At 56.0% G+C, this 56,126-nt stretch carries 60 protein-coding genes, 1 tRNA gene and 1 pseudogene (1 of these 62 running past the window's edge); 32 read left to right on the top strand and 30 right to left on the bottom strand.

The window, feature by feature from the left end; genetic code table 11:
- Positions 1 to 686: the 5' portion of a 5-formyltetrahydrofolate cyclo-ligase gene (locus AC1HCZ_RS02955; protein ID WP_479462056.1), read on the bottom strand. It extends 49 nt beyond the left edge of the window; 686 of the gene's 735 nt are visible here — the first part of the coding sequence; the start codon lies at positions 684 to 686; its stop codon lies off the left edge, out of view.
- A gap of 49 nt (positions 687 to 735) precedes the next feature.
- Between AC1HCZ_RS02955 and AC1HCZ_RS02950 the strand changes: the two genes are divergently transcribed.
- Genes AC1HCZ_RS02950 through proS form a run of 3 tightly spaced genes read left to right on the top strand, consistent with a single transcriptional unit; the run spans position 736 to position 2,731 of the window.
- On the top strand, positions 736 to 1,035 hold the full coding sequence (locus AC1HCZ_RS02950) for a hypothetical protein (protein WP_479462055.1): 300 nt from the start codon (positions 736 to 738) through the stop codon (positions 1,033 to 1,035).
- A 3-nt stretch (positions 1,036 to 1,038) separates the two neighbouring features.
- Positions 1,039 to 1,260 (top strand): hypothetical protein, encoded by a 222-nt coding sequence (locus AC1HCZ_RS02945; protein ID WP_479462054.1) that lies wholly within the window; start codon positions 1,039 to 1,041, stop codon positions 1,258 to 1,260.
- Between the two features lie 34 nt (positions 1,261 to 1,294).
- On the top strand, positions 1,295 to 2,731 hold the full coding sequence (proS, locus tag AC1HCZ_RS02940; RefSeq protein WP_479462053.1) for a proline--tRNA ligase: 1,437 nt from the start codon (positions 1,295 to 1,297) through the stop codon (positions 2,729 to 2,731).
- Here proS and fbp read toward each other — a convergent pair.
- The 3 genes from fbp to AC1HCZ_RS02925 all read right to left on the bottom strand — a co-directional run bounded on the left by fbp (position 2,728) and on the right by AC1HCZ_RS02925 (position 6,217).
- Positions 2,728 to 3,891: a fructose-1,6-bisphosphate aldolase/phosphatase gene (gene fbp, locus AC1HCZ_RS02935; RefSeq protein ID WP_479462052.1), complete on the bottom strand. Its 1,164-nt coding sequence runs from the start codon at positions 3,889 to 3,891 to the stop codon at positions 2,728 to 2,730. The genes proS and fbp overlap by 4 nt on opposite strands.
- Before the next feature lie 102 nt (positions 3,892 to 3,993).
- Positions 3,994 to 5,559 carry a hypothetical protein gene (locus AC1HCZ_RS02930; RefSeq protein ID WP_479462051.1) on the bottom strand — a complete coding sequence of 522 codons (1,566 nt, stop codon included), beginning with the start codon at positions 5,557 to 5,559 and terminating at the stop codon, positions 3,994 to 3,996.
- A 1-nt stretch (position 5,560) separates the two neighbouring features.
- Positions 5,561 to 6,217, bottom strand: coding sequence for a hypothetical protein (locus AC1HCZ_RS02925; RefSeq protein ID WP_479462050.1), 657 nt, complete (start codon positions 6,215 to 6,217; stop codon positions 5,561 to 5,563).
- A 104-nt stretch (positions 6,218 to 6,321) separates the two neighbouring features.
- Between AC1HCZ_RS02925 and AC1HCZ_RS02920 the strand changes: the two genes are divergently transcribed.
- Genes AC1HCZ_RS02920 through AC1HCZ_RS02905 form a run of 4 tightly spaced genes read left to right on the top strand, consistent with a single transcriptional unit; the run spans position 6,322 to position 9,395 of the window.
- Positions 6,322 to 6,591, top strand: coding sequence for a DNA-directed RNA polymerase subunit M (locus AC1HCZ_RS02920; RefSeq protein WP_479462049.1), 270 nt, complete (start codon positions 6,322 to 6,324; stop codon positions 6,589 to 6,591).
- 39 nt (positions 6,592 to 6,630) lie between these two features.
- Positions 6,631 to 6,930 carry a hypothetical protein gene (locus AC1HCZ_RS02915; RefSeq protein ID WP_479462048.1) on the top strand — a complete coding sequence of 100 codons (300 nt, stop codon included), beginning with the start codon at positions 6,631 to 6,633 and terminating at the stop codon, positions 6,928 to 6,930.
- Positions 6,927 to 8,192, top strand: coding sequence for a TIGR04013 family B12-binding domain/radical SAM domain-containing protein (locus tag AC1HCZ_RS02910; protein ID WP_479462047.1), 1,266 nt, complete (start codon positions 6,927 to 6,929; stop codon positions 8,190 to 8,192). Before AC1HCZ_RS02915 ends, AC1HCZ_RS02910 begins: the two co-directional genes overlap by 4 nt.
- A 27-nt stretch (positions 8,193 to 8,219) precedes the next feature.
- Positions 8,220 to 9,395, top strand: coding sequence for a Clp1/GlmU family protein (locus AC1HCZ_RS02905; RefSeq protein ID WP_479462046.1), 1,176 nt, complete (start codon positions 8,220 to 8,222; stop codon positions 9,393 to 9,395).
- On the opposite strand, the gene AC1HCZ_RS02900 is transcribed toward AC1HCZ_RS02905, so the two are convergent.
- Positions 9,392 to 13,459: a hypothetical protein gene (locus tag AC1HCZ_RS02900; protein WP_479462045.1), complete on the bottom strand. Its 4,068-nt coding sequence runs from the start codon at positions 13,457 to 13,459 to the stop codon at positions 9,392 to 9,394. The two genes, AC1HCZ_RS02905 and AC1HCZ_RS02900, sit on opposite strands and share 4 nt — an antisense overlap.
- Positions 13,460 to 13,553: 94 nt before the next feature.
- Here AC1HCZ_RS02900 and AC1HCZ_RS02895 point away from each other — a divergent pair, with 94 nt between their 5' ends.
- The gene (locus AC1HCZ_RS02895; RefSeq protein ID WP_479462044.1) at positions 13,554 to 14,126 is read left to right on the top strand and encodes a hypothetical protein; all 573 of its coding nucleotides are present in this window, start codon (positions 13,554 to 13,556) and stop codon (positions 14,124 to 14,126) included.
- Positions 14,111 to 14,611, top strand: a complete 501-nt coding sequence (locus AC1HCZ_RS02890; protein ID WP_479462043.1) for a hypothetical protein — start codon at positions 14,111 to 14,113, stop codon at positions 14,609 to 14,611. Before AC1HCZ_RS02895 ends, AC1HCZ_RS02890 begins: the two co-directional genes overlap by 16 nt.
- Here AC1HCZ_RS02890 and AC1HCZ_RS02885 read toward each other — a convergent pair.
- Together AC1HCZ_RS02885 and tatC are read right to left on the bottom strand one after the other, a co-directional pair.
- Positions 14,592 to 15,200 carry an L-threonylcarbamoyladenylate synthase gene (locus tag AC1HCZ_RS02885; protein ID WP_479462042.1) on the bottom strand — a complete coding sequence of 203 codons (609 nt, stop codon included), beginning with the start codon at positions 15,198 to 15,200 and terminating at the stop codon, positions 14,592 to 14,594. The two genes, AC1HCZ_RS02890 and AC1HCZ_RS02885, sit on opposite strands and share 20 nt — an antisense overlap.
- Positions 15,197 to 16,213 (bottom strand): twin-arginine translocase subunit TatC, encoded by a 1,017-nt coding sequence (gene tatC / locus AC1HCZ_RS02880; RefSeq protein WP_479462041.1) that lies wholly within the window; start codon positions 16,211 to 16,213, stop codon positions 15,197 to 15,199. Before tatC ends, AC1HCZ_RS02885 begins: the two co-directional genes overlap by 4 nt.
- 81 nt (positions 16,214 to 16,294) lie before the next feature.
- On the opposite strand from tatC, the gene AC1HCZ_RS02875 reads away from it, so the two are divergent.
- The 4 genes from AC1HCZ_RS02875 (at position 16,295) to AC1HCZ_RS02860 (ending at position 19,374) form a co-directional block, all read left to right on the top strand.
- On the top strand, positions 16,295 to 16,798 hold the full coding sequence (locus AC1HCZ_RS02875) for a DUF84 family protein (protein WP_479462040.1): 504 nt from the start codon (positions 16,295 to 16,297) through the stop codon (positions 16,796 to 16,798).
- Between the two features lie 66 nt (positions 16,799 to 16,864).
- Entirely contained in the window at positions 16,865 to 17,908 is a 1,044-nt protein-coding gene (locus AC1HCZ_RS02870; protein ID WP_479462039.1) for a hydroxymethylglutaryl-CoA synthase, read from the top strand.
- A 5-nt stretch (positions 17,909 to 17,913) separates the two neighbouring features.
- Positions 17,914 to 18,975 (top strand): thiolase C-terminal domain-containing protein, encoded by a 1,062-nt coding sequence (locus AC1HCZ_RS02865; protein WP_479462038.1) that lies wholly within the window; start codon positions 17,914 to 17,916, stop codon positions 18,973 to 18,975.
- Between the two features lie 3 nt (positions 18,976 to 18,978).
- The gene (locus AC1HCZ_RS02860) at positions 18,979 to 19,374 is read left to right on the top strand and encodes a Zn-ribbon domain-containing OB-fold protein (RefSeq protein ID WP_479462037.1); all 396 of its coding nucleotides are present in this window, start codon (positions 18,979 to 18,981) and stop codon (positions 19,372 to 19,374) included.
- Here the strand turns inward: AC1HCZ_RS02860 and AC1HCZ_RS02855 are convergent.
- Genes AC1HCZ_RS02855 through AC1HCZ_RS02820 form a run of 8 tightly spaced genes read right to left on the bottom strand, consistent with a single transcriptional unit; the run spans position 19,361 to position 26,553 of the window.
- Positions 19,361 to 20,785: a class I adenylate-forming enzyme family protein gene (locus tag AC1HCZ_RS02855; protein WP_479462036.1), complete on the bottom strand. Its 1,425-nt coding sequence runs from the start codon at positions 20,783 to 20,785 to the stop codon at positions 19,361 to 19,363. The genes AC1HCZ_RS02860 and AC1HCZ_RS02855 overlap by 14 nt on opposite strands.
- A 39-nt stretch (positions 20,786 to 20,824) precedes the next feature.
- Positions 20,825 to 21,199, bottom strand: coding sequence for a hypothetical protein (locus tag AC1HCZ_RS02850; RefSeq protein WP_479462035.1), 375 nt, complete (start codon positions 21,197 to 21,199; stop codon positions 20,825 to 20,827).
- A 35-nt stretch (positions 21,200 to 21,234) separates the two neighbouring features.
- Positions 21,235 to 22,092, bottom strand: a complete 858-nt coding sequence (locus AC1HCZ_RS02845; protein ID WP_479462034.1) for a DMT family transporter — start codon at positions 22,090 to 22,092, stop codon at positions 21,235 to 21,237.
- Between the two features lie 42 nt (positions 22,093 to 22,134).
- Positions 22,135 to 22,446, bottom strand: coding sequence for a DUF424 domain-containing protein (locus AC1HCZ_RS02840; RefSeq protein WP_479462033.1), 312 nt, complete (start codon positions 22,444 to 22,446; stop codon positions 22,135 to 22,137).
- 10 nt (positions 22,447 to 22,456) lie between these two features.
- Positions 22,457 to 23,383 carry a D-2-hydroxyacid dehydrogenase gene (locus AC1HCZ_RS02835; protein WP_479462032.1) on the bottom strand — a complete coding sequence of 309 codons (927 nt, stop codon included), beginning with the start codon at positions 23,381 to 23,383 and terminating at the stop codon, positions 22,457 to 22,459.
- A 33-nt stretch (positions 23,384 to 23,416) separates the two neighbouring features.
- On the bottom strand, positions 23,417 to 24,595 hold the full coding sequence (gene hisD, locus AC1HCZ_RS02830) for a histidinol dehydrogenase (protein WP_479462031.1): 1,179 nt from the start codon (positions 24,593 to 24,595) through the stop codon (positions 23,417 to 23,419).
- 51 nt (positions 24,596 to 24,646) lie between these two features.
- Positions 24,647 to 25,189 (bottom strand): acetate--CoA ligase family protein, encoded by a 543-nt coding sequence (locus AC1HCZ_RS02825; protein ID WP_479462030.1) that lies wholly within the window; start codon positions 25,187 to 25,189, stop codon positions 24,647 to 24,649.
- Positions 25,186 to 26,553: a CoA-binding protein gene (locus AC1HCZ_RS02820; RefSeq protein ID WP_479462029.1), complete on the bottom strand. Its 1,368-nt coding sequence runs from the start codon at positions 26,551 to 26,553 to the stop codon at positions 25,186 to 25,188. Before AC1HCZ_RS02820 ends, AC1HCZ_RS02825 begins: the two co-directional genes overlap by 4 nt.
- A gap of 81 nt (positions 26,554 to 26,634) precedes the next feature.
- On the opposite strand from AC1HCZ_RS02820, the gene AC1HCZ_RS02815 reads away from it, so the two are divergent.
- Together AC1HCZ_RS02815 and AC1HCZ_RS02810 are read left to right on the top strand one after the other, a co-directional pair.
- Positions 26,635 to 26,868 (top strand): 50S ribosomal protein L13e, encoded by a 234-nt coding sequence (locus tag AC1HCZ_RS02815; protein ID WP_479462028.1) that lies wholly within the window; start codon positions 26,635 to 26,637, stop codon positions 26,866 to 26,868.
- Positions 26,869 to 26,962: 94 nt separating this feature from the next.
- Positions 26,963 to 27,556: a UbiX family flavin prenyltransferase gene (locus AC1HCZ_RS02810; protein WP_479462027.1), complete on the top strand. Its 594-nt coding sequence runs from the start codon at positions 26,963 to 26,965 to the stop codon at positions 27,554 to 27,556.
- Here the strand turns inward: AC1HCZ_RS02810 and AC1HCZ_RS02805 are convergent.
- Positions 27,518 to 28,417, bottom strand: coding sequence for a hypothetical protein (locus AC1HCZ_RS02805; RefSeq protein WP_479462026.1), 900 nt, complete (start codon positions 28,415 to 28,417; stop codon positions 27,518 to 27,520). The two genes, AC1HCZ_RS02810 and AC1HCZ_RS02805, sit on opposite strands and share 39 nt — an antisense overlap.
- A 32-nt stretch (positions 28,418 to 28,449) precedes the next feature.
- Between AC1HCZ_RS02805 and AC1HCZ_RS02800 the strand changes: the two genes are divergently transcribed.
- Positions 28,450 to 29,523 (top strand): hypothetical protein, encoded by a 1,074-nt coding sequence (locus AC1HCZ_RS02800; protein WP_479462025.1) that lies wholly within the window; start codon positions 28,450 to 28,452, stop codon positions 29,521 to 29,523.
- 15 nt (positions 29,524 to 29,538) lie between these two features.
- Here AC1HCZ_RS02800 and AC1HCZ_RS02795 read toward each other — a convergent pair whose 3' ends face one another.
- The gene (locus tag AC1HCZ_RS02795) at positions 29,539 to 30,783 is read right to left on the bottom strand and encodes an MFS transporter (protein ID WP_479462024.1); all 1,245 of its coding nucleotides are present in this window, start codon (positions 30,781 to 30,783) and stop codon (positions 29,539 to 29,541) included.
- Positions 30,784 to 30,867: 84 nt separating this feature from the next.
- Between AC1HCZ_RS02795 and panB the strand changes: the two genes are divergently transcribed.
- On the top strand, positions 30,868 to 31,659 hold the full coding sequence (gene panB, locus AC1HCZ_RS02790; protein WP_479462023.1) for a 3-methyl-2-oxobutanoate hydroxymethyltransferase: 792 nt from the start codon (positions 30,868 to 30,870) through the stop codon (positions 31,657 to 31,659).
- A gap of 56 nt (positions 31,660 to 31,715) precedes the next feature.
- Entirely contained in the window at positions 31,716 to 33,170 is a 1,455-nt protein-coding gene (locus AC1HCZ_RS02785) for an RtcB family protein (RefSeq protein WP_479462022.1), read from the top strand.
- On the opposite strand, the gene AC1HCZ_RS02780 is transcribed toward AC1HCZ_RS02785, so the two are convergent.
- On the bottom strand, positions 33,160 to 34,629 hold the full coding sequence (locus AC1HCZ_RS02780; protein WP_479462021.1) for a cation:proton antiporter domain-containing protein: 1,470 nt from the start codon (positions 34,627 to 34,629) through the stop codon (positions 33,160 to 33,162). The two genes, AC1HCZ_RS02785 and AC1HCZ_RS02780, sit on opposite strands and share 11 nt — an antisense overlap.
- Before the next feature lie 98 nt (positions 34,630 to 34,727).
- Here AC1HCZ_RS02780 and AC1HCZ_RS02775 point away from each other — a divergent pair, with 98 nt between their 5' ends.
- The gene (locus AC1HCZ_RS02775) at positions 34,728 to 35,258 is read left to right on the top strand and encodes a type 1 glutamine amidotransferase domain-containing protein (protein ID WP_479462020.1); all 531 of its coding nucleotides are present in this window, start codon (positions 34,728 to 34,730) and stop codon (positions 35,256 to 35,258) included.
- On the opposite strand, the gene AC1HCZ_RS02770 is transcribed toward AC1HCZ_RS02775, so the two are convergent.
- Entirely contained in the window at positions 35,239 to 35,646 is a 408-nt protein-coding gene (locus tag AC1HCZ_RS02770; protein WP_479462019.1) for a threonyl-tRNA synthetase editing domain-containing protein, read from the bottom strand. The two genes, AC1HCZ_RS02775 and AC1HCZ_RS02770, sit on opposite strands and share 20 nt — an antisense overlap.
- 118 nt (positions 35,647 to 35,764) lie before the next feature.
- Here AC1HCZ_RS02770 and AC1HCZ_RS02765 point away from each other — a divergent pair.
- Both AC1HCZ_RS02765 and AC1HCZ_RS02760 read left to right on the top strand, forming a co-directional pair.
- Positions 35,765 to 36,958 (top strand): annotated as a pseudogene (locus AC1HCZ_RS02765) (TIGR04053 family radical SAM/SPASM domain-containing protein); the annotation flags it as partial.
- 14 nt (positions 36,959 to 36,972) lie between these two features.
- Complete coding sequence (locus AC1HCZ_RS02760) at positions 36,973 to 38,112, top strand: amidohydrolase family protein (protein ID WP_479462018.1); 1,140 nt, start codon at positions 36,973 to 36,975, stop codon at positions 38,110 to 38,112.
- Positions 38,113 to 38,134: 22 nt separating this feature from the next.
- On the opposite strand, the gene AC1HCZ_RS02755 is transcribed toward AC1HCZ_RS02760, so the two are convergent.
- The 3 genes from AC1HCZ_RS02755 to purB all read right to left on the bottom strand — a co-directional run bounded on the left by AC1HCZ_RS02755 (position 38,135) and on the right by purB (position 40,423).
- A tRNA-Ala gene (locus AC1HCZ_RS02755) sits at positions 38,135 to 38,211 on the bottom strand.
- Positions 38,212 to 38,252: 41 nt separating this feature from the next.
- On the bottom strand, positions 38,253 to 39,089 hold the full coding sequence (locus AC1HCZ_RS02750; RefSeq protein WP_479462017.1) for a nucleotidyltransferase family protein: 837 nt from the start codon (positions 39,087 to 39,089) through the stop codon (positions 38,253 to 38,255).
- The gene (gene purB / locus AC1HCZ_RS02745; RefSeq protein ID WP_479462016.1) at positions 39,086 to 40,423 is read right to left on the bottom strand and encodes an adenylosuccinate lyase; all 1,338 of its coding nucleotides are present in this window, start codon (positions 40,421 to 40,423) and stop codon (positions 39,086 to 39,088) included. The genes AC1HCZ_RS02750 and purB overlap by 4 nt, the downstream gene beginning before the upstream one ends.
- Positions 40,424 to 40,495: 72 nt before the next feature.
- On the opposite strand from purB, the gene cutA reads away from it, so the two are divergent.
- From cutA to AC1HCZ_RS02725, 4 genes are read left to right on the top strand one after another with little or no spacing between them, the layout of a single operon-like run.
- Positions 40,496 to 40,801, top strand: a complete 306-nt coding sequence (gene cutA / locus AC1HCZ_RS02740; RefSeq protein WP_479462070.1) for a divalent-cation tolerance protein CutA — start codon at positions 40,496 to 40,498, stop codon at positions 40,799 to 40,801.
- Positions 40,792 to 41,079: an Asp-tRNA(Asn)/Glu-tRNA(Gln) amidotransferase subunit GatC gene (gene gatC / locus AC1HCZ_RS02735; protein WP_479462015.1), complete on the top strand. Its 288-nt coding sequence runs from the start codon at positions 40,792 to 40,794 to the stop codon at positions 41,077 to 41,079. Before cutA ends, gatC begins: the two co-directional genes overlap by 10 nt.
- Positions 41,076 to 42,176 carry a hypothetical protein gene (locus tag AC1HCZ_RS02730; RefSeq protein WP_479462014.1) on the top strand — a complete coding sequence of 367 codons (1,101 nt, stop codon included), beginning with the start codon at positions 41,076 to 41,078 and terminating at the stop codon, positions 42,174 to 42,176. Before gatC ends, AC1HCZ_RS02730 begins: the two co-directional genes overlap by 4 nt.
- 15 nt (positions 42,177 to 42,191) lie before the next feature.
- Positions 42,192 to 42,434, top strand: coding sequence for a hypothetical protein (locus AC1HCZ_RS02725; RefSeq protein WP_479462013.1), 243 nt, complete (start codon positions 42,192 to 42,194; stop codon positions 42,432 to 42,434).
- A 198-nt stretch (positions 42,435 to 42,632) separates the two neighbouring features.
- On the opposite strand, the gene AC1HCZ_RS02720 is transcribed toward AC1HCZ_RS02725, so the two are convergent.
- Positions 42,633 to 43,184 (bottom strand): hypothetical protein, encoded by a 552-nt coding sequence (locus tag AC1HCZ_RS02720; RefSeq protein ID WP_479462012.1) that lies wholly within the window; start codon positions 43,182 to 43,184, stop codon positions 42,633 to 42,635.
- Between the two features lie 57 nt (positions 43,185 to 43,241).
- Between AC1HCZ_RS02720 and AC1HCZ_RS02715 the strand changes: the two genes are divergently transcribed.
- From AC1HCZ_RS02715 to AC1HCZ_RS02705, 3 genes are read left to right on the top strand one after another with little or no spacing between them, the layout of a single operon-like run.
- On the top strand, positions 43,242 to 44,363 hold the full coding sequence (locus AC1HCZ_RS02715; RefSeq protein ID WP_479462011.1) for a pyridoxal phosphate-dependent aminotransferase: 1,122 nt from the start codon (positions 43,242 to 43,244) through the stop codon (positions 44,361 to 44,363).
- A 49-nt stretch (positions 44,364 to 44,412) separates the two neighbouring features.
- Complete coding sequence (locus AC1HCZ_RS02710) at positions 44,413 to 45,303, top strand: class II glutamine amidotransferase domain-containing protein (RefSeq protein ID WP_479462010.1); 891 nt, start codon at positions 44,413 to 44,415, stop codon at positions 45,301 to 45,303.
- Positions 45,288 to 47,441 (top strand): glutamate synthase-related protein, encoded by a 2,154-nt coding sequence (locus tag AC1HCZ_RS02705; protein WP_479462009.1) that lies wholly within the window; start codon positions 45,288 to 45,290, stop codon positions 47,439 to 47,441. Before AC1HCZ_RS02710 ends, AC1HCZ_RS02705 begins: the two co-directional genes overlap by 16 nt.
- On the opposite strand, the gene AC1HCZ_RS02700 is transcribed toward AC1HCZ_RS02705, so the two are convergent.
- Both AC1HCZ_RS02700 and AC1HCZ_RS02695 read right to left on the bottom strand, forming a co-directional pair.
- Positions 47,392 to 48,441, bottom strand: a complete 1,050-nt coding sequence (locus AC1HCZ_RS02700) for an MFS transporter (protein WP_479462008.1) — start codon at positions 48,439 to 48,441, stop codon at positions 47,392 to 47,394. The genes AC1HCZ_RS02705 and AC1HCZ_RS02700 overlap by 50 nt on opposite strands.
- Complete coding sequence (locus AC1HCZ_RS02695) at positions 48,426 to 48,848, bottom strand: hypothetical protein (RefSeq protein WP_479462007.1); 423 nt, start codon at positions 48,846 to 48,848, stop codon at positions 48,426 to 48,428. The genes AC1HCZ_RS02700 and AC1HCZ_RS02695 overlap by 16 nt, the downstream gene beginning before the upstream one ends.
- Positions 48,849 to 48,917: 69 nt before the next feature.
- Here AC1HCZ_RS02695 and AC1HCZ_RS02690 point away from each other — a divergent pair, with 69 nt between their 5' ends.
- Positions 48,918 to 49,856 (top strand): MBL fold metallo-hydrolase, encoded by a 939-nt coding sequence (locus tag AC1HCZ_RS02690; RefSeq protein ID WP_479462006.1) that lies wholly within the window; start codon positions 48,918 to 48,920, stop codon positions 49,854 to 49,856.
- On the opposite strand, the gene AC1HCZ_RS02685 is transcribed toward AC1HCZ_RS02690, so the two are convergent.
- Positions 49,843 to 50,646 (bottom strand): hypothetical protein, encoded by an 804-nt coding sequence (locus AC1HCZ_RS02685; protein ID WP_479462005.1) that lies wholly within the window; start codon positions 50,644 to 50,646, stop codon positions 49,843 to 49,845. The two genes, AC1HCZ_RS02690 and AC1HCZ_RS02685, sit on opposite strands and share 14 nt — an antisense overlap.
- 29 nt (positions 50,647 to 50,675) lie before the next feature.
- Positions 50,676 to 51,128, bottom strand: coding sequence for an adenine nucleotide alpha hydrolase family protein (locus AC1HCZ_RS02680; RefSeq protein ID WP_479462004.1), 453 nt, complete (start codon positions 51,126 to 51,128; stop codon positions 50,676 to 50,678).
- A gap of 148 nt (positions 51,129 to 51,276) precedes the next feature.
- Between AC1HCZ_RS02680 and hypD the strand changes: the two genes are divergently transcribed.
- On the top strand, positions 51,277 to 52,413 hold the full coding sequence (hypD, locus tag AC1HCZ_RS02675) for a hydrogenase formation protein HypD (RefSeq protein WP_479462069.1): 1,137 nt from the start codon (positions 51,277 to 51,279) through the stop codon (positions 52,411 to 52,413).
- 49 nt (positions 52,414 to 52,462) lie between these two features.
- Here the strand turns inward: hypD and AC1HCZ_RS02670 are convergent, their stop codons facing one another.
- On the bottom strand, positions 52,463 to 53,530 hold the full coding sequence (locus AC1HCZ_RS02670) for an NMD3-related protein (RefSeq protein ID WP_479462003.1): 1,068 nt from the start codon (positions 53,528 to 53,530) through the stop codon (positions 52,463 to 52,465).
- A complete protein-coding gene (locus AC1HCZ_RS02665; protein ID WP_479462002.1) occupies positions 53,514 to 54,209 on the bottom strand; it encodes a glucose-6-phosphate isomerase family protein in 696 nt (231 codons plus the stop codon). The genes AC1HCZ_RS02670 and AC1HCZ_RS02665 overlap by 17 nt, the downstream gene beginning before the upstream one ends.
- Positions 54,210 to 54,267: 58 nt before the next feature.
- On the opposite strand from AC1HCZ_RS02665, the gene AC1HCZ_RS02660 reads away from it, so the two are divergent.
- Together AC1HCZ_RS02660 and AC1HCZ_RS02655 are read left to right on the top strand one after the other, a co-directional pair.
- Positions 54,268 to 55,179, top strand: a complete 912-nt coding sequence (locus AC1HCZ_RS02660) for a geranylgeranylglycerol-phosphate geranylgeranyltransferase (protein ID WP_479462001.1) — start codon at positions 54,268 to 54,270, stop codon at positions 55,177 to 55,179.
- Positions 55,176 to 55,439 carry a DNA-binding protein gene (locus tag AC1HCZ_RS02655; protein WP_479462000.1) on the top strand — a complete coding sequence of 88 codons (264 nt, stop codon included), beginning with the start codon at positions 55,176 to 55,178 and terminating at the stop codon, positions 55,437 to 55,439. The genes AC1HCZ_RS02660 and AC1HCZ_RS02655 overlap by 4 nt, the downstream gene beginning before the upstream one ends.
- Here the strand turns inward: AC1HCZ_RS02655 and AC1HCZ_RS02650 are convergent.
- Positions 55,411 to 56,126 (bottom strand): DNA topoisomerase (locus AC1HCZ_RS02650; RefSeq protein ID WP_479461999.1); only part of this gene is annotated, 716 nt, incomplete at its 5' end. The two genes, AC1HCZ_RS02655 and AC1HCZ_RS02650, sit on opposite strands and share 29 nt — an antisense overlap.

The following is a 56,126-nucleotide window of genomic DNA, read 5'->3' as shown; positions in this document are numbered from 1 at the left end:
TTCTCCTCGTCCAACGCCTCCCACAAGATCCCCTTAGGACGGGGCAACGGATCGAACTGCAGTAACCTCGTGGGCGTGGAGGCGAAAGTTAAGGGCACGTCCCACGGGTCCTGGGGCAAGGGCCCCTCCAAGACTTGTGAGTCGTGGACTGTGGTGGCTATTGGTACTTTCACGTCCATTAAGCCTAGTTCAGTGAGTATGCCGAACTCTAAGTCACCGTAGCCGGCCCCCTTCCCTATCCTCCTCCCCTCCAAGTCGACGGCCACTGAGCCCTCTACTACGAAGTCCACCCTCTTTACGCTGTTGAGCAAGTTGTCTACCGTTCTAAGCTTCTTCCCCCACTTGAACGCTCCCCTTATGGTTGAGGCCTCTCCGAACTTCTCCTTGGGCACCCTCTCCGGATCTATTAATAAGAAGCCCTCCCTAAGCCTAGGCGTGGCCATGATTAGGACCTTCCCCTCCTCCAGAGCGGCCAGCCGGACCCACCTCTGAGGGCTGTCCGGGTTGGCCTTGACGACCTCCGCGGACCTCCACTCTCGGAGCCTCCTCAGCCTCTCCGCAGCCTCCCTAGCCCCCTTGAAGTTGGGTATTCTCCCCTTTATCGGGAACGGGGGTAAGGCGAAAGGCTTTAACGTGTTCCAGACCAGTTCTCTAATTTTCTCCTTTTGGAGCTTCACGTTTGACATAGTTCTCCTTATCTTGGAAAGTTTATAGCAGATAATAGGCTTCTTAGCGTTGAACGCGCGAGAGGGGCTGCTAGTGAGAACTTGTGCCTCTTTAGAGAGTCAAGGAGTCAACTGTTTCGAGGAAGAGCTGAAAGTTTACGACTTACAGAAGGAGTTGAAAGAGAACTTCTGGAAGGCCATGTTGAAAGTTTACTTCGACGAACCGTGCGAGGAGCTCTGTTTGGGTGGCAGTCCCTCGTCCATAGTGCTTCTGACAGCCTCGATGTTGCGGAGGGACGACGCGTGTGTGACCTTAGATGGGCAACGGTTTAACTTAAAGGTGCTATGGACGTTGATGCAGCTCAACTAGCCCTTGAAGACCGTCGCCCTCTACGTTGTCGCTAAGGGCGAGGCCGCCCCGAAGGACGTGGTGGAGGAGATAGGCGAGCGAATAGGTATGACCAAGTCACAGAAGTCGTTGAAGCTGGCTTGGAGCTACCTAAAGGAGCTTGAGAAGAAAGGAATAGTAGTGAAGGTCGCTAGGGGGAGGTACGCTCCCAAGGAGGGGCTCTTCCGGTGTCCCAACAACCAATAAAATTTTTTAGTAAAGCTTCGGGACGGGAAGGCACGTGAAGCTCAACAAGGAAGAGAACTTCAGCGAGTGGTTCGATGCTGTCTTGAGGGAGAGCGGGCTCTACGATTACGGCCGCTACCCGGTCAAGGGCATGGGGGTGTGGCCCCCCTTCGGCTTCAAGCTCAGGAAGCTAGTCTTAAACATCATAAGGGAACTTTTAGACTCCACGGGCCACGAAGAGGTCTTGTTCCCGGTGCTCATTCCTAAGACGCTGTTGGAGAAGGAAAGCGAACACATAAGGGGCTTCGAGGGCGAGGTCTTCTGGGTAACAAAGGGAGGACACGAGAGCTTGGACGTTCCCTTGGCTTTAAGGCCAACCAGCGAGACGGCGATAAGCTACATGGAGTCTTTCTGGATAAGCAGCTACAAGCAGCTCCCGATGAAGTTGTACCAGATAGTCCCGGTGTATAGGTACGAGACCAAAGCTACGAGACCTTTGATAAGGCTGAGGGAGGTAAGTACCTTCAAGGAAGCCCACACGGCCCACGAGAGCTTCGGGGACGCCGACGCCCAGTGCGCCGAAGCAATAGAAATTTACAAGAGGGTGTTCGACAGGCTAGGGATACCTTACATGATAAGTCAGAGGCCCCCTTGGGACAAGTTCGCGGGGGCCCTCTACACTGTGGCCTTCGATACGGTAATGCCCGACGGGAGGGTGTTACAGATAGGCACGGTCCACCACTTGGGCCAGAACTTCTCCGTACCCTTCGAGGTTAGGTTCCACAGAAAGGATGGCGACAAGGACTACGTGTGGCAAACTTCCTACGGGCTCTCGGACAGAGTGATAGCGTCGTTGGTGGCCGTACACGGGGACGAGAGGGGGCTGGTCCTCCCTCCTGAGGTGGCGCCGGTGCAAGTGGTCGTGGTTCCCATACCACAGAAGGACGAAGAGCTGCAAAAGAAGGTAATGGAGGAGGCGAGGAGGGTGAAGGAAGAGCTCAAGGCTAATGGGTGGAGGGCAGTGCTGGACGACAGAGAGGAACTGACCCCCGGCGCTAAGTACTACGAGTGGGAACTCAAGGGAGTTCCGTTTAGGATAGAAATAGGTAAGAAGGAGGTGGATGGAGAGGAGCTCACTGTTGCACGCAGGGACTTGAAGAGGAGGGTCAAGATTAAGAAAGGTGAACTGGACAAGGAGCTAAAGAAGATGAGCGAGGAAATGATAAACAACATGAGGCTGAAAGCTTGGAACTTTATGAAGAGTAGGATAAAGAGGGTAAGGAGTCTGGACGAGGCAAAACGGCTCGTGGAGGAGAGGTACGTGGTCGAGCTGCCTTGGTGCGGCTCTAAGGAGTGTGGTTTGAAGGTGGACGAGGAGGTCGGGAGAGTGCTGGGCGTGCCTTTGGACGAAGAGGCTGAAGCGAAGGGGGAGAAGTGCGCAGCGTGCGGGAGAGAAGCTAGGTGGTGGGTGAGAGTTGCGAAAACCTATTAGTCGTGGGCCTCCTCCGCCCCGCTCAACATTTCTGAGTGCTTTATCTTCGGGACGGGTAAGTCCTTCACAGGCTTGAACCTGTCCTTCAACCTCTCCAGCACTTGGGGTAAGGTGGTGTACTCCATCTCGCTGGGGTCTAACCTGTGTGGCATGAACGGGCCGTGCCTCCTTATGTAATCTGCCACCTTGTTCGCGGTCTTCCTCGCCTCGTCGAAGGCGGGGTCGTCGAAGAGGTCGCTGGGGCCCACGAGTTTCGCGTTCTTCACTTGGAAGCCCAGCGCTATCACTCTCGGCGGGCCGTCGAACCTGGTGGGCCTGGCGTCCCTCACCGGGACGGGCATCAAGGGGCCGTTGTGGGAGCCCCTCATCCAGCCGGCTACCAAGTGGGGGAAGGTGAACGGTTCTAGCACTTCGCCCAACGCGGGGAAGCCGCTCTGGGCCCTGACTATCATTACCGGGTCGTCCTTGCCCACGTACTTACCGGCTATCAAGTTGAGCCTCTCAACGCTCACTACGGCCGCTATCTTGGCGTCCTTACGGAACACCCTCCTTATTACATACCTCGAAGGAGTCCCTATGAGGGCCAGTAAGTCGTAGATTTCCTCGGGAGTGTTCAAGTGAACTCCCTTGTCCTCGAAGACGTCCACCACCTCGAAGACGAAGCCGTCGTGTAGCCTCGGGTCTATCACCAAGCCAGCAGTGTTGAAGGGGTCGGCGAAGATCTTGTACAAGGGTAGGTTGAAGGCGCCGGGTTCGGTCTTGTCGGCCGCAAAGACCACTATGGGCTCGCTCGGCCTCTCCTCTATCTCCATCTCGGCAGCCGCCGGGCCTAGGCCCCTTACGTTACCGGAGAAAGCGTCGCTGAGCAAGTCTTGTCCGGCCGCGTAGAGCCCGAGCTCCTTGGCTACCTCAGCCGCTTTCTTGAAAGCCTCCCAGGCCAAGCCGTGCACGTCGGGGTGGTCAACCCCCTTGGTGTGGGTCATTATTAAGATTAAGTCGTCACCCACGTGAGTTACGTAAAAGTCGTTGATAACGCCGTTCTTCTTCGCTTCCGCGAGCACCCTAGAGGCGGCGGCCATACAGTCCGGGTGAACTGTGTGGTGGCCGGCCAAGGAGCCGATATCGGCTTTAATCACGCTTATGGTCGTCTTCTGGGCCAACTGGAGGCACCGAGCCCGCCTACCAAAGGAGGTTTTTCTGGTTTTAGGGACGATGAGGAACCGATAGGGCTCCGAGGGGTGAGGAGTCCCACGGTCGCCGAGTCAGCCCAGCTTAACGTAGCCCCCGGGCGCAACCGCCTTCGCTAGCTCCTCCGCTACTACGTTCCTTATCAACATTACCAGTACGGAGTAATTGGAAAGCAAGTGTTCGGCCACCATCTTGTCTATCTTATACTTCTTTATTAAGTTGTTATAAAGTACGTTCAGTATCTCCGGCCTATTGAGAATTCTAACCATTATAGACGTTAGGTTTGACTCGAACCCGTCGAAGCGTCGTTCGAGGGCTTCTAGCCTTGCGACAGTCGCGTTGAGAGCTTCTTTGGTCTTCAAGCTATCCAACTTAAGCTCCCTTAAACTGTTGTTGATCTTGACCAACTCCATATAAATGACGGTCTGGTTAGAAACCACTTCTCTCAATGTGGAGTTGAGGCCAGCGTAAGCTTCTTTCAGTTCGTTTATCTCTTCCTCTAACTTTTCTATTTCTGATATTCTCTTCTCAAGCTCCTCCAAGTAGTTATGTATGTTCTTCAAGTCGTTTAGCTCCTTCTTTACCGCGTCCAACTCTTCCTCCGCTCTCCCTAGTTCTAGCGCTAACTTAGTTATGTTAGATATCAAAACTTTTAAGTCGTCTTTAGTGGCGAACGACGCCTGTCTGAGTTCTAAGTTCTTTACTTCCTCGTAAAGCTTGTTCAAGCCTTTCTCCAACACGTTTATCCTCGGCGCGAACGACCTCAGCTTAACCTCCAGCTCCACGACCCGTTTGGTAAATGTTTGGTTTAAGGTATTTAACGAAGATTTGATCTCGTTTAGGGTGCTCTGAGTCTCTATCAAGGCAGAGCTCAAGGAGGCAATTTCTCCCTTTGTCCTCATTAGGTCCGTTTCAGTCTTGTTTAATTCTATGCTAAGGGCTATTATCTTTATGTTTGTTTGGTCTTTGAGCTTATTCAAGCTGTCGCTTAGAGCTTTATATTCCTTAATGACTTCTGCTAACTGCTGCCTTAAAGCTTTTATATTGGATTTGAAGAGGTGGTCTAACTCGTTCAGCTTAGCCATTATAGCTTTATTTTCGTTCTTCAAGATCTCTACATCCTTCAACCTTAAGTTCGTGGGGAAGCCTTGTATGAACCCCGCTAACACGCCTAAGGCGGCTACCGAAAGTACGAGGGATACTAGAGACAGAACTATGGGGACCTTACTCGTCTTGGCAATTACCTTTACTTCACTGACCGTAGACTTGGGCGTCTCGAACGCAGCCTCGGGGGGCCTCGCGGTTGCCCGTTCGCTGGGCTCAGGCGGAGGGGCGCTCTCCAGAGTCTCTTCCACGAAGGATCTGCCCTCCTCTTCCTCTTCCACTCCCATGCCCCTCAGCGCGTCGGCCGTCTTACTGAGACCCGCCTTTTCCGCCTTTTCGACAAGCTCTTGGGACTTCAGCCTCTGTTTGCTTATCTGCTCGGCCAAGCTCCGGTCCAACGTCGCCTTCTCCTCGTCGTCGAGCTTCGGATACTTGTTCTCCGAGACGAGCTCCAGTATGTTGTTTATGCAGTTCAAGTCGAACCTTTCACAGCCGGCGTCCTCCATTAATATCTTAAGCACGTCCACTACTACCACCTCAGAACCCGAACTCCGTCTGGAAGCTTGCCTCCTCGGCCCCTGAGGTAATAACAGTTAAACCTATGCTGCTACTAGCCACGGCCACTAAGAACGGGTCAGTAAAACACATAGGCCTGAGCGCCTTCGAGCCGCCGCGGGCCGCGGCCGCGGCAAACGCGGGGAGGTCGTTGAGCACGTCCTCCAAATTAACGTAGATGGGGGAGGAACAGACCCCCTCTACGCCGTTTACTATGGTTTTCAGCTCTATTGCCTCCGGGACCTTCTGGAAGTCCCTCACGTCGCACATGGTCACGATGTCTATAGTCTTCCCTTCTAGGGTTATCTTCGGCTCCCCTCCGGTCTCCACCTCCGCGCTCTCATATGCGTTAATGGCCATCTTGGTCGCCTCTGCAGCTATAGCGGACAAGTAGGAAGGCCCTCTAAGAGGCTTAGGCGTTGGGAGCTTGGTTTGGACCTCCACCACGCCCATGTAATCCGGGCTTTCGACGTCTAAGAATATAGCTATAGTGAAGTCTGCCAAGTTCTTAACGTATATGGCTGCGTTAACGTCCATACCTAACAAGTTTATGGTCCTCCACATGTCCCTTGCTCCGGTGCAGCCGGTCCCGTCCTTCTTCACGAAACCCACTCGGCGCGTGAACACTTGGACGCTCAAAATTGGCCCCCCGAACGCGTTACTCTTAAGAATATATTTACAGTTAGTTCTGAAAACTTATTATCCCTTGAGACCCTATCCTCCCTCAGCCGGGTGGTGTTGGCTTGAGCGTCACATTTTGTCCTAAATGCAAGGCGCTGATGCAAGTAGTTAGAAAAGATGGCAAGGTGGTGCTTAAGTGTCCGAGGTGCGGCTACGAAGTAGAGGTCAAGAAACCGACCAGGATAGTTAGATCCGTGGAGAAGGACAAACACATAATAACCACTTCCAAAGTAGTGAAGGCCGAGGAAAGGAGGGCACTGACGGAAGAAGAGAAAGAGATGCTACAAGACTACTACAGAGACATCTTCTTGGAGAACTTCGGCGGGGAGTGATTTTTTGCTTCCTCTCGAAGGAGCCACGGGCAACGAGGGATGAACCCCCTTGCAGCTCTGATAGCGTTCGTTCTCATAGTTATGTTCTTGGAGAGTGGTCACTTCGAAGTGCTGCTGCTCCTCCTTATAGCCCTAGGCGTCTTGCCCCCGGAGCACGCGGCCGCGCTGGCCAGGAGGCTCGGCAAGCTTTACTACGATCTCAGCAAGTCGTTGTCCTCTTTGGTCGAGGGCGGGCCGGCGGAGTGGCTCGGGAAGGTCGGCTCTTGGAGGGCCCGGAGGACGGCCGGCACATTAAAAGGAGGCCTCTCCGAGGCCTTAAAGGAGACTAAGGAGCCTTGAGGCCCCTCTACGCCCACTTGCTGAGGAAAGACACCAAGTACAGCGCTTACTACGTTACGGCTGTGATCGAGAGCTCGGGCTTCGAGGCTGTGTTCGTCAAGGACCCCCTTCAAGCACTCGCGCTTGCCAGAAAGAGACCCGTGGTCTTGGGCATATCACTCATGACTACCGATCTCCTCGATGAAAACCTCTTGAAGCGTATTAAGGTAGTGAAGGGAAAGGTATTTCTGGTCGCCGGGGGGCCCCACGCTACGGGCGACCCTTGGGGTACCTTGAACTTGGGCTTCGACGTGGTGATCCACGGCGAGGCCGAGGAGACTTTGCCGGAGCTCTTGAGGGCCTTAGAGGAGGGGTCGGACTGGAGGAGGATTAGAGGGATATACTCCCACGAGGGCTTCTCTGGGCCGAGGGGCCTCGCGGACTTGAACCGTTACCCCCCTTGGCCTCACTGGAAGGGCCTCGCCGGCCCGATAGAGATAACTAGAGGCTGTCCCTTCGCTTGCTCCTACTGTCAGACTACATTTATGTTCAAGGCATTTGTGAGGCACAGGTCTATTGAGAACATAATTGAATATGTGTCAATAATGAAGAAAATGGGTCTCAGAGACGTGAGGTTCATAACACCTAATGCGCTCTCCTACGGAGGCGACGGCAAGAAGCCGAACTTAGAAGCGGTGGAAGAGTTGCTGGCGCGCCTTAAGGACTTGGGAGCGAGGGCGTTCTTCGGTTCCTTCCCGAGCGAAGTGAGGCCGGAGTTCGTCAGCGAGGAGAGCATAAGGATCTTAAAGAAGTACGTTAGTAATAAGAGATTAGTAATAGGCGCCCAGAGCGCCTCTGAAACCGTGCTTAAGAGGATCCACAGGGGCCACACGTGGGAGGACGTAGTTAACGCGGTTGAGGTGAGCGTGAGGCACGGCTTCGTGCCGGAAGTGGACTTCATACTTGGCTTGCCTGGAGAGAGCGAGGAGGACATGATAGATACTCTTAGGGGGATGAGAAAGTTGGCTTCCATGGGTGCAAGGATCCACTTACACTACTTCATGCCCCTCCCCGGGACCCCACTCGCCTACGCCAACCCGACTCCCCTCCCGGAGAGGGTTAGGAAGGAGGTCGCCAAGCTAGTGGGGGAGGGCAAGGGCTGGGGGCAGTGGTTGAAACAAGAGGAGGTCTCTTGGAAGATCGTGGAGCTACGAAAGAAGGGGATTATCCTCCCCAAGAGGAGGACACTCATTTCCTCCCCCAGCCCTCTGGGGAGGGGCTGAGGGCTGCTGGACCACAAAAGGGTCAAGGTGGAGGGAGGGAAGTACTTAGAGGTAACCGGGCCGGCGGCAGTGAGGCTGGTGAGGGGTAACGCGGTCCTAATGGGAAAGACTTTAGAGGGCAATGACATCATAGTGGTACCCCAGTGGAGGACCTACGCGTTCAAAGTTATCGAGGATTCCGAGATAGACATCTCAGCTACATCAAACACCAAGATAGAAGTTAAAGAGAAGAACGTAATGGAGGAGTGGATAGAGGGCCTCTCCGAGGTAGTGGGGGCAAAGAGGGTCGTGGTGTTAGGACCTACCGACTCGGGGAAGAGCAGCGTGACTGCTACCTTGGTCAACATGAACTTGAACGAGGGGTACGAGGTAAGCGTGCTGGACAGCGACGTAGGCCAGAGCAACTTGTGTTTCCCCACCATGGTTTGTAAAGCCAAGGTCAAGGGCTACGTGTTCACGCTCAGCGACTTGGAAGCGGAGGAGCAGCGCTTCACGGGCACCATAACCCCTGCCGTAGAGAAGAGCCGGATAATCTCTTCGGTCTCTTCGCTCGCGAAGGGAAGGGTGGTGGTAGACACCGACGGGTGGGTTGAGGGCTTCGAGGCCGGCTGTTACAAGCACGAGCTGCTCCGGGCTATATCGCCGGACGTCGTAGTTTACATGGGGAAGGCGCCGTGGTGGGCCAAGGGGCCTTGGGAGCTCGTGGAGCTCCCCCCTTCCACGGGCAAGGAGAGGAGCAAAAGCGATAGGAGGAGCATAAGGAAGAACAAGTACAGAAAAGCTCTGGAAAGCTGCAAGACGAGGGACGTGGACTTAACGAATGTTAACGTCCTCATGTCAGTGATATTCAACAATCCTTGGGGAGACGAAGCCCTTAAGGAAAGTGTAAAGGAGCTAATAGGCGTCAAGCCGTTGCTCGTCGTTCCTTGGGGAAACAAGGTAGTCGCTGTAATAAAGAGAGGTCTGAGGTACAAGAGGGCGTCCAACGTGGAGGTGCTGGAAGAGGGAGAGGAGAGGGGCTTGTTGGTGGGCTTGGGAGACAAGTTCGGGAACGAGCGACTGGGCGCTGTGGTGAAGATAGACTACTTGAGGAAAGTAATGAAGGTGAGGACGTGTTTAGACGAAGATCCCGAGTACGTCATCTTCGGAAAGGTCAAACTTGAAGAGGACTACAGCGACAAGGTAGTCAAAAAACCGTTTTAGCTACACTTGATGCAGTACGGCCCGTTGACCAGAACGTACCAGTTAGCCTTGTTTATCATTATTATGCTCGTACCGTTCAGCTCGCTAGGAGCGTTCAACGCATTCCAAGACAGCAAGCCGTCCACGTCCTCTGAGCCCGTTGAGGCGTAGCTCCTCATAATTACCACCAACGGAGGTACCTTGCCGCCCTCCGTGTTGCTCAAGCCTATCACGAACGATTTTACTTCGTTTACTTTAGCAGTCATATTGTTGAACGTTATCAAGAAGTCGTTAGTAGGTGAGACGGCCAACGTCAAGTTGTTATAGTAGTTCGTAACGGCGGTCGAGAGTAGTTCTGCAGTCTTGTTGAAGGCTACTACGTTCCACTTGTCGGCGTTGCTAACCGGTAAGTTGAGCTTGGCGGCAAAGACGGCCGGCAAGTCAGATGTGGAGTTGTGCCACTCGAGGTTGCCGTTCCAGAAGGCCGCTACCGTTACGTTAGTCATGAAGTCAGTATAGTTGTAGAACGGATTCTTCGTAGTCGCGTACGATCCGTACTCGTTCAGCTGTAAGGACGTCAAGTTGCCGAGCACGTCAACTTGGAGGGTGGCGTTGTAGGGCCCGGTGACGTTAATTACTGTGTATCCCTTGTACTTGACGTACACTATAGGCGCGTCGACTCTGGGCGAGTACACGTCCGGCACCTCGACAGTTACGTAGTCCTCTAACGGTATCTTGGGTAAGGTCCTCGCGAACATGTAGTAGTAAACCCTGTCGTCAGTTTCTAGCTCATCTGTAGTAGTGTCGTTGTTCCTGTCGACGTAGCTGAAGCCTATGTACTTCACTTGGTCCGGCAGCAGCTGGCTGTACTCGGACTTCAGCTTGTATGCCGATAGGTCGAGAGTGCCGTAGTAAAATAGCCCGCCGAGCGGCCCGCCCTCGTGTATGTTGAAGTAAACTGCCGGGGTCAGCAAGTCGTACTTTACTACGTTGTAATATACCTTGTCCGGTTCGCTGAGCTTATAGGCCGGCTCGCTGGCGTAGTCTATTAAGTAGGACCTCCAAGCGTTCGACCAGAAGCCGTTCCTCGAGGTCACTAAGCGGTATTCGTCGTCGTCAGTGTCCTCGTAGAGCATCCACTTGAGCCAGCTCTTCCCGTCGCTCACCATTCCCGGGACGTAGGGGTAGATTATGTTCCAGCTTCCGGAGACGTAGTCGCCGTAGCTGCCGCCGTTCATTCCTATCCTGACTTCGTAGAAGCTGCCCTTCGGCACCTCCGGCCACAGCCAGAAGTTCCAGACCACCCTTTCGTTGAGCCAAGTACTGTTCAACACTATGCCGTTCCTCTGGGCGTTAAGTATGCCGGCCCTTATGGTCTCGGCGGCCTTCCACAGCGGGGTGCACGTGCCTTCAGTCTCTCCGTTCAAAGGCGTGCCGTAGATTGTTGATTTAATTACTTGTACTCCTTTAACTATGGTTACGTTAATCTGGCCTACGAGAGGCAAGCAGTGCTCGTCGTCGGAGTAGTCGAGGAGCTGCTGGAATCTCACCATGGCCCTTCCCCAACGAGAGTAATACGGGTACCACTGCAGCATGTATATCTTAGCCCTTTCCACGCCGGCCCCGACGACGTAGGCGTTGAGCCCGTACTCGTCCGGCTTGAGGGTGTAGGCGTAAACAGGAGGGCATTCAGCGGGATCGTAGCTGTAGAAGCACTGAACAGCCGTCTGAAGGCTGTCGAAGCTGTCTCCGTAAATTGTTACGTTGTATATGACTCCGGAGAAGGCTGCCATTGTCTCGTCATTGACGTTATTATCGTAGTACCTGCTCGCGTCCGATATCACTAAGGCCGGTTTGTCGCCCCTGAACAGCTCGTTCATCAACGAGGGAAGGCTAGAAGTCCCCGCGTACTGGTTTATCTCTGTTAGGTCCTCGCTTAGGCTCGGCAAGGGGGGCAACGAGCCCTCGAGCGTCTCTAAGGGCCTTACGTACACGTTCCACTCGTCGGTCTTGTTGTCGAAGGTAGCAACTATCATGTACTTCTTTCCGGGGACCAAGGTAGTGGACGCCACCGCTCTAGGTTTTATTTCGTTTCCGTCATCCGATATCTGAAATATCGTCGGCACGCCCTTGTAGATTGCCAACATCCAGCCCGTGCCGGTGGTCGGGTCCGCTTGGTAAGCTATGGGGAACAGCCAGTAGCCCACATCGGGAGCAGAGAAGAAGAAGTCGTCGTCCCTCCAAGCAGGGTTTATGTAATAGTTCAACTTATCCTCGTCCGCGAAGTTGAAGGCCCCGTCCCACCTGACTACAGCCACCACGCTGAAGGAGTTCTCGTTACTAACGAAGTTGAGCTTGTCTTGGGGGTCGTCGAAGACCGCTCCAGTCATGGTGAACGCGTAGCCCGGGAAGTTCCAAGTCCAAGCGTAGCTGTCCAACTCGATCCTCGCGCCGTAGAAGTCTACGTAGACTGGGAATACCTCCCTCGGGTCGCTCCCTCCGTTCTTTCCTACTAGTATCATGAACGAGCTCCTCCCCCCGGCCGGTAAGTAAGGGACCTTGACCCAGACGTAGCCGTCGCTCTTGGCGGGCCCTTCCGCTCTCACCGGTACTCTCGTGCAGTTGCCCACCACGGTCTCGTAACAGAACTTCAGCGGCGCGCCGAAGTCGTCTATGATGGTTATCGGAGTGGCGTTCAGTTGGGCCGGCAGCTTGACCCTAATCACTTGGTCGAACAAGGCTTCGGAGTTGGGGTTCTCAACGACTATTTTGTAGCTCCTAACCGTGCTATCTACCGGGTACTGAAGCCCCAAGAACTTCAGTCCGGAGGCTGTAGTTACGTTCACCGCATAGGTGGTTGTAGTGTTGGCGGCGGGCGCGTAGCACACGTCGTACCCGCTGAAGCTAGCGCACGGGTAGGCCAGCCCGGGGAACTCGACCTCGTGCTCGAAGAGCTTACCGTCAAAGGGGGTTCCGTCGGAGCCCTTAGGGTACTGCCCAGCTATGCCTAGGTAGAGACAGACCACCGCGCTATACTGGACCAGCGAGTCCGGCCTCATGGGAGCTGGAGCGGTAAAGTTGAACGTCAACACGCCGGAGCTCTTCCACAAGGGCTTGTCGGCGGTCAAGTTAGTAAAGGTATAGCTCCAAGGCAAGTAGGCGCTGGCGCTCCAGCTGACTTGGTAGAGGTTCGGGGTAGAAGTTATTCTCATCACCGTTATATTCCTCAAGTACACGTCGTCTATATAGTACTTCAACGGGCTGCTGGCAGGAGCAGCCTTTTCTATTATATCCTTAAGGTCTATAACAATACTCGTAGGTACGTTGTTTCTGGTTCCATTGAATTCTGGATTCAGTATTAAGGCTATTTGGTAAGCGTAGTTGTCTCCCACCACCGTCCTAGGAGGCGGGCACATGTACTGCAGAGGGTTGACGTTGCCTCCGGCGAGCACCGTTATGGGGCCTATTGAGAATACCGTGGTCGTCTGTTGGACGGTGGTTTGTTGGAGCACGCCGCCGACAGTGTTTATACAGTTGCTGAGCTCCTTCCACCCGATGCCCTCTATCAACATCCTCGCTGAGTATACGTTGCTGCCCTCGGGTGGGAGCAAGATTACCAAGGTAGCGGGTATCTTAATCGCACCGAGGGTGACGTACTCCGGCTTGTAGTTGTGTTGGCACGCACTATAAGCGACTTTGCTGCTTCCAGAAGTCCACATGTCCTTAGTGTAGAGTTCGGAGACGTTCTGGGCCCCTGAGCTCCTGTACACTTGGATTGCCTTCGCGTACTGGCAGAAGGCCGGTATATTATTGGTCTTTATTACTAGGATCGGGCCGGCAAGGGGGTCGTTGAGGACCGCGTAGCACGCGGACAAGCTCTGGGTCACGCTGGTCGCCAGCTGTTGCCTCTGGACCGCTTGGACCGTCCTCTCGCTTATGGTCGCTTGTTTGCTCAGTACATTAACCATTAGGACTACTGCGGCCAGCAGCATGCTAACTATTACGAGGAGCGCTAATAGGCTGGCCACTCCGCCCCTTCCCGCATTCGTCACTTTGAGGGCACCGTGGAACTGGCAAACGACCAAAAGTTTTAATCCGAGAGTTGCCGTTTCCGTACGGAAATGACAACGACCCTTCCTAAAGCTCTGCTTAAAGGTAAAGGTGTGGGGAAGTGGCGGTTTGAGAAGGGCGCAAAGCGAGCTGCTGGCCGCGCTCTTGCTGGCATCGATAGTGCTAGGGGCCCTCACTTGGTTGGTGAGCCAGTGGGAGAAGGGAGTTGGAAACCTGATCAAGAGGGTTAACGAGGTTGCCTCCCGCTCCGCTAAGCTCTCAATAAGGATAGATTGTAGCGGGAACTACTTAGTTTTCATAGATCCCACCGTCCCTTCAGTAACTGACGTCTCTTCGACCGAGTACAACAACTTGCGCTTCTGTTACGCAGAGCTCGCGGCCGGCTCTTACAAGGCTTACTTCGTCTTGCCTTTCTACTGCGACGGGAGGCCCGGAGCGTACTTGGTGTTCGGTACCTTCTCGAGGGAAGTTATAAACAACGTAACGTTGTATGCGTTTAAGCCTTCATCCTCCAACGCCATAGCGCCCGAGGTGGTCTGCAATAACATAAACTTCATGCCATTCGCAACCTTACACGTCGTTTTCCCGGACTTAAGCGAAAAAGTTGTCTCATGCTTTACTAATATAACTTTGGTAAACAGTAAGTACTTGTGGGGTGTGACTTCATGCGTAGGGGCTTAGGCGCCTTGGAGGTGGCAATACTCAGCGCGGTGACAGCAGTTGCGGCCGCGCTGCTGGGCTCCGCGCTCCTACACCCACCGCCGGAGCCCCAGACGCCGGCGCTCGTTGAGGTGGAGGCGGCCGTCGCCTTGGGGCCCCAGAGCAACGCCGCGGGCCAAACGCTGTCCGCGGCCCAACAGTGCTCCGAGTTGGCGTCCGCGCTCTACTCGGAAGGTCTCTTGTCTTCAAAGAAGTTCGTCGAGGTGGGCGACCCCGACTCGACCTACGCTTACGCAGTGTTGGTATACGTCTTGAGCCCCGGAGAGGTGAAAGGGATAAAGTTTAGCAGCTTTGAAACCGGACAAACGCTGTTCGTCGTCCAGAAGAGGATCTCGCTGGCGTCCGGGAGATACTTGCTGTGTATTTATCGCAACAAGTACTACCCGAGCTCTACGGTAGAGCTGCTCGGAGCGTCGGAGCTCTGTGTCAGCTGCGTCGCGCGCTGAGGACCTTCCTTAAGTCCTCCTCACCTATAGGCCCCCTCCTCAGAACCTTGATCTTTTTGCCTTCAACCTCGACTACGGTTGAAGGTGTACCCCCCACCGGGCCCATGTCTATTATCAAGTCGGCCTTGACGCTCACCTCTTCCACGCTCTTGGGGCTCTTCTTTCCGCTCAAGTTAGCAGAGGTGACCGCCAAGGGGCCTACGAGCTCCAGCAGCCTTAGGGCGAAGGGGTGGGCCGGCACCCTCACGCCGACCTTGCCGGTCCCCGCAGTGACGGTCGTTGGGACCCAAGGCTTTGCCTTCACCACTATAGTTAAAGGCCCTGGCCAGAAGGCCTTCGCCAAGGCCTCGCCTACCTCGTCGAACTCGCCCACCTCTCCGTGTTTTCCCAGCGGTGTCTGGACGGGCAAGGGCTTTTCCTTGGGCCTCTTTTTCACCTCGTATATCTTTTCTGCGAACTCTAGCTTAGACGCTATGCCGTAGACGGTCTCAGTGGGGATGATCACCAGCCCGCCAGACTCCAAGACCTCTCTCGCCTCCGCCAGCGCCTTCCGGAGCTCCTCCTCGTCTTTGGGCTTGAGTACCCTCATCTCTCTCCCTTGTTGCTGAACTCGAACGAAGGGGCTTTTTGTCGTCTCTCCTTAATTGCCTTTTCGGCCATAATTATTGCCAAATAATAGAGTACGAACATGGGTATGCCTATCGCTAACATGCTTATCCCGGTCCCGCCGGGAGTTATGACTGCAGCTAAGAACATTATTGCGATGAATGCAACTCTCAAGTTCTTTCCCTTCAGTTGTTCGGGGTTCAACATCCCCAGCAAGACTAAGTAGTAAACCACGATCGGCAGTAAGAACGATAGGCCCGTTATTATTGCTGTCATGACTGCGAACTCTATTATGTCGGACAGACACCATATGCTCTGGGCGCCGGCCGCTTGCCCGAAGAAGACCACAAGCTCGAAGCCGAAGGGGACTACTATCGTGAATGCGAATAGCTCGCCGAGTGCGAAGAGACCGAAGGTGGCCAAGACCCCGTTGCGGAGCATCCTCCTCTCGTGTTCGTGGAGCGCCGGCCACAAATAGCACAAGAATTGATATATTATGTAAGGGGCTGAAATCACCAAGGCGCCCCAAATTATAACCATGATATATGCGTTGAACAAGCTTTCAGCATGGCATATTACTGGCTTGACCCCCATGTGCATAATTGCTAAAGTTATTATCCTGAGGAGAGCAACCATTGCGGGCACGTAGCCTATCCACTTTATCAGCTCCGCAATGTACTGGGCGCCCACGGCCTCGCCCACGTCCTTCGGGCTGCAGTACAAGTGCATGAGGGGGCAAGTAACCCAGTTTATTGGGAAGAGGGCCACTACCAAGAGGGCCAAGAAGAACGCCACTATCGACCTCCTTATAGTCTTTAACAGCTCCTCCAGATGGTAGGTGATGTCCTCTATCCTCTCCGCCTCTTCTATGTTACACTCGAAAGGCGACTTCAACTTCTTTACTAGTGACATCAACATCTTCAACGCTTCTGTGTCCCCGCCCTTTAGGCTCTCGAGAGATTTAGGCTTGCGGGTCGGACGAGGCCCTCCGTTCACCCCTCACCCCTTACGAGCCACCTCACCCCCGCCGGGCCGCGTCTCAAAACCCGGGTGCCAGAGGCCTCCCAGGGCGGGGAGATGAAGGTAGTTGTGGGGAGCGTCAACCCCGTTAAAGTGGCGGCTGTAAAGGAGGCCGTAGAGGAGTTGGGGATAGATGCCGAAGTAGAGGCCTTGGAAGTCCCCAGCGGGGTGCCCCCGGTCCCGCTCGGGGACGAAGTCTTCCGCGGGGCCGAGAACAGGGCCTCCCGGGCCGCTCTCGACGGCGACGTGGGAGTAGGTTTGGAGTCGGGGCTTTTCTTGCTGAACAACAAGTTGTTTATGGTGTCTGTTGCGGCAGTGAAAGCCGGAGAACTCCACTTCGGCCTGTCTCCAGGCTTTGAGTTGCCCGAATCGTGGGCACCTAAAGTGTTAAGGGACAGGTCGGAGTTTTACAAAATGATGGAGGCCTTCGGGGGGAAGGAGCTGGGAAGGGGGAAAGGCTTGGTGGGAGTCCTTACGAATGAAGTAATAACAAGGAAGGAGTTCTGCAAAATGGCCGTAATAATGGCGTTGTCGAGAGCGTTCAATGAAGTTTGGCGATAGTCGAACACAATATCAGACCAGCGTCTTAACTCCGCTTAACCGGAGGGAATACGGAGCGGTGAAACCTTGGTCGGCATAGCGGGGTGGGGGGCCTACGTGCCCCTCTACAGAGTCCCGACGGAAGAAATAGCGGTCCACTGGGGCTCCGACCCTAAAATCCCATTGTCATTAGGCGTAAAGGAGAAGTCCGTCGCAGGGCCGGACGAGGACTCGGTAACGATAGCGTGGGAAGCCGCAATAAACGCCTTGACGAGAGCCCAAGTAGACCCAAAGGAGGTAGGAATGGTCTTCATAGGTTCTGAGTCCAAGCCGTACGCGGTTAAGCCTTCTTCCACCATAATTGCTGATGCCATAGGAATAGCTCCGGAAACCATGGCTGTGGACGCAGAGTTCGCTTGTAGGGCCGCCAGCGAGGGCTTGCGCCACGCGCTGGCGCTGGTGGGCGAGGGGACGGTGAGACACGCCTTAGTGATAGGAGCTGACACAGCCCAAGGAGCCCCCGGAGACGTGTTGGAGTACACCGCCGCCTCGGGCGGGGCCGCCTTCGTGATCTCCAACGAAAACGTAGTAGCCAATTTCGTAGACGCTTACACTTTCGTCACCGACACGCCGGACTTCTGGAGGCGGGACGGGAGCCAGTTCCCGGCCCACGGCGAGGGCTTCACCGGAGAGCCGGCGTACTTTTACCACTTGTACAACGCAATAAAAGAATTGATGGAGAGAAACTCGATAAAGCCGTCGGACGTGGCCTATTTCGTCCCCCACCAGCCCAACGTGAGGTTCCCCATGAAGCTGGCGAAGATGTTGGGGTTCAAGAGGGAACAGCTTATGATCGGGTTAACCACCGCAGATATAGGAAACACCTACAATGCTTCGGCCTTCCTAGGAATGACGAGGGTTCTAGACAACGCTTCCCCCGGGGACTTGATATTGATGGCTCCCTTCGGTTCCGGCGCAGGGGCCGACGCGTACTTGTTCGAGGTAACCGACAGGGTGGAGGAGGTCAAGGGCCTCGCGCCCACGACGCAGAGCTACATAGAGAGGAAGAAAGTTATAGACTACGCAACCTACTTGAGGTTTAGGAACAAGATAAAGAAGTTGGCGAGGTGAAACCCTTGTACGTCTGCTCTGCCAACGTGGTGAATGTAGGTAGGCACTACGATAAGAGCTCCTCTGCCCTCGCGGTCGAGGCCCTTTCGCCGGTGGTTAGGGAATGTGGCGAGCCCGACGCGCTGGTGCTGAGCACTTACTTATCACGCTACCAAGAGTCCTTCAGTAACTTGGGAGCCCTCCTGGCGGAGTACTTGGGGTTCAGAGGGGAGGTGTACGAGGTCTCCGCGGGCGAGGCCTCCGGCGGGGCGGCCATCGCTGTTGCCTATAGGCTGCTGAAGTCCGGCTTAAAGAGGGTCTTGGTAGTAGGGGTTGATAAAGTCAACGACTTCCAGTCGAAGAAAGCTGTGAGGCACCTACAGACTCTCTTGAGCCCCTACGAGTCCTTCTACGGCCTCACATACGCTGGTGCCCACGCGTTAGCTGCATTCCTCTACATGAGGGAGTTCAACGTGAGTAGGGAGGACTTAGCCCACTGGGCGGTGATTATGCACGACAACGCCACCGCAGTCCCCCACGCGCAGCTGAGGTTCCCGATTACACTGGAGAAGGTGTTGAACTCCAACTGCGTGGCCGAGCCCTTGAAGCTCTTGGACTCTCACCCGTTCAGCGACGGGGCTGCCGCGGTCATGCTCACTTCCGAGTCCTCGCCGGTAGCCTTAGAGGCGGTCGCAGCTTCCTCCCAATTAACTTTGGCCGAAAGGGACTTAACGTTCATGGAAAGTGCCAAAGCGGCTATGGAAGCGCTGGGGAGCCCCGAGCCGGAGGCCGTAGAGGTACACGACCCCTTCAGCGTCGCCGGCGTCATAGCTCTCGAGTCCTTGGGCCTCGCTCCAAGGGGGAAGGGCATAGATTACTTGCTTGAGAACCCGACCTCAGTCAACCCCTCAGGAGGGCTGAAGGCCCGCGGACACCCGGTGGGCGCCACGGGGGTCTACCAAGTGGCCGAAGGCTTCCTCGCGATCACTTCCGGCCTTGGTAAGCTGGGCAAGGTCAGCAGTTTCTTAACCCACAGCTCCAACTTGTTGGGAGCCACTACTTATCTAACTTACATGAAGGAGGTGTAAGCCGTGGACGTCAGTCCGGCCGCGGTGTGGAGGGAAAAGCCGTATAGGTATAGGCTAGAGGTGACGAGGTGTCCGATCTGCAAGAGGACGTTCAGGGAGGAGGTGAGCCGTTGCCCGAGGTGCGGGGTGGAGACCGTTAAGGAGAGGCTCCCTTGGAAGGGGAAGCTGCTAGCGTGGACCAAACTGTGTCAGCCGCCGGAGGGCTTCGAGGACCAAGCGCCTCTGTACGTGGGACTGATCGAGCTTGAGAACGGAGAGAGGGTGGTCGCGAGGTTGACGGACGTGACGGAAGGGCTGGAGGTCGGGGCGGAGGTCCAAGCGGTTTTGAGGAGGGTGAGGGCCGACGGGGAAACCGGGCTGATAGAGTACGCGCTCTTCTTTAGGGTCATTCCAAAATGATTACCTTCCTTATCTTTTTGTAGGCAGCAACCCTCTTGTTCACGAAGTCCATTATTTCCTCCGGAGTCGTCTTGCATCCTTCTTTCAGCTTCACCCTCGCCACGGGTATCTGACCCACCTCGCCGGCCGCTTCGCCCACTACCTCCGCTTCGGCCACACACGGGTGTTTGAGCAGTATCAGCTCTAAGTCCTTAGGGAATATCGGATATCCCTTGTACTTCAACATCCTCTTCCTTACCCCTCTAAAGTAGTAGAAGCCCTCCTCGTCCTTGGCCAGTATATCGCCGGTCCTCATCCACACGTTTCCGTTAACCTCCACGAAGGCCTTGGAGTTCTCCTCCGGGTCGGGATAAGACTTCATTACTTGGGGACCCCTGACCAGCAGTTCTCCTTGGTCCTCCACGGGCTCGAGGGTCTCGGGGTTCACTAACAAGGCCTCCACGCCGGGGAGGGGGAAGCCCAAGCTACCGACCTTGTGCCTCTCGGGGGTGGTGGCGAATATCTGGGGCGCTTCTGTCATGCCGTAGACTTGCAGCAAGGGCTTGCCCGTGAGCTCCTCCCACCTCCTCTGGTCGTCGGGCGGCAGGTAGGCCCCGCCGCTCATAGCCCACCTCAAGCTCCGACCCAAGGACTTGACGAGTTCTTCGTCCTCCTTCATTAGTGTCTGGAACACCAAGGGGACTGCCACTAAGTAAGTGGGGGCCCTCTTGCCCGTGAGCTCCCTTATCTTGTCGACATTAAACCTCTTCAGCAACAGCGCAGTAGCCCCGGAGACTAGGGCGCTCAGCAAGGCGGCGTCCAATCCCAACACGTGGGTGAGGGGAACGGTCACCAAGCTCACGTCATCTGCGCTTATCCCTTCAGCTTGCACGAGCGGCATTATGGCCCCGGTGAAGGAGCGGTGGGAGTGGATCACTTGCATCGTCCTCCCGGCTATGCCCGCGTAGTAGAAGACCCTCGCGTCGTCCTCGTAGTCGACTACCACCTCGTGCTCTCCGGAGGCGGAGGAGAGGTCCTTCTCCGTGAGGACCGCGTAGTCCTTCAAGGTCTCGCTCTCCCTCTGGACGACCTCCTCGTCTGCCAACACCACTTTAGGGGCGCTGTCGTAGAGCTGGAAGGCCAAGTCTTCCTTCTGCGTCAAGGCGTCAACTATGACTACCCTCGCGCCCGCGTACAGAGAGCCCAGCAACGAGGTGACGAACTCTGGCCTGTTAAACATTATTAGGAAGACTGTATCGCACTTCCTTACCTTGTTTTCATACAATAAGTTAGCAATCGCTTTAGCCTTCGAGATCAAATCATTATAAGTTAGCTCGGTTCCGTCTTCGTATACCAGCGCCGTCTTGTTGGGGGCTTCTCTGGCCCTCTCTTCTATTATCTTATGCACGGGCTTGCCCGGGTCTCGGTACACCGAAGCCACCGTTCCGGTCCGTAGGAAGTAGGGAAATATCTACTCCGGCTCCCACTCCTCCTTTTCCTCTTCCACCCCCTCGACCGGGGTCTCGTCGACCCCGTACCCTTCCTCTTCGGTCAGAAAGGCCCTCAGCTCCTCTATGGGGACGTCAACTATAGCTACCTCGTTGAAGTCCTTTCTCTTAACTACAATCAAAGTTTTGTTCCCCACGCCAAAAGCTTTGAAACTCCCCTCGCTGCCCTCCGCCTCCAGAGAGGACTCTCCTCCCCTCACCTCGTCTACCTCGCCCAGGTAAAGGGGGACGACGTTCCGGAAGGCCTCCCTCTCTATGAACGCGAGGACCACCTTCTTAGCCTTCAGAGCGTCCGTCAGTTCTTCCACCGCCTCCCTTCCCAGCTCGACCCTCTCCAAACCCTTTACCCGCTTGACCCCCTTAGAACCTCGAGCTAAGAAGTTGAGAGCCTCTTGAGGTAGTCAAGAGTCACTAGGACCAAAGCCAGCAACACCAAGGCCGCTCCGACGAGCTGGGAGCCCGTCAAGGCCTCCCCGAGAGAGGCCGATGCCAAGGCGAGCGTGAGCAAGGGCAGCGCGTTTATGTAAACTCCGGCCCTCGCCGCCCCCACGAGCTTAATCGAGTAAAGCCAGAGGAAGTAAGCTAGGAACCCGGGCACGAGGGAGACGTAGAGCAAGCCCGCGAGCACCTGGGGGTCGCCCAATGGAGCGAGCGAGAGGAACGGAATGGCTAAGAGGAAGTTGAACGGCTGGGCCACCAGAGCGTTGCTGGCGAGGGACTCCAACGGCGATAGTTCGCGCATAACCTTCTTAGAGGTTACTGTGTAAACCGCCCAGTCCAAAGCTGCGAGAGAACCCAGCGCGGCGCCCAACCAAGAAAGCCCCGAGCCGTCCACGGCGAGCAAGGCCACCCCGGCAGAGCCAACAATCACCGAGACAACGAGCAAGGGGGTGAGCCTTTCCTTTAGGAACGCCGCGGCCAGCACTGAAGTGAATATCGGGATCAACGCCATTGTGAGCCCCACCACCGAGGCCTTCGCGTAGGTAAGCCCCAAGTAAATGAGGGCGCTGAAGCCCGTTATGCCCGTCAGCGAGGGCAGCAAGATTTCCTTGCCCAAAATTATCCTCAAACCCCTTAGCTTGGAGTAGGCGTAAAGCAAAGTCCCGGCCAACGCCCAGCGGAGGGCCGTCAAGGTCATCGCGTGGAGACCTTTGGCTATGACTACTTTCGAGACTACGAAGTTTGTGGCCCACAATAACTGCGGCACTAAGGGCACCAGCGCCTCTATCACGGTCCATCCGAGGAGGGCGGGGGCCGCTTGCTATTAATGCTATTAAACGCTCACGAGTATCATCTGAGCGTAGGGAACCCCCGCTACCTTACCGACGGCCTTCGGGTGGACGAAGCCCCCCTCTACGGCCAACTTGACCGACCTCTCGCCTATCACGTAAAGCGTTGTGGCGGCGGACATTCTGGCCAAGGCGACGTCCTCGTCGACCAGTTCCCCTTTGAAGAAGTACTCGTCGACTTTCAACACCTTCTCGCCTTCCTTGAATTCCTTACCCATCAGTTCGTTGTCAACCACTGCGACTATGACGTGACCCTCTACTTCGTGAACCTTCACCCAGAACAGCTCCCTCTCCAAAGCGTCCACCTCACCGGACTCCTAGGGCCTCAAGTACTCTCTGAGCTACCTCCAAGGAGGTCCTCCTCTGGGCCTCCTCGGTCTGGGCCCCTATATGGGCGGTCGCGAAGACCCTTGGGTGCCTTATCAGCTTGAGCAGCTCCTCGTCCTTAGGCGGCTCTTCCGGGTACACGTCCAGCCCGACTCCCCAGAGCTTGCCGCTCTCCAGCGCCTCCAACAGCGCGGAGTAGTCCACCACCTCCCCCCTGGCGGCGTTGATCAATATTGCACCGTCCTTCATGATCTTGATTCTTTCCTTGTTTATCATGTTTCTAGTTTCCTCCGTTAGGGGTACGTGTAAGGTTACGATGTCAGAATTCCTCAAGAGCTCCTCCAAGTCGCGGGTGAAGCGTACGCCCATCTCTTCTGCCACCTCGTTCAAGTCCATCACGTCGTACGCTATGATGTCCATCCCCAACGCCTTCGCCTTCTTCGCGACCTCTCTGCCTATCCTGCCGAAGCCCACCACGCCTAGCGTCTTACCAGCTATCTCAAATCCCATTACTTTTTCCCACTCCCCCTCCAAGAGCTTGCGGTAGCTGTAGTGCGCCCTGCGACTCAAAACTATCATCATTGCGATTACTAACTCTGCCACTGCGTTCTTCAAGGCGTCCGGAGCGTTCACCACCTTTATTCCCTTCTCCTTTGCGGCCTCCAAATCTATGTTGTCCAGCCCGCTCCCCGCCCTAGCTATTACCTTAAGCTTGTCAGCGGCCTCTATAACCTCCCTTCGCACTTTGGTCCTGCTCCTCACTATCAATACGTCGAACCCCTTTATCCTTTCCTTCAACACATCTGGCCTATAGGCCTCTAAGTCCTCAACGACTTCTATTCCTTTTTCCCTCAAGAGCTCGAGACCAGCTGGATGAACCTTGTCGGTCACGAGGGCCCTGTACATCTGGGGACGCCGCTAACCCCCCTCAAAAAGGGCTTAAAGGATCTTAGAGAGCTTATACTCTATTGCCTTCGCGTGGTACCTCATTCCCTCCAACCTCGCCAGTTCCGCGGCCAACTTTAGTAGCTCCGCGGCCTCCGGGAAGACCTCTACCAAGGTGGTCCACCTCATGAAGTCCGTCGGGCCCAGCGGACCCCTCGCCCTGGCCCATCCGGAGGTGGGGAGCACGTGGTTTGGGCCTGCGGAGTAGTCCAGCAACGGACTGGGGGCCTTGAAGGAGGCGGCCCCGGCAACGGGGGGTTCGTGGGTGTCCGCGTACACGGAGACGTGTTCCGGCGCCAGCTCGCTCACCAGCCTCTTAGCCTCCTCCAATCCGTCAACCACCGTGGCGTAGAGGCTCCCTTCCACTTCCTCGCCCCTCACCTTTTTCTCTACTTCGAATACTAGGCCTTCGTCCGTAGAAACTAACACGGCGAAGCTCGTCGGGCCGTGCTCGGCTTGGGCCAACATGTCATAGGCTACCTCCTCCGGGTCGGCTGTGGAGTCGGCGATTACGGCCAATTCCGTGGGTCCGGCGATCATGTCTATGGGGACGTCAGCAGACACTAGGAGCTTGGCGGCCTGGACGTAGGGCCCCCCGGGGCCCACGACCTTGTGGGCTCCAGCAACGTACGCCAGCGCTGAGACCCCGTGGGCGCCGCCGGCGACCACTACGGAGTCCACTTTGGAAGCCATGAACGCAGAAGCCATAACTTCACTTTTCGCGAACTTGGGAGGGGTGGCTACAGTTACCTCTTTCACGCCCAAGGACTTGGCCACCCCGGCGGTCATCAAGGCCGTGGAGGGGTATGGGTAAAGCCCCCCGGGCACGTAGGCCCCCAAGCGCTCCACGGGCCTCCACAAGGTCATTGCCCTAACCCCTCGGGATGAGAAGGCGCTGTCCTTGGGGGCAGTCATCTTGTGGAATGTAGAGAGCTGCTCTAATACGTCCTCGAACAAGCTCACAAGGCTCTCTTTCGAGTAGGACGCGAAGTCCTCTTTCGAGAGGAGGACGCACCCTTCGTAATCGTCGAACTCCTTGTTGTACTTCTTTACGGCATCCAGCCCTTTGTACTTAACTTCCCTAACTACCGGCATTACCTTCTCTACGTACTCCCAAAGGTCCAAAGAGCCCCTCACGTTCTTCACTTCTTCAGGCGGGACGAACTTCAGCAACGAGCTCCTCCGGGGAGGGGTCGCGGGCTCCCCTTCAAAGTCTGTTTTGCCTCAAACCCAAACCTTGACGTCGACGGCCCAACAACCCCTCTCGGAGACTATTAATGGATTTATTTCAAACACTTTGTAATCCGAAGTACATAGCTTACTCAACACGTTCTCTACGCATTTCATATCCAACTTCTTCCTGAATTTCAACGCCTTACCTAAGTTATATATGCTGAGCTTCTTTTCGAAGACAGTTGCACACAAGGGACACGGAGTGACTACGGTCTCCCTGAGCAAGCTCGCGAGGACCCCTCCGGCCGCTAGCACCAACACCTTGCCGAAGACCGGGTCCTTCTTAGAAGATGCCAGGAGCTCCAAGTCGCCCCTGACCGCCTTCTGCGCGAAGGCCGAGCCGAACCTCTCCTCCAGCTCCCTCCTCGCCCTCTCGAGCTCCTCTTCTGTCTCGACGTAAATGACGGCCTTGGCCTCGGTCTTATGGGGCAAGGGGACGTCCGCCTTCACGTAGGCCGGGGGTTCCACCTCGCCCCAAGGGGGGACCGGTATGCCCAAGCTATCCGCTATCTTCAACGCCTCAGATGGCCTCAACAACAAGAGCCTCTTGCCTCCGCGAGTCCTCTGGCGAGCTTGTCCCTTAACAGTACCCGCGCGTAAGCGGCGGCCTCGTCTACTCCGAGCGCGAAGGGGATTCCTAGCTCTCTTGCCCTCCTCTCCAAGGCTTCAGCCATGGTTCCGCCGAAGCCCAAGAGCAAGTGAGGCTTTCCGGTCCTTTCGATGCTCTCCTTAACTATGTCGGCTAAGTACAGGCTCGTCGCCGGGGACTCCATCAGCGCGGCCACTATTATAAAGTCGTACTTTGGGGCCAGCCTCTCCAAGGCTTTTCGGTACCTCTCGTCGTCCGCGTCCCCTCCCAAGTCGAGCGGGTTGTTCAGCTTCAAGTACCCCGGCAGCTCCCTCTCGAGCTCTCTGTCTACGGGTTTAGGCATCTTATAGCCCTCTATCAAGTCAGTTAACATTATGCCCACGCCGCCGGCGTCGGTCACGATGAGCATCTTCTCCCCCCTCAGCTCGGGGGAGTACTGAAGGCCCGAGACGAACGCCTTGACTTCGGCAAAATCGTTCAACGGTATTGCCCCGAACTCAAAGAGCAAGTCCCTGTACACCTTGTAGTCGCCCGCCACCGAGGCGGTGTGGGAGGAGACAGCAGCCGCGCTCTCCCTCCTCCGCCCGCCCTTGTAGACGCCCACCCTAGCGCCCCCCAGCCTCAGCTTCAACAAGGTCTCCAAGAAGGCCTTGCCCTCTCCCTCCCTAAGCCCTTCTAAATACAACAAGAAGTGGTCGAAGCCTTCTCCGAACAAGTAGTTTAGGACCTCGTTCTCTCCGACGTCGACCTTGTTGCCCAAGCTGACGGCCGCCCCCACTCCGCACCCTCGGGAGGCGGCCCAGTCCATTATGCTGGCCGCCAGCGCCCCGCTTTGGCTCACCACGGCCAGCCTGGAGGGCAAAGGCCTGGGGGTCCCGGCTTCGCGGAAGAAGAACGTGTCCAGCCCGGAGGGATAATAGTAAATGCCCAAGCAGTTGGGGCCCACGACCCTTATTCCGTGGGACAGCGCTTTCTCCCTTATCCTCTCCTCAAGCTCCTCGTTGCCTACCTCGGAGAACCCCGCACTTATTATTATTAGAGCCTTTACGTCTTTAGCTATTGCGTCGTCCACCACGGCCTCCACGGCCCTCGCCGGCACTGCGACTACGGCCAGCTCCACCTCGTCCGGGACCTCGCGCAAGGAAGGGTAACAAGGCACCCCTAGCACTTCCCTGTACTTCGGATTTACGGCGTACAGCCTCCCCTTATAGGACCTCTTCAGGTTGCTCAGTATGACGTACCCGGGCTTGGGTACCTTGGGTGTTGCACCTACTACGGCGACGGAAGAGGGTTTGAACAAGAAGTCCAAGCCGACCTTCCCCGAATTCGTTCACCGCTGCACGTTTCAGTTATTTTAACCTCCTCTTAAGGGGTCGTCGAGGGGAAGGGAGTGGAGGAGAGGCCCGTCGCCTACGTGTTGACGCCCGTGCTGAGGAGGGACGCGGGTAAGAAGCCAAAGATGAGGAGGGGAAGGGGCTTCAGCAAGGGCGAGCTTGAGGCCGTGGGCCTAGACTTCAAAAAGGCCTTGAAGATGGGAATACCCATAGACAAGAGGAGGAAGACCGTCCACGAGTGGAACGTGGAGGCTTTGAAGAAGTGGCTATCCCAAAAGGGTGAGGGATGAGGAGGAAACTGTTCTTCCTAACCTTAATATTATGGGTAATAGGCGTGATAAGCCTCCTTTACCTCTATTGGTCGCTCTGGGCATCGGTGGTCCGTTGAGGCTCGCGCTCGCGATAACGGGGGCCTCGGGGCTCCCGATAGCGTTCGAGTTGCTCGACTCCTTGAAGGAGTTTGAGGTTGACGTGGTGGTGACTCCGGGGGCGATCGAGGTAGCTAAGCTGGAGCCTTGCACCTTGGAAGACGAAGGTTGCGACCTAATAAAAGAGCTTGCAAAGAGGAAGGTTAGGATACACACGAACATGAGGTCTCCTTTGGCTTCCAGCTCTCGCGCTCCCGAGGGGGCGGTCTGCGTGCCTTGCTCTATGAAGACCCTCGCTTCCGTCGCCTACGGGATAGGGGATACTCTAGCTTCCAGGCTATTATTGAATATGTTGAGGCTTAGGAGGAAAGTAGTGGTGGTCCCTCGGGAGACCCCCGTGGGGATCATCGAGCTTGAGGCAATGAAGAGGGTCGCCGAAGCGGGAGCGGTGGTGGTGCTGCCGGTTCTGGCGTTCTACAACAAGCCCAAGAGCTTGAAGGACGCGGTCAAGTTCGTGGCGGGCAAGGTGTTGGACGCTTTGGGCGTGGAAAACGAGCTCTACCGACGCTACTTAGCTGGGGAGCTGGATGACGGGCATGCCGCCGATTAACACTTCCCTCTTTCTAGTGAGCAGCACTCCTCCTGCCCCCCTGTTTTCAACCATCTCCATCAAGAGGTTCTCCAAGTTGTTGGAGAGTCTCCCCATCTCGTTTTCTTCTTTATCCATAATAATTACGTCTTTGAATATTTCCGCAACTTCTAAGCCGGAGAGGCTCACTGGGGGCCTCTCCTCGGTCCCGACGAAGTAGTCCTTGAACTCTTGCAGAGATACCTTCAATTTTGGTCTAATCTTGTTTTCTATGATTGTGTCCAAATAGTTCAACAGCCTTTCGGCCTCTATGTATTCGTACAGTATCCCGTGACTGGCCATTATGCTCAGCGCTTGTCCGCTGATCTGGGAGGCCAAGTCCTTCTTTTCGCCCTTAACTAAACTCATTAAGTACTCTGAAATGCCTAAGAAGAGGGATATGTCCTTGGGGGCTGTCGGGGGAACTGAGATGGTTATGTTGAAGGGGTCCATTATAGTCCACGAATTAACGTAGAGCCTGTTGTAGTTGCTGAGGATGAGGAGGGAAGCGTTAGCGCCCGAGCGGGTGGGCACGATGAAGACTATTTCGTCTATGCCCAAACCCCTCACAACCTTCTCAAATATCTCTGGGAAGTAGATACTCCCTCCGAACGCGTATAACAAGACGTACAAATTGCTACAACCTTCGTTCTTTAGCTCTAAGAGGGCCTTGGTTAGCTTGGTTGGGACGTAAACTGTGTCGAGCGAGGCGCTGTTGGTAGGGGAAGTGATCAGGGCCATTACACAAGCCCCAGGGTCCTTTGACCTTAGGGAGTCCTCAAGCTCCCTCAGCGCGAGCTTGTGGGGCTCGCCGCCTACGAACATTATAGCTCCCCCGTACACGGAAAAGCGAAGGTTATAACGAGGGGCGCGCCTTGCTCGGCTTAGAGTTGGAAGCGCTCGTGGTAGAGCCAAAGCCTATGGAAAGGGAACGCTGGTTGCAGCTCCTCGAGGAAGTGGACGGAGAAGAGGTCACAGACCCCTGCACGGGTCAAGTAATAGGGAAGAGAACGAAGGAGTTCACAATAAAGACCGATACCACGAGCGCCATAATAGAGGTCAGCGTGGAACCCGGACCAAAAGCTGTCGATAAGGCGTTCCAAGCCCTAGAGCTCTTGGGCGTGAAGCCCTACGCCCGCGCATACTACCCGCCGCCGGGGCGCCGGTGGTACCTCAAGAACGCCACGCCCAGAGGGCACTACAGGCTGCTCCACTGGTACGGCTACGCCCACTGGGAGATAGCTACCATGGCCTCTAGCCAAGTATGGTTAGACGTTAACAAGGAAGAGCTACCGAAGGTTTTGGATGCAATAAACAAGGCCTCTCCTTGGCTATTGAAGAAGTACTCAAACTCGCCCTTCGCCGGCTGGAGGGAGTACCGGGTTAGGGCTTGGCAGCTCTTCTCGAAGCGCTCTTGGGCTAGCGCACCGTACCCTTGGGCGCCCAGGCCCTTCTCGGGCTGGACGGACGTGCTCCGAGACATGACCTCTGGAGTTCCCCAAGAGGCCGAGCCTTGCTTGGACTTGAGCCTCAACGGGTGGGAGGAGTTGGCTACGAACTTCGCGGAGGGGAGGGTGTCGGCGAGAAGGGCCGACATGGCCCTCGCCGAGGCCTCGCCCAGAGGGGTTCTGGAGGGGATGCAAAGGTGGCTCTTCCGCCCGGCCATAGCTAGGTGGAGGGCCAAGCCCTCCCCCAACCCCGAGGCCCTCAAAGGGGTTTTGGGAGGAAACCCCGAGCCCTTCCTAGAAAGCTTGGAGAAGGTAATGGTTGAAGTTAGGCTGTTGCCCTACTTGCCCAAGGATAGGTTGGAAGAGGCAGTGGAGGACTTGCTCAAGCTAGCGAGGGCAGAGCCTCCGCGCGTCGACTGGGCAGAGCTGAGGGAGGCCTACGTGAGGGCCGCGAGGGGCGAGCGGTTGCCCGAGTGGGCCGAGTGGCCGGAGGAGGTCTGACGGGGGTTCTCCTCGTCACCCCTCAGTCATAACGGGCTCCCCCTTCATCCCCTCCACCTCGCGCCCGTTCACGAGTAATAACGTGAGGACCCCCGCCGCGCCCAACGCCGCCGCGGCCGGGAAGGTTAGGCCTCCCCCTAGGCCGGAGGCCTCCAGCCACTTGTAGAGGCTCGCCCCCACCAAGGGGCCTACTATCATTCCTAAGTTGAAATAGGCTTGTTGCATTCCGAACACTTTAGCCGTAAGTTCTCTGGGCACCAAGTCGCTCACTAAGCTCCTTATCAACGGGATCACTACGGTCATTGTAAAGTTTTGTATAGTCAGTATTACTAACAATATCGTGTAGCTCTTTGTGAAACCTATTGTTGCCAATGCTATCTTGTTTAAAAGGCCGAAACCTATAGCTACCTTCAATTTTTCTGAGAAGTTGAATTGATCCATTTTCTTCATCAGCGGAGAGGCGAAGGCCATCCCTAAGAGCCCGCTGAGCGCTACCAGCGAAGAGAGTTTTATGGGTACGGAAGTTACGTACTGCATAATGTATATTATCAATACGCTCATAAATATTCCAGCAGAGAAACCGTTTGCAAACGCGTTTAAGAAGAATACATAAAGCGCCGACTTTATCCTTGCTTGTAACTCCTTTACCTTCATTTTGGTTTTATAATTCACATCGGGTAAATTGACGACCAGAAAGAGCCCTGCTAACGCTCCCAAGGGGAGGAGCGCGAAGGGGGTCCTCACTGCCAATTCCAATGGCATGGAAGAGGAGCCTTGGAGAATCGCCCCTCCCAAGGCAGGGCCGAGGATCATGCCGACATTGAATGCCATGACGTATAGCATGAGCGCCCTAGTTTTTCTCTTTCCGGCGAACTCCACTATCATGGACTCTGCCACGGGCCACACCATGGCCGAGGCCACCCCTTGAAGAGCCCTGGACACTAGCACCTCCAAATAGTTATCAGTAACCATTAACCATATCCCACTTGTCAAGTACAATATCAAACCTACTACAATGGACCTCTTCATTCCTATCCTTTCAGCTATATAGCCGGAGAGGAACGCGATTACTACCCTAGTCCCCATGAACGCCGACGTTAACACTCCGAACTCAAGGGCGACCTTACTAGCTTTGAGTAACTCTGCGTTAAGCGTCTTCAGTTCGCCTTTCAAGTACATCAAGAAATAGGGCAAGGCAACGTTGGACGCTGAGAACGTTATCGAAATTATCGCGGAAAGCGCGACTAGCTTGGCCCACAACTCCCCTTACCTAGACCCCGCCGGCAGAGGGCCCTTATTGTGCGAACAAAAATAACGCCCGCGAGGCCTCTCTTGGGCTAAAGCGTGAAGAAGGTTACCGTAAGAGATATTTTGAAAAAGTACAAAAAGGGCGAAAAGATAGTTATGGTGACTGCCTACGATTACCCCTTCGCGAGGTTGGTAGACGAGGCGGGAGTGGACGCGATCCTGGTGGGAGACTCGCTGGGTATGGTAGTCCTCGGCTACCCCTCGACAAACCAGGTCACCATGAGGGACATGGTCCACCACGTGGCGGCAGTCGCGAGGGCGAAGCCCAGAGCGCTGATAGTCGGCGACATGCCATTTGGAAGCTACGAGGCCTCCAGAGAAGAGGCGGTGAGGAACGCTGTAGAGCTTGTGAGGGCTGGGGCGGAAGCGGTAAAGCTCGAGGGCGGAAGGGAGGTCGCGGACAAAGTTGAGGCGATCGTGAAGGCCGGGATACCGGTTATGGGTCACTTGGGCTTGACTCCTCAGAAGAGGCACGCTCTGGGGGGCTACCGCCTGAGGGGTAAGACGGAGGAGGAGGCCGCGGAGCTCTTAGAGGACGCTAAGGCGTTAAAAGAGGCCGGCGCTTTCTCTATAGTGCTTGAGTTCGTAAAGTCCGAAGTAGCTAAAAAAATTACAGAGGAGGTCGGTATACCTACAATATGCATAGGCGCGGGCCCGTGGTGCTCGGGCCAAGTCCTAGTGATTCACGACTTGTTGGGACTAGCTCCCTTCAGCCCACCCTTCGCCAAGAAGTACTTCGACTGTAGCAAGGCCATAGTTGAAGCCGTAAAGAAGTTTGCAGAGGAGGTCAGGTCGGGGGAGTTCCCCGGAGAGGGGTACTACTGGTAGATTCCTAAGCCTCCACTTGATAACTCCCCTTAGGAGAGGGCTATCGGTCACGAATTATGCCGTCCAACATACCCCTGAAGAGGGTCAGCACCTACGAATGGATGATAGAGAAGGGAGTAAAGCCGTGCATGCGGGTGCCGGCTATAATATTCGCCGATGAGTACTTGTTGGAAAAGATGAAGAGCGACAGGACGCTGGACCAAGCCGCAAACGTCGCGTGCCTTCCGGGAATACAGAGAGCCTCCTACGTGATGCCCGACGGTCACCAAGGTTACGGCTTCCCTATAGGCGGTGTGGCCGCCACGGACCCGGAAGAGGGGGGCGTGATATCCCCGGGAGGGGTCGGATACGACATAAACTGTGGAGTTAGGCTCATAAGGACTAACTTGGACGAAAAGGACGTAAGGCCAAAGTTAAGGGATTTGGTCTACACGCTCTTCCGCAACGTGCCCTCCGGGCTGGGAAGCACCGGAAAGGTTAGGCTGAGCGTAAGCGAGCTGGACAAGGTACTGGAGGAAGGCGTCTACTGGGCCGTGGAGAGAGGCTACGGATGGAGCGAGGACCCGGAGCACATAGAGGAACACGGTAGGATGAAATATGCTGACGCCAGCAAGGTTAGCATGAGGGCAAAGCAGAGGGGAGCCCCCCAGCTAGGCACCCTGGGCAGCGGAAACCACTTCCTTGAAGTACAAGTAGTAGATAAGATATACGACGAGAGGGTTGCTAAGGCTATGGGTATAACGCACGAAGGACAGGTAATGGTAATGGTCCACACCGGCTCTAGGGGCCTCGGTCACCAAGTGGCAAGCGATTACTTGATAAAGATGGAGAGGGCCATGAAGAAGTATGGAATAGTAGTTCCCGACAGGGAGCTGGCGTCCGTGCCGTTCAACAGTCCGGAGGCGCAAGACTACTTCAAGGCGATGAGCGCGGCGGCGAACTACGCTTGGACCAACCGCCAGCTCATAACCCACTGGACCCGCGAAAGCTTTAAGGAGGTCTTCAAGACCGACCCCGAAAACCTAGACATGCACATAGTCTACGATGTGGCTCACAATATAGCTAAGATAGAGGAGCACGACGTCGACGGCAAGAGGAGAAAGCTAGTGGTCCACCGCAAAGGCGCCACCAGAGCCTTCCCTCCCGGGCACCCGGAGCTGCCCCAAGATTACCAGAGCATCGGGCAACCGGTGCTTATACCCGGCTCCATGGGCACGGCGAGCTACGTGTTGGTGGGAGTTCCCACCGGTGCGAGGGTCTGGTATAGTACTTGCCACGGCGCCGGGAGGTGGTTGAGTAGGGCGGCCGCCGTAAGACAGTACAGACCGAGAGAGGTCATAGAGCAGCTCAGCCGCCAAGGGGTGGTCTTGAAGGCGGCGCAAGCGAGGGTCGTGGCCGAGGAGGCGCCCGGGGCCTACAAGGACGTGGACAAGGTGGTTAGGGTGGTTCACGAAGTCGGCATAAGCAAACTCGTGGCTAGGTTGAAGCCAATAGGAGTGGTCAAGGGTTGATCGCCTCTGCGAGCTTCTTAAAGACGGTTCTCGTCTGCACGGTGCCGAAATACCCAAAATCCCCTTTTACCACTGCTATTACCGGATAGTTTTCGACCTCTTCTGCCAGCGTTACTATCTTGGTCAGCTTGTCCTCGCACTCGAACACCGGGACGCCCTCCCTGTAAACCTCGTACACCCTCATTTTGCTGGCGTGGTCCTTCAAGCGCAAAACGTCGGCAGCGCTCAAGTAGCCCACCGGCCAGTTAGCCGCGTCGACCACTACCACCGCCTCCATTCCTTCTTCGAACATCTTCAACGCGCTGCTCAAGGACTCGCTGAGCTCCACCGCAGCTCTTACGAGCCTTAAATCGCAGAACCTCAGGCTCACCTTATACTTCTTCTTCGATATTGCTAACGAACCGAATATGAATGTGTTTAACGTAACTACCGTTATACTCGAGGAGTACACGTCTAAGTTAATGCCGTTGACCTTGTATTGGCTGGCGAGTAAGGCAGTGTCTATCCCTCCCTTCACGCTAGTCAAGGCTGAATGTCTCCAGCCCCACCCGCTCCACCTCCTAATCATCACTGTCTTCACTAACACAACTAGAAAGTTTGTAATTATTAAAATGGTTAATGTAGGGTAGGATATGCTGGCGAAGTCGACGAGGGCTCCCGAACCAACGAAGAACAGGGGCTCGAACAAACTATGATTGATTGACTTTAACTTTGAAATTAACCAAGGACGTTCTGACAAATACTCGCTGGAGATTATTCCTAATAGCATCGAGACCACGGCGCTGTTGAGGTTAAACGTCTCGGAAGCGTATCCTAAAAACAATACCAAGGATATAATTAAGGATAGTGGGAACTCCTTTGCTAAGAACTTCTCCTCGGCCTCTAATACGTTTTTGAATACCACGCTCCCGTACTTCACTGTCAACGCCAATCCCACAGAGACCACAATTAGGCTGAACATATCTTTCATAGATAATAAGAATATTATTATTATTGCTATTACTTCACTAACGCCGAGTATCACGAGCACTTCCTCGAACTTCTCGAGTTCCACGTGCTTCAATATAGTGTAAGTCCTCAAGGTACTTGGCATTGATAACACTGTCGCTAAGAGGATAGAGCTCTTAAGGTCCAACGAAGTGTTTAACAAAGCGAAAGAGACTGCGAAAGGCACTAAGAAGAATACAATGCCCTTAATTAGAGACTCCTTGTTTGTTTCTTTGATCAACTTGCCCAGCTCTTCTGCCCCCAAGAGGAATGCTGTGAAGTTCAGACCGACCACAAAGAACAAGGGAGCGTAGCGGTACTCTTCCTTCAACTGTACTAATCGCGAGGCGAGGAGGCCCAATGAGAGGGGTCCGAGGAGGGAAGGGAGGCCCAGCTTCAGCGTGACCTCCTCCGCCGCTTTTGCTAAGAGCAAAGTTAATCCTATCATTGAAATTATCACTTCGGTGCCCATCCCTTGGACCTCCGGCCCGCGGCGCGGGGGCGTACAAAAGCGCGAAGTCGGAGGCCCAACTGAATAGGGGCGCTCCCCAAGGAAGTCCCGGTGGTAACTTGAAGGCCGTAATACTCGTGGGCCCCATGGTTGACGAGTACGAGGTAGTGGTCCCCTACGCGCTCTTCAAAGCTTACGGCTTCGAAGTCGACGTGGCCTCCTTCAACGCCGGAGAAGAAATTGTAGGAAAGAGGGGCGTTAAGCTCGAGCTAGTCCCCAACAAGGGCTTCTCGGAGTTGAATTCTGACGAGTACGACGCCGTGATAATAGCCGGCGGCTACGCCCCGGACAAGGTTAGGAGGGATGAAAACGTAAAGAGGTTCGTGAGGGAGATGTTCGAAAAGGGCAAGCTGGTCCTGAGCATATGCCACGGGGGCTGGGTGCTCATAAGCGCCGGCGTGGCCAAGGGGAAGAGAGTAACCGGCAGCAAGGGCATATGGGACGACTTGAGGAACGCTGGGGCTGAGCCCGTGGACGAGCCTTTGGTAATCGACGGTAACGTCGTGAGCGTAAAGACGTGGAGGGAGTTTGACCACCTAATAAGAAACTTCGAAAAGATTTTGAAGATAGTTAAGGGTACCTCCGGCTGAGCTCCGCCAGAGGGTGGCCGTGGGCGTGAAGCAAGAACTCCTTATACCAGCCGAAAGGCGCGCAGAGCGCCCTAAGCTCCTCGCTCAGCCTCTCACAAGCCTTGCGGAACAAGGCCTTAGCCTCGCTGGGAGGGGCGAGATCGTTGGACAAATGCGCATATGGGTAGAGCACCAGGCCGGACGGCTTAACCCTCTGGAACTGGACCTTGACGTCCTCGACGAGCTTGTCCAAGAGTTCCTCCGAGTCGCCCTTTTCTACTGTTAAGAAAACTACTAACGGGTTCTCCGCACACACCTCCTCCTTGGATTTCAAGTCTTCTGCGCTCTTCAGGGCTTTTTTAGTAGGCTTGAAGCAGAATTTCTTCGCGTGTATAAATAGGGCCTTCAAAGGGTTTCCCCACCGAAAGTCGCGATCGGAGGTTTAGACTCCAAATGCGTAGTGAGAATAACCTCCGTCTCGTCGTCCCCTCCGGGGATCGGTCGTCAGGGGAGGCTGGAACTTCGAAGAGAAGCCCTTGCTGGTGTTTTGGGAGACCACTAAGGCGTGCAAGTTAGTCTGTAAGCACTGTAGGGCAGAAGCAATAGAAGAGCCCTTGCCCGACGAGCTTACCCACGAGGAGTCTTTGGCACTAATAGACCAGATAGCCGAGTTCGGCGAGCCCTACCCACACTTAATAATGACCGGTGGTGACGTCTTAATGAGGAAAGACTTCTGGGACTTGGCTAAGTACTCCATCTCGAAGGGCATAAGGACCTTGGTAGCCCCCAGCGTCACCCCTCTCTTGACCGAAGAGAAGATAAAGAAAATGAAGGAAATAGGGATCATAGGGATGAGTCTCTCCTTGGACGGAGCTAGGCCCGAGACCCACGATTCAATTAGGGGAATAAAGGGGATATTTGAAAGGACCGTAGAGTTGATGAACTTCGTAAAGAAAGATGTTGGAATGTTCCTTCAGATAAACACAGCAATAATGAGGGACAACGTTAAGGAGCTCCCTGAGGTATTCAAGCTCGTCTCGGACGCCGGGGCCGACGCTTGGGAAGTTTTCTACCTGATACTAACTGGGAGAGCGTCCAAGGACTTGGACCTAACTAAGGATGAGTATTGGGACGTTTCGAACTTCTTATATGACGCGTCTAAGTACGGGAAGACAACTATAAGGACCACCGAGGGGCCGTTCTTCAGGGTGGTGTACAGGCTTAGGACCGTCTTGGACGAGATGGGCAAGGGGCCGGAGGAGCTGGGCGTGGGCCCGTTGTACTACGAACTCCGGGAGAGGTTGGAGGAGGTCATGGGCCCCGTCCCCCAAGGCCCGCCTAAGCAGAGGAGGGCGCCGTCGGCGTACACTAGGGACGGATACGGAATAATCTTCGTGGCTTACAACGGGGACGTCTACCCTTCGGGCTTCCTCCCGTACAAGGTTGGCAACGTGAGGGAGAAGAGCTTAAAGGAGATCTACCAAAGCAGTGAGGCCCTTAAGAGGATAAGGGACCCAAGCAACTTCAGGCCCCCTTGTGGGACTTGCGAGTTCAACTTCATGTGCGGAGGGTCGAGGGCCAGAGCCTACTCCTACTTCAAGGACCCGTTCGGCCACGACCCGGCTTGTAAGCTCCCTGAGGTCGTGGAGTCCTTGGACCCGAAGGTAGTCGAGGAGGCCCTCCGCCCATTCGGAAGGACGAAAAGCTTTACCAACGTCTGAAGCACGGGCGAACCTTGAAGGTCCTCAAGTTTTCCCGGCTCTACGTAGGCGACGGTACGGTATTGAAGGACGTATACGTAGGTTTCGAGAATAAAGAAATAACTTATGTGGGCAGCGAGAGGCCGGAGGGCGAGCTCCTAGGGGAGTTTCCCGCGGGCACTCCCGCGTTGGTAGACCCGCACTCCCATATAGGGATGGACAGAGCTGGCGAACCGTATTACGAGGAAGAGGCCAACGAAATCATGGACTCGTTACTCCCTTACTTAGAGGCGCAGAACAGCGTCTACATGGACGACAAGGCCTTCGAGGAGAGCGTAGAGTGGGGAGTGCTTTACTCGGCCGTAACTCACGGCTCCGGAAACATAATAGGAGGTAAAATAGCCCTTTTGAGGAACTGGAAGAAGAACGTGAGGGATGCGTTCATCAAGCACGTGGGAGTTAAGGCGGCCTTGGGCTACAACCCCCGGTCCACCACCTCGTGGAGGGGCGCCAGGCCGTCCACCAGGATGGGGGTTATAGCCCTCTTCAAGAGGGCCCTCGACGCCGCCGCTTCGGACCTAGAGGACTTGAGGAGGGGCAAGAAGGAGTGGAAGGACCTAGAGCCGGCGAGCAAGGCGCTGGTCCCCGTGTTGGAGGGGAGGTTGCCGCTCAGAGTTCACGTACACAAGGAGGACGATATAGCCGTGCTCGTCTCGCTGGCCAAATCTTACGGCTTCAAGTACGTCGTGGACCACGCGTGCGACGTGCACACGGAGGACGGGTTCAAGATGATAAAGGAGAGTGGCGCACCCTTGGTCTACGGCCCCGTGGACTCCCACCCGTACAAGGTTGAGCTCAAACATGAGAGCTACAAGAACATAAAACTCTTAATAAAGCACATGCCGAAGGTAACCGCTCTGATGAGCGACCACCCCGTGGTGCTCCAGAGGAACTTAATGATGCAGCTTAGGTATTTCATGATGTATGGTATGCCGTTCGAGGAGGCCATAAAGCTCGTGACCAGCAACGCGGCAAAGATTGTGGGTCTGAACGCCGGTGAAGTGAAGGTGGGGAAGCTAGCGTCCTTGGTGGCGTGGAGCGGCGAGCCCTACGTGCTCGGCAGCGCACCCGAGCTCGTGGTCGCGGAGGGGGAGGTTTTGGAGGTGCGCAAGTGAGACACCTTAACGGTGATGGTGGTGGTGGACCGGCCGGGACTTGAACCCGGGACCTCCCGGTTGCCAACCGGGCGCTCTTCCAGGCTGAGCTACCGGCCCACCTTCGCGCCCAGCTCCGGGCGAGGGTGAAACGGCGTCGCTTATAAGTTTTTCTCGACGAGGGTCCCCGAGTACTTCTTATAGCTCTCCGCGACCGCGCCGGGCTGGACGCTGCTGTTCTTAACGTAGGCGAAACTCTCCACTGTGGCGTTGGGCTCTATAGACGACCTCTTCACCACGGCGTGGGACTCCACGAGGGAGCCGGAGCCCACGAAGACGGGCCCTATCAAGGTCGCCCCGGGCTCCACCGAAGCCCCGGGCTCCACTATCACGGGCCCCCTGAGGTGGACCCCCTCTAGCTCGATCGCAACCTTGCTGTAGCCTGAACTTACGTGTTTAAAGAAAACTTCAAACATTCTCATCACGTCCAGGGGGTCGTCCACGTCGTACCAAACGCCGTCAAACATCTTAACGCTCATTATACCTTTCTTTATTAATTCGTTTAAAGCCTTGGTGAGGTTACCTATTTTCATAATCTCTTTATAGCAGTCCTCGTCCAGGCTCAAGAGCCCTCCGAAGACGTAGCTGCTCTGTGGTCCCCCTATCTTGCCGTGCCTCGAGGATGGCACCGAGGCCACGGCCGCCACGCCGCACGGAGCGTCCAAGATCGTGTAGAAGTCCTCCTCCGCCACTACGTCGCCGTAAGAAATCAAGAGGGGTAGGCCCAACTCTTCGACCGCGTCCCTTATCGCCCCCAAGACCCCCGGGCTCCTCTGGACCACCGTTTCGTAGCCGTCCAAACCCCAACCGGAGGTGAGCAGGGCCACGTCGTAGACCTTCTCTAACGCTCTCAACGGGTATTCTATGACCATCTTTCCCAAGAAGTAGGTCTTAAACCTCTTTACCTTGTTTCCTCCGGCGAGCACTACGGCCTTCAAAGGCCAACTACCTCCTCTACGTACTTCACGGCCCTATCTATCAACTCTCTAGCTTTCCCTAAGTAACTACTCGGATCGCACAGCGCCTCCAGCTCCTCTAAGGTTAAATACTTAGAAAGCGTATGTCCCTCCTTCAAGGCCTTCTTCAAGCTTCCGTGGGCCCTTATGGCGTCCATGACTGCCTTGTGGGCGTCGTTCCTAGCTAGCCCCTTCTCTTTCGTTAGGTAGATCATAACCCTCTCCGCCAAGACCTCACAGCCCGCTTCTTTCAAATGACTCCTTATTGTTTCTTCATTAATTATCAGCTTGTTTAGCAAGGATTTGGTAGACTTGAGCTGTTCGTCCACAGTCAAGAAGGCGTGGGGAACGAGCACCCTCTCGGAGGCCGAGTTCGTTAAGTCCCTCTCGTGCCACAAGGGTACGTTCTCTAACTCCCCCAAGACCAACGACCTCATCACCTTCGCGAGGCCGGATATCTTTTCGGAAGTCACCGGATTGGCCTTCTGAGGCATCGTGCTGGAACCCACTTGGCCCTTGCCCACCCCCTCCACCAGTTCCCTTATCTCCGGCCTGCTGAGCTCCCTTACTTCCAACGCAAACCTGTCCAACACGGAGGAGAGTATCGCCAAGTCGGCTAGGAGTTCAGCGAAACCGTCCCTAGGGGCGACTTGGGTAGTTATGGGGTGCGGGGGGAGCCGGAGTTCCTCAGAGACCAGCCTTTCCACCTCCAATCCCTTCTCCCCCCAAGCCGCCATAGTCCCTACGGCACCGCTCATCTTCAGCCTCACTACCCTCTTCTCGGCTTCCTTTAGCCTCTCGTAGCTCCTAGCCAACTCGTAGGCGTAGTTCGCGAACTTGAAGCCCAGAGTTATGGGAACGGCCCACTGGCCGTGTGTCCTGCCTACCATGGGGAGGTCCGCGTACTCCTTGCTCAACTCCACGAACTTCTTTATTATCTCCTTTAGGTCCGTATATATTTTAGCTAGCGCCTCCCTTATTGTCAGCGCCCAAGCCGTGTCTACGACGTCGTAACTCGTGGCGCCCAAGTGGAGGTACTTGCCGGCCCTCTTAGTCCTCTTCTTGAGAGCCTCTAAGAAGGCCATCACGTCGTGGCCCAGCTCCCTCTCCAGCTCCTCAACCTCTTCGACTGTCAGCTCCTCGGCCGCCCTCAACACCTCCTCCGGGTCGACGTCCTCCGGCACCTCACCGACCTCCTTCAAGGCCTTCAACAACGCGTACTCAACTAACGCCATTTTCCTCAAGCGCTCCTCTTGGGACATTATCCTCCTCATCTCTTCGCTGCCGTACCTCCACTGGAACGGGCAGACCAGCACCTCCGACCGCCGGAGACGGGGCGGCGATGGAGTAATGAAGGCGAGAGGCGAGGACCGGAGGGACGCGCCTTGATGGTAATTTTAACCACCTTCGGAAGCGAGGATGACGCCAGAAGGGCGGCCAAAACCTTGGTAGAGGAGAGGCTTGTCGCGTGCGCTTGGGTTGCCCAAAAGGTGAGGAGTTTCTACGTGTGGGAGGGCAAGCTGGAAGAGGACGAGGAAGTCGTAGTGGTGCTGAAGGCTCCGAAGAAGACCTTCGAGGCGGCGGTGAAGAGGCTGAAAGAGCTCCACCCCTACGAGGTCCCGGAGATAATTGCGTTTGAGGCTAATTACGTCCTCCCGGAGTACTCCAAGTGGGCTGAGGAGGTTTGCGGCTGAGGTTCGACGCCCGCAAGGGGGCCGAGCTGGCAAAGCTCAAGTTGACGGAAGAGGAACTCCAGAAGCTCCAGAGGGACTTGGACGAAATGGCCGAACTTCTCTCGAAACTGTTAGACTTAGAACTAGACGACGTTGAACCAATGTACACGCCCTCGGAAGTCCACAACGCCACCAGGCCGGACGAGCCGGGAGAGACCTTGGGAGACTCCTGGACGTACGCGGTGCCGAGGGTAGAGGAGGAAGGGGGCAAGAAGTTCGTAAAGGCTCCGAGACCATGACAGACATCTTCATAGATATTTTCTTCAAAAAGGTAGAGGAACTCAGACCTCTGAGGGACGAGCCCTCTGAGCCCTTACCGCTTTCCGAGCTGCCAGAGGCGGAGGACGGGAGGGCTGTAGGAGTAGACGGAGGAAGCGGAGGGGCCAGGCTGGGCGGCGCCAACTTCCTCATAGCTAGGGCGGTAGCAGTGGGAGAGGGCTACCTAGACAGAGACATGGAAGTGAGCTCCATACGGTGGGAAAGCTCAGCGGCCTTGGAAGCTACTAGGAGCTCGCTGGAGCTCAAGCTGGCTTTGAGGTCGCCTTACACCACCTTTGTAGACGGTTCCGCTTACACCGAGCTGGTCAAGTGGATTGCCAGGGTGGTAAGGGTAGCGAGGGGAACGGCGAAGCTCTCCGAAATAGTCGCCTTACCGAAGACCTTGGAAGCGCTGTACTACTGGCAAGAGTTGGCGAAGAGAGAGAACGTGACCTTCGTTTCCAAACACCCAATGGTTAAGACGTTCAGAGAGTACATAGAGGTGAAGTCCCACGGGGGAAAGGTATTCGAGAAGTACATCAGAGGAAAACTGACTACGAAGGAGTTGAGAGAATTGATCAAGAAGCCTATAATGCCCGACGTGGAGTCATTAAAGGGGGAAGGGGTCAGCTTCGGCTTAGCCTTGGGCCTCCCGGAGGGGGCGAGGAACCTACTCTTGCCTCGGAGGTGGAAGACTGTATTGGAGATGGCGCTGGAGAACTACAAGCTCTACGTAGGAGAGGAGCCGGACGTGAAGCTGCCAGAGGACTTGTGCTTCTCTCGGGCCCCCGTGGCGTGGTGGGCCGGCTACGGGCGTTGGAAGGTGTTGGTGGAGGAGTTCTCCGGGAGGCCTTTGTGCCTCTCCAAGTACAGGGAGGAGAGGTGGGAGAGGCCCCGGAACTTGGGGACATTAATAGCTGGCTCAGGGAGCACTTACAACGTCTGGCTGGCCTTGGCGCACGGCCTAAGCACCTTGAGGGGGGACCAACTGATGGAGTACATAAAGATTATTGGAGTTAAGCTCGGCGTGGGCGTTGACGAGATAAGGGAAGACCTAATATACTTGATGCGTGGCTAGGCGAGGGGGCTCGGAGTGCTGAACGTTCATCTCCAAGACTACATAGTAGTGGCCAACCCGGGCGACGTGATAAACCCCTACCAGACGCTTGCCACCCAAGGTATCCTCACCCCCCTACAAAACCTAATACAGAACACAATAGCCAACTACACCCCCGAATACATAGTTCCGGCCACAATAATGTACGTTGTAATAGCAATGTTCATATTGGCATTGTTCTTGTATATAGTTACCAGGATAGTCAGCCCGCTGGTGTGAAGGTTGGCCTTGCTCGCAGTTCCGGACTGGCTGTTCGCTTTTTCCGCCTACCTAACGGCCCAAGCGTTCTGGTACAGGGGGGTTACCTCGCTCATATACAACCTGGTTTACGGGATGGGTTACAAGAGCCGTTGTGCTTTCGTGGTCGCGACCCTCACCTTGATTGTAGCAGTATTCAACTCTGCCGCACTATTGGGCCTAACCTCGGGGGCCCCGCTGTCCGAACCGCTGATCCTCTTCCCCCTTCTCGGCTCCTTCCTCCTCGAACTCCCACTCCTTTACCTCTGCTTCCAGTGCTTCGTCGGATAGGATCAAATAGGTCCCGTCCTCGGTGTCCAGCAAGATGGCCTTGTACTGCCCCCTAGGCTTCCCCTCGTAGACGTACGTCTCTTCGGAGATGTCGTACCATTTTAACGAGTTTAAGTTAACTTCTTTTGGATTCTCCTTCAATACGGCGACCCTCTTGAGCTTGGCGGGCCACTTGCTGAGCTCCCCCTTGAGGCCCTTCCCTCCCCCTACCCTCACCTCGAGCTTCCCGCTGGTGACGACGTATTCCACATAAACGTCTTTGAGACCTTTCTCTTCTAACTCTATTAGGTCCTTCATAAGCGCCGCAGTGAGTGCGTCGGTCGAATCCTTTTTCTTCAAATTAACCTCAATTACTTCGCTCTTTTTCAACACCAGCACGGGCAGCTTGACTCCCTCTACCTCGACCTCGCCGACTTCGTAGAGCCTCCTACGCGCCTTCATGGCTTACGTTTCCCGAAAAGTTAAGTCCTCCCCGCTAAAAGTCGCTCGGGCAGCGAGTTGTCATTCGAAGACCTCACGGCTGAGTCGACATTGAAGTTCGTCTCTAAGGCTAAGTCAATAGCCAAAGAGATAAAGGCCAACCTAGGCCTGGGGGAGCCCGACAAGAAGCCCCCCGAGAAGCTGGTGGAACTCCTCCAAGAGGCCTTCCGCCTCAAGCCCAGCTACTCCCCTCCCGCCGGCCTCCCGGAGGCCAGGGAGGCCGTGGCTGAGTGGTTGTCGGGGCGCTACGGCCTCGACATCTCCCCGAAGGAGGTAATGATAACTCCTTCGGGGAAGGCGGCCTTGTTCTTAGCGTTGGGTTACGCGTCCACCCGCTACTCATCCTCTTTGCTCTTCGACCCAACCTACTACAGCTACGAACCCGTGTTAAAGACGTTTGGTGTAAATGTAAGGAAGGTTAAGATGCTTAGGGACGAGAACTCTTACGCCTTCCCGGAAGTGGAGCTCCGGAATGAAGTGGTGGTACTCAACTCGCCCTCCAACCCAACGGGCGCAGTCCTAGGGGAGAGGGCCCTCGAGTACGTGGACGAGGCCCTCCGGGGAGGGGCCTTGATAGTCTCGGACGAAGTTTATGACGTATTTGTGTACGCGAGGAGACACGTCAGCGTATTGGAGCACGAAAGGTGGAGGGACGCAGCAATTTTCATTTATAGCTTTAGCAAGGTGTTGTGTGTGCCGGGCTGGAGACTGGGCGCGGTGGTGGCGAGGGAGGAAATCGTCGAGAGGCTCGCGGCCGCCGCCTCGAACGTCTACGGCTGCGCCTGCAAGTGGGAGCAAGCCGCCTTGGCGGAGTACTTAAAGAACTACAAGAACGACCTCGAACACCATATAAAGAACATGGTCGAGGATTACTCCAAGAGAAGGGAATTCCTCTTGAGGGCCCTCAAGAAGATATCCTCCTTCCCGGGGGTCGGGGAGGGCACGTTCTACGCCTTCCCGGAGTTCCCCAAGGACTCGGAGGAGCTCGCTCTGGAGCTCGCGAGGAGGGGCGTGATAACGGTCCCGGGGACAGTCTTCTCAGAGACCTTCGGCAAGCGGAGCTTGAGGCTGAGCTTCTCGGCCCCATTAGAGGAGTTAAGGCTGGGCCTCCAAGCGATCGAAGAACTTCTCGAGAGCTAAATAGGAGAGGTTAAAGAGGCTCGGTTGTGGGACGGCGGGAGCAGGCCCTTTGTGTGGCATCGCCGGTATAATGTTCAGCGAAGGCAAGAGGGATGTCGGCGAGCAACTTTACGAGATGCTCAAGAGCTTGCAGCACAGGGGGATGGACTCGGCCGGGGTCATAGTTTACGACGACAAGCCCGGCGACTGGCTCGTGCGCGTGGTCGCCGAAGACGGGGAGGAGGCGCTGAGCAAGATAAAGTATAGACTAAACGTAAGCAGGTACGAGAAGCCCAAAAAGCTGAATGACGGGACTTACTTGATTGAGTTCACTGTACCCAAGTCTGTAAAGCTAGAGGAAATAAGGGATGCAATAAGGAAGTTAAAGTACCCCATACTCTCCTTAGGGAAGTACTCGGCCATCTCTAAGGACGTGGGCTTGGTTGATGACGTTAACAGGGTGTTCGGCTTCAAGGACCAGCTCGGCACGCACGGGATAGGGCACGTGAGGTTCTCCACTGAGAGCGCGGTGGACGCGGTCCACGCCCACCCCTTCCAGACCCCCGAGTTCCCAGACATAGCTATAGTTCACAACGGCCAGATAACCAACTACTGGAAGATGAGAGAGCTGTTGGAACTAGAGGGGCACGTCTTCCAGACAAGTAACGACTCTGAATTGATAATACATTACATAGTGAACAAGTTAAGGAAGGGGTACGAGCTTGAGGAAGCCTTGAAGTCAGTTGTAAACGACTTAGACGGCCCGTTCGCCTTCTTGCTTTCGATGCCGGAAGGCATAGGCATGGCCCGGGACAGGCTGGGGTTAAGGCCTTTAGTGGTGGCTGAGGGCGACGGGGTGCTCGCGGCCGCCTCGGAGGAGGTGGCTATTAGGAAAATCTTACCCGAGTCCAAGATATACTACATGAGGCCGGGAGAGGTGAGAGTATGGACGAGGCAGTAATAGACGCTTCCGCACTGACCCCGAGGGAGATAAACAAGAAGCTGAGAGAGTATTCAAAACAATTCAAGAGGATCGTAATCAGGAACCCCAACGCTAAGCACTACATAGCTGCCGGGCTGACGGCGGACGTGGAGGTAGTGGTCGAGGGGAGCGCGGGCTACTTCTTAGGGACCATGATACACGGACCCAAGCTGTTGCTCTTGGGCAACGCCGGCTGGTACGCCGGAGATAACATGACCATGGGGGAGATCGTAATCGAGGGGCACGCGGGCAACGGGGCCGGGCAGTACATGTACGGCGGCACGGTCGTCGTCAAGGGCGACGTGGGCGACCGCTCGGGGGCGCTGATGAAGGGAGGGAGAGTGTTGGTGGCCGGCGACGCCGGCCTGATGACCGGCCTCTACATGATGGGTGGCGAAATGGTCGTCTTGGGGGACATAAGCGACTACGCCGGGGAGATGATAATAAGGGGGAAAATATTCGTAGGGGGTTCCCCGAAGAGCTTGGGCAAGAACGCCAAGATAGAGGAGGCGCCTCCGGAAGAGGTGGAAAGGATAAACGAGCTCTTGAGGAAGTATGGCCTCCCCACAAAGGACAGCTTCTACTTGATCACTCCGAAGAGCTTGAGGCCAGTTTACAAGGCTTCCGGCGGAGTCCCCGCGATGAAGAACTTGGTGCCGAAGTATAGGGTAGAGTTCAAGTACGATATCTGTATAGGCTGCGGCACGTGTGCCATGGTCTGCCCAGAGAGCGTGATTAAGATGAAGGGCTACAAGCCGGTGGCCGCGAGGGAAGCGGACTGTATAGGCTGTTACGCTTGCGTGAACTACTGCCCCACGGACGCAGTCAAGGTGGAGAGGGTCGCGGAGAGCTACACCAATAGGGCCAGGATAGACGCGAGTACGTTTAACTACATAAGGAAGATGGCCTCCTTGGGCCACCCTCCCGTGGTAGGAATGGGGGCGGAGAACAAGTACTTCCCCTCGCTGGACCAGCTCACCTTCATCCCCGGCCAGACCTCCAGGCCGCCCATAGACAGCTACCGTGAGCCTTGCGACACCGAGGTGGTCCTTGGAGACCGCTTCGCCGAGAGGCCCTTGAAGTTGAAGGCCCCAATACTGATAGGGGCGATGAGCTTCGGCTCCGTGAGCAAAGAGGTAAAGGTAGCCTTGGCCAAAGCAGCCGGTAGGCTGGGGATAGCGGCGAACACCGGGGAAGGCGGGATGCTCCCGGAGGAGAGGAAGTACGCCTCCGTCCTCATAGTTCAGTACGCCTCCGGGAGGTTCGGCGTCTCGGCCAGCTACTTGAGGGCCGGGGACGCGGTCGAGATCAAGATAGGCCAAGGAGCAAAGCCGGGTATGGGCGGGCTCTTGTTAGGAGAGAAGGTGACCGAGGACATAGCGAGGATGAGGGGCATACCGGTCGGGGCCGACGCCATAAGCCCGGCAAGACACTTAGACATAGTGGGCCCCGAGGACTTAAAGATGAAGATAGAGCAACTGAGGGAAATAACTGACTGGAAGGTACCAATCATAGTCAAGTACGCGGCGGGCAGGGTGGCGGACGACGTAAAGATAGCTGCCAAGGCCGGGGCTGACATAATAGTGATAGACGGGAAGCCTTCCGGGACCGGGGCCACCCCCTACATAGTGACCGAGCACACGGGCTACGCCACCATGGCTGCCACCGTGGAGGCCCACAGGGCGTTGAAGGAGATAGGCATGAGGGACGAGGTGAGCTTGGTTGTCGGGGGAGGCATCAAGACCGGCGCTGACGCCGCCAAGGTGCTCGCCTTGGGAGCGGACGCAGTCATGGTGGCATCTTCCACCTTAGTTCCTATAGGATGTACCTACTGCGGGACGTGCCACAACGGCAAGTGCCCCTACGGCATAGCCACCCAGAGGCCGGAGCTCAGGAGGAGGATAAACGTGGAGCTCGCGGCTAAAAGAATAGAGAACTACTTGAGGGCCTTCATAGAAGAGATGTGTATGTTCGCCCAGTTGGCAGGCAAGAGTAAGCTAAGCAACTTGGAGAAGGAGGATTTAAGGGCATTAACGTTCGAGGCCTCGTTGCTCACCGGAGTGAGGCTCATGGGCGTGGAGAGGCCTGCCTCCGAGCTCTTGAGGGAGGACAGATAACACTCTTTATTACAGTTGTGGAAATCAACATTAATATAATGGACGTAACGGCGATAACCCTCACATCCTTGAGCTTAGTCAAAGGGCTCATTAAGAACGATGACAACGCCATGGTAGTGTACGTCAGCCCCAAAGAAGCTCCCTTAGCTTCTGGAACGAACTCGGTCACGGTAGCCACTAGGCCGGCCTCGTAGAAGGGGTACACCGGAATGCTCCACGCCAAGAAACACGCCGGCGGGGGAGCGAGCAGGGCCAAGGCGACTACGAACGGGTAAGCGTAGAGTGAAGCGAGGAGCACCCTCTCCGGGCCGAACCTCTCAAGCGCCCTCCCCGCTGCTAACCCTCCAAAGAAGGCCGACGCCCCGGGGCCTACGGCGTAGGACAACACGAAGGTTGCCGGGTCGGCGAGCTCGTAGAACCTCCACGCGGTCAGCGCGTAGGAGAGGTACTCTGCGCCCATGAAGGCCGCCAGAGGGGGGATGAGCTTCTTGAGCTTGGGGACTGCCGCCAGGAAGTCGGTCCTTCCCGGGACGTCCGGGACGGCGGCTATGACCGCCAAGGCGCCCGCGGAGAAGGAGGCGAGCGCGACGTAGGGGCCCCGGAGGTAGGGCACCAGCGCCACCCCGGCCCCCCAGCCCAAGGAGAGCGTCCCCACGGAGGCGCCCAGCTCCTCCGGCCCCGCCTCGTTGGCGGCCAACAGAGCTACCACGAAGGCCGAGTAGAAGAAGCTCAAAGTTAGGAAAACCGAAAGTGGGTCGAGGCCTAAGGCGCTCAAGGGGCCCGCCAGCGGAGCCACGAGACTCGCCTTCCTCATGCCCTTCTTGTCGGCCAGCCACCCGAAGAGCGTCGCAGAGGCGGCAGAAGCGAGCTCCGCGACTGCCACCGCGCTGGCCTCCTCCACGCCGCCGCTCACCCTGGCGGCGGTGGTGTAGTAGCCGTAGCCCAAGGAGAGCAAGGCTATTCCCAAGAGGAGGAGCTTTTTCCTCAAACCCTCTTGCACCTCTCCACCTCGACCCTCTTCAACTTTTTCACCAATTGCTCCAACACGTTGTAAGCTTTCTTAGAGACCAACATCCTTAGAGTCCTCCCGTCCTTAAGCTTTAATATGAATAGGACGCTGTTCTCGTACTCCCTCCCCAACCCCTTCCGTGTATGCTCTTCCACCCTCCAGCACTTTACGTCCTCGAGGCCCACTTCGAGTATCGTTTTCTTTAAACCTTCCCTCTTCGTCCTCTCCTTCTCAATCTTATACAAGAAGAGGTCCAACGACTTGGAAAGTCCCCTCCGGGACCTCCCCAGCCCTTTGGAAGCGAGCCTCTCCAGCCTAAGGGTACCGCGGTCGTAAATTAGGTCGCAGTGAATTACTTCCTTTCCCTCCAGCAAGGCGACGCTGTATATCTCTATCACGCGCGCCCCTCCCGGGAGCGGTCGCCCAAAATCTTTCAACGCCTCGTCGCCGCCCGCCGGGGTTCTGCTTTGTACGCACTTCCCAACACAGACGCCGAAAAGGTGAGAGCCGAGGGGCTGGAAGTACTGAAGTTGGACGCCGACCCGGTCAGCAAGAGGGAGAACTACATAAAGTCCTACTTAATAGTGGGACCCGACTCGAGGGTTCTGGTGGAGACCGGTCCCAGAAGAGCCTTAGAGGTACTTAAAGACTCGTTGCGCTCGAAGGGGTTCTCATTAAAAGAGTTGGACGCCGTGTTCCTCACGCACATCCACTTGGACCACGCCGGAGCCTTAGGAGATGTCTTGAGAGAGTGCAACTGTAAGGCCTACGTCCACCCCAAGGGGCTAAAGCACTTAGTAAACCCGAGCCGCCTCAACGAGGCGGCGGCCGAAGCGCTAGGGGAGGAAGTCTTTGAGGCCTACGGCCCGGCCTCCCCGGCGGAGGAGGGCCGACTCGTGGCGACAGCGGAAGGGACCTTGAGGGTCGGCGAGGTCGAGGCGACGGTGGTGTTCACCCCCGGCCACGCGCCCCACCACCAAGCCTTCCTCGTCAACGGAGTCCTCTTCCCCGGCGACGCTTTGGGAGAGGTCACCACTTGGAAGGGCGCCTACACCCCGACCACTCCTCACAGGACCATAATAAACATGACAATAGACTCCATAAATAAGTTGATAGAGTTGGAGCCCCGGGCTGCGGCCTACACTCACAGAGGCTTCGTGGTAGGGAAGGACAACGTGTTGACCCAAATGACGGGCGAGGTGGAGCAGTTGAGGACGTGGCTGCACACTATAATGGTTAGGAGGGGCGAGTGCGGGGAGGACGTGTGGTGTTACTTGAAGTACTTGAAGGTCGCCGACCCCTTGTTGGAAACTCTGGAGGACGAGCTAGAGAAGAGCAGCTTGTTGAAGAACTCGGTAAGGATGAGCATTAATGGAATATACAAGTACGTGGTTAGAGTATCTTGACGTAGTCGAACAGCCCCACCTTCAATTTCACCCTAACTTTCAGCTTCCTCATAGTCCGCTCCTTAACAACTTTAGCTATCTCCTCGGATACCTTATACCCGCTGAACAGCCCAACCTTGGCGTCCGGGGACTTCTCGGCTAGAACTATCACGTCAACCATTTCGTTAGCCATATCAAGCAAGACTATATAGTCCTTCAAGACCAGGCCTACGGACGTGGTAACGGCTCTTATCATCTCGTCGAGCACTATGTCGGCGATCATGAATATTACCTTCCCTTCCATACTTATTGCCAATATTATGGGGTGAGGATACTTCTCCTCTCTCAGCACTTTCATAACGTACTGCCACAACATTTTTGCTGCTCCGTGTATGGATATCGAGATGACCTTCTTTTTCTCCAATCTAAACTTGAACATCCAGAGTCCGGTGTCCTCGTCCTTTTCCTTCACAAAGTCAATTATGTCGAATGGCGTGTTCTTTGAAATTTCCGACAAGTTCCACTTTATCTTTTCAAATACTTCATCTATCAGTTCCTTCTTGGTCTCCTCTGATTTCTTCGGCTGGCCCGATTCCTCTTTAGCGACCTTAATAGACAAAATCTTGGACAGTTTTTCAGCCTTTATCAAGACCAAGTACAAGGCGTCTCGGTCCACCTCGTCTACGTTTTCCTTGCTCAATATGACCATGACCGGTTCGTCTTCTTCCAGGGGGATCACCCGGACCTCGTCGACTAGCTTCAGCAGCTCCGTGAGCTCCAACCCCCTAACTATTCCGAACAAGTGCTTCAACTCAATCACCTCGGCACGCTCGTGTCTCCTCATCCCAGGGCGGTTAGTTCGGAAGCCCTCCTCATAGCGACCCTCCTGGAGCGGTGAAGGTTTTTCCTGATTATGAACTCTAGCGCGCGAGCCTTAGAGCCCCTCGGGGGCTTGGTCGCCACGGGCTCGGGCTTGAAGGGACACCGCGTCGCGCTCCCCGCGAGCGCCAAGGGGTGTTCGACGTCCAAGTCCTCCTTGTCCGACCCGAACAGAGGCCTTAGGACCCTCACGCCCTCCGACACGAACGCCGCGTTGTAGAGGGTCTGGGAGGCCACTTGCCCCAGAGAGTCCCCCATTATCGGGACTCCGTGTTGGGAGGCCCTCAACACCATCCCCCTCTTACACGCTAAACACAGGTACTTTTCCATGCCGTACTTCGCGAGCTCGGCCTTCACCGCCCTCAGGAACGGCCTGTGGTCGTAGAGCACAACCTCCGGGTCGAGTGCGCTCAAGGCTCTCAGTGCGAGCAGCGTCTGTCGGAAGTTTACTATAAAGTGAGCTACTCTTTTGGGTTTCAGAAGTTGTAAGAGGTAAAAACTGTCGATGCCGCCAGAAAACAATAAAATTCCTTCGTCGGCGTCAGCCCCCCGAGTGTACCTCATGGCGATCCCCCAAGAGCTTATACAGAAGACTGTCGAGGCGATAAGGGGTTTGGCCAAGGAAGCCGTTAAGAAGAAAAACAAAGATATTATAAAGATTATGCACGTCTGCGGCACCCACGAGCACACGGTCACCCACAACGGCCTGAGGTTCTTGATGCCTCCGGAAGTGGAGATCGTGGCCGGCCCCGGGTGTCCCGTCTGCGTGACCCCCGCGGCGGCAGTGGACGCGCTCATAGACCTCTCGCTGAGCGGGGTCAGGGTCTACGCCTACGGGGACGTGTACAAGCTCCCGGGAACTAAGGGCTCCTTGGCGGTCGCCAAGGCGAGGGGAGGTGACGTCAAGGTCGTTTACGGTTTCTTGGACGCAATCAAGGACGCTAGGGAGTACGGTAAGGAGGCGGTGTTCTTCGGGGTGGGATTCGAGACCACCGTGGTCACCGTGGCCGGTCCCATATACGACGGCAGAGTGCCCGAGAACTTGAAGGTCCTTTCGGCCTACTTGCTCACGGCGCCCGGCCTTAAGAGGGCTATAGAGGCTCACGAGGCCGTCGGTATACCGTTGGACGGCATAATAGCTCCCGGTCACGTGTCGAGCATCATAGGCGCCGACGCGTGGAAGTACTTGCCCGAGGAGTTCGGCTTCCCGACCGTGGTGGCAGGGTTCGAGGCCTATGATTACTTGCTCGCCGTGGCGGAGATACTGAGGCAAATAGTTAAGGGAGAAGCCAAGCTAGTGAACGAGTACTCTAGGGTGGTGAAGCCGGAGGGGAACGTGGTCGCTTGGAAGAAGGTGATGGAGGTTTTCGACGTTGTAGACGCCTACTGGAGAGGGATAGGGGTTTTGCCGAAGAGCGGGCTGGTCTTCAAGGAGAAGTACAAGAACTACGACGCCGCTGTCGAATACGGCATCAAGATCGAGCCGACGGAGAGGGAGCTCCCGCCCGGCTGCAAGTGTGCCGAGATAAACCTGGGAATAGCAAAGCCCACGGACTGCCCTTACTTTAAGACGCGCTGCACTCCCACCACTCCCATAGGGCCTTGCATGGTAAGCGACGAGGGGACTTGCTCCATATGGGCCAGGTTCGGAGGAGGGGGGCTGGTGGAGGAGCTGGCAAAGCTGGCCGGAATAGAGTAACCCTCCGACTGGCCTTTCGCTCCTCACCTCTCGGCCGCGGAACTGCTCTTCATCGGGGCTCTTTGGGCAAGGCGTACACCTTCCCCTTGTACTCTATTATGTAAACTTCTTCCCCCCTCGCTAAGTCCGGGGGCCCCTCAGCGTCTACCACCTCGCCGCCGACGTTTACCCTCAGGGGTTCTTCGCTCTCGACCGTACCAACCTTCAAATATAACTCGTCCAAGTACTTTATCTTCCCGCTCTTCCTCAGCTGCCACCACTCGTCTGTAGGGAGCTTGAGCTCCTTGTTGCTGTGCAACAAGTACAAGAAGAACTTGCCTCTGCTGAACCCCTCGAATATCGCCGGCTCGCCGAAGAAGAGTAGCCCCTCGCCGCCCCTCACCCTCGGTAGCCTAACGCTTATGGTTAGCCTGGTCCTCACCTTCCCGTCCCTCCTCATACCGACCACGCTGTAGCTCTCTATTACTTTAGCCCCCATGTTGAATCTCATGAGCTGGGCAGCTCTCTTAGCTATCTCTTTATTTACTAACAAAACGTCCAAGCCGTTCTTCTGGTCGACCAGCTCCACCACGTCCTCCCCGCTCCCCACCTTGGCGAAGAGCTCTCCAGCCGCCCTTAGCTCCTCTGGCGTTACCTTCCCCGACTCGGAGCGTATCTGCAAGACTGCGCCGTAGTCCTTCCCGCTCTTCATCAAACACTTAGGGCACGGCCTCTTCTCGACCTCCAGCGGGACGCTCGACGTCTGTACGACTTTAGCCCCTTTAACCGTCACTTCTACCGTCACTTCGGCGAAGTACCTCCCTCCCCTCCTCTTGACCACCTCCGCCGAGAGGAGCTCCGCCCTCTCGGCGGGGGGAAGGGGCCTCAGGCCCTCCTCAATCGCCCTCAAGGCTAACATCCTCAAGGTCTCTTCCACGTCGCCAGTGCCCTTGACCCAAGAGTTTTCAACCAAGTAGGAAGAGCAGATCGGACAGACGACGAGCTTCCTCTTGTTCTTAACTTCGAAGAGGGGCTTCTCCTCGACCATGCACTTTAAGCACAAACCGTCCACTATGGGGTTGTCCGGACTCTCCAATGTCCCGCACTTGACGCAGAACCTCCTACGCTTCCTTCCCATTCCTGCGCCCGTCCGGCCTTCCCCTCGTTCGTCCTTTATAAGGAAGGCACGTCAGCCACTCCTCATCAGAGGGCTTGAAGGCGTAGGCTAGCACCAACGAACTCAAACTCAAGGGTAGAGGCTTGCACAGCTTTATTTCCTTGACATTGTAGTTTTTATTCAGAACCAGTCCCCTCCTCGTGAGGAAGGCCGCGGGGCCCCCCAAGGCCCTCACGCGCCCGTAGTCCGGGACGACGGACTTGCTGACGTAGTTGCAAGTCACCAACGGCTCGTCGGAGTCGTTGATTAGGACGTGGGCCATCCCCTCCGGCACCTTAACCACGTCGCCCTCCCTCAGTTCAACTAAGTATACATTGTTGAGGTCGTAGAACAAGAACTTCCCCCTCCCCCTGAGGACGCAGTAGACCTCCGGCCAAGGTCTCCCCCAAGGGCTTTCCGGGTGGAAGTGACCGTGAGTCCGGTAGAACTCCCCGTCGGGGAGGAGGCCCGAGTACAAGACCGTGACGTCGACCCTCAAGTCGTACTGGTGGGCAGGCTCCACGTCTCTGAACACCTTGTAGACGACTTCCTCCCCGTCCACGGGGTAGAGGGTCACCCCGTTGAGGTCTTTCACCCTCTTCACTTGGGCAGCTCTCATGCCTAGCTGCGTACTCGCGAAGTCGTCTGCGAGGGCCTCCAAGGTCCGTCCCCTGGGCCTTCAAATCCGCGTCTTAAGCGCCTTAACCTGGGGCCCGGGGGTGGAGGCTTCGGAGAAGTTCAAGGCTTACTTAGAGCTGGTGAGGGCTCATAACATCTTGGGCACGGTCTTAGGCGTGGTCGCCGGCGCCGCGCTCCTAGGGCGGTTGGACGTCGCCGTCGCCTTGGCCTCCGCCAGCGCCGCTGCTGTGGCCGCTGGGGGCTACGCGATAAACGACTACTTCGACGTGGAGATAGATGAGGTGAACAAGCCGGAGAGGCCCATACCGAGCGGGAGGGTGGGGGCCGAAGAGGCCAAGAAGCTCGCGCTGGCGTTGCTGGCCTCGGGCGCCCTCTTGGGCTTCGCGGTAGGCCCCATAACCGGGGCCTACGCGGCCTTCAATGCCGTTTTGATGTACTACTATTCCAAGTCGCTCAAGAAGACCGGCTTGCCGGGGAACTTGGCAGTCTCGTTCTCCACCTCCTCCACTCTCTTCTACGGCTCCTTGGCGGTCGCCGAGCGGGCCGGCGAGGTTGGCGAAGTAGTGAACACAATTCCTATAATATTCATGGTATTCTTATTGACCTTGGCTAGAGAGATAGTTAAGGGGGTTGAGGACTACGTAGGGGACAAAGAGGGCGGCGTGAGGACGCTCGCGGTGGTCAAAGGGCCTAGGTTCGCCCTCCGCGCCGCGCTGGCGCTCACGTGCGCCTCCTTGGCTCTGGCCTACCTCGCCGCGCCCCTTCTGTCCTTGGGTTACGCCTTCCTAGCCTCTACCACGCTAGGGGCGCTGCTCTCCCTAGCGTCGGTGGCCAAGTGCTTGCGTTCGGAGGACTTGGTGAGGTGCGCCGCCGGACCCAGGAGGGCGATGAAGGTCGCAATGTTCTTGGGCTTAATGGGGATCTTGGTCGACAGGCTAGTTCAACCCGTTTTTTATCCTCACGTGCTTCACGCGCGGGGAGAAGAGGGTTGACTAAGGAAGTCATCGTTGTGAGGGACAAACCCGTAAGCGAATACGTCTTAAACGCAGTGGTAGCGTTCAACAGCGGCGTAGACGAGGTAGAAATAGTAGGTAGAGGACGTTACATATCGAAGGCGGTAGTTGTGTTCAACCGCTTGAGGGAGAGGCTAGAGGAGACTTTGAAGGTTATTAATGTAGAAATAGGGAGCGAGGAGGGCAGGAGGGTGAGGCCCGTAGCATACATCAAGATTCGAGTGACGCAAGGGCTCTGAAGGTCCTCAGGGTGCCGCTCACGGCCTCCCAGAAGTTGGTCCTGGCCAACTCCATGGCCTCCTCAAGCTTCCGCGTGTACTCCGCCTCCGCGAGCTCCGGGAAGGCCCGCTCAACGTACTCAACCACAGAGACTCCCTTCTTAGTGCTAACCACGTAGTTGTTCGGTGTGATCACAATGTAACCGTGTCTCCTTAAGTTTTCTACAGTCTTCGCGTACGTGCTCGGCCTCCCCACTCCGCGCTCCTTCATCCACCTTATCACCTCAAAAACCTTGGGCAGTTGCACCAGAGACGACCTCCTCACTTCCGAGGATACCACCTTTACTTCCTTCTCTAGTTTCACGCTCTTTGTCTTAACGCTCCACACGGCCGTCCAGCCGGGTTCCAAGACCTCAGCGACCCACCAGCTCTCGACGGTCATGCCCGCGACTTCGTACACCACCTTAACCTTCTTCACCTTAGCCTCCTTCATCTGGCTGGCCATAAACCTCCTGAATATCATGTCGTAAAGTCTGATCGCTTCGAAACCCATGCCGTTGAGGGCGAAGTCCAGCTTGAGTTCCTCCGCGCTGAGGGGCTTGGTAGGCCTGATCGCCTCGTGAGCCCCTCCCTCGCCCCACCTCCTCGGGACGAAGAGGCCCTCGAACTTGGAGGTTATCCACTCCCTCGCCACCGCCATGCCGGCGT

The organism is Ignicoccus sp., from assembly GCF_056435145.1.
This window is presented reverse-complemented; position numbering and strand designations above follow the sequence as displayed.

Bases quoted from the DNA above. Each gene is read 5' to 3' on its own strand.
- AC1HCZ_RS02835 (WP_479462032.1), bottom strand. From the start codon at position 23,383: ATGTACAGGGCCCTCGTGACCGACAAGGTTCATCCAGCTGGTCTCGAG.
- AC1HCZ_RS02705 (WP_479462009.1), top strand. From the start codon at position 45,288: ATGGACGAGGCAGTAATAGACGCTTCCGCACTGACCCCGAGGGAGATA.
- AC1HCZ_RS02730 (WP_479462014.1), top strand. From the start codon at position 41,076: ATGACAGACATCTTCATAGATATTTTCTTCAAAAAGGTAGAGGAACTC.
- AC1HCZ_RS02670 (WP_479462003.1), bottom strand. From the start codon at position 53,530: ATGGGAAGGAAGCGTAGGAGGTTCTGCGTCAAGTGCGGGACATTGGAG.
- hypD (WP_479462069.1), top strand. From the start codon at position 51,277: ATGGCGATCCCCCAAGAGCTTATACAGAAGACTGTCGAGGCGATAAGG.
- AC1HCZ_RS02885 (WP_479462042.1), bottom strand. From the start codon at position 15,200: ATGAGGGTACTCAAGCCCAAAGACGAGGAGGAGCTCCGGAAGGCGCTG.
- AC1HCZ_RS02785 (WP_479462022.1), top strand. From the start codon at position 31,716: ATGCCGTCCAACATACCCCTGAAGAGGGTCAGCACCTACGAATGGATG.
- AC1HCZ_RS02780 (WP_479462021.1), bottom strand. From the start codon at position 34,629: ATGGGCACCGAAGTGATAATTTCAATGATAGGATTAACTTTGCTCTTA.
- AC1HCZ_RS02720 (WP_479462012.1), bottom strand. From the start codon at position 43,184: ATGAAGGCGCGTAGGAGGCTCTACGAAGTCGGCGAGGTCGAGGTAGAG.
- AC1HCZ_RS02915 (WP_479462048.1), top strand. From the start codon at position 6,631: ATGAACCCCCTTGCAGCTCTGATAGCGTTCGTTCTCATAGTTATGTTC.
- AC1HCZ_RS02890 (WP_479462043.1), top strand. From the start codon at position 14,111: ATGCGTAGGGGCTTAGGCGCCTTGGAGGTGGCAATACTCAGCGCGGTG.
- cutA (WP_479462070.1), top strand. From the start codon at position 40,496: ATGGTAATTTTAACCACCTTCGGAAGCGAGGATGACGCCAGAAGGGCG.
- AC1HCZ_RS02875 (WP_479462040.1), top strand. From the start codon at position 16,295: ATGAAGGTAGTTGTGGGGAGCGTCAACCCCGTTAAAGTGGCGGCTGTA.